Source organism: Acidobacteriota bacterium, assembly GCA_028875575.1.
Taxonomy (GTDB): Bacteria; Acidobacteriota; Terriglobia; order Versatilivoradales; family Versatilivoraceae; genus Versatilivorator.
On the sequence record JAPPDF010000072.1, the window covers coordinates 1 to 40,547 of the forward strand.

A 40,547-nucleotide genomic window follows, 5' to 3' on the forward strand; every position below is an offset into this window, starting at 1 on the left:
CACGCGCTGAAGGGAAAATTCCTGCGCCATGATCATGCCCCCTGGTGAGAAATGTGGGCTAGGGGAAATACTTTCCCAGGGATGCGGGAAGCGATTTGATGATGTCGTTGTAGGTCACCGCCACGACCAGCAGGATCACCATGACGACGCCCACCTGTGTCACCCTCTCCCGAACGCTCAAGCTGAGGTCCCGTCCAACCAGAGACTCTACCAGAATGATGGCGATGACCCCTCCGTCCAGGATGGGGATGGGCAACAGATTGACGATTCCCAGGTTGATGCTGATCACGGCGATGAACATGATCAAATCGGTGATGCCGGACTGTGCGGCCAGGCTGGACTGTCTGGCAATCGCTATCGGACCACCGACCATGCTCACCGGAGCGGTGCCCCGAAGCAGCCGATGAAGGAACTCGAACAGCAGTCCGGCGAAGCGGACATTCCGCTCGATTGAAGCGTCCAGCGCCTCCACCAGGGAGAGCTGCTGGACGGTGGTTCTGGCCATGGGGTTCAGCATGACCCCGATCATTCGTCTTTGGGTGGTTTCGTCCAGGTAGGGGGTGACCTGGAATTCCAGCTCCCGGCCGTTGCGCAGGACCGTAATCGGTATTACCGGATCCTGGTTCCGGCCCATTGCGTCCACCAGGTCGAGTCCGGCTTGGCTGAGTACCACTCCGCCCACCTTGACCACCTGGTCTCCCGGCAAGATGCCGGCCTCGGCGGCTGGTTTGCCTGCCAGCACCTGCTGGACCTGAACCGAAGCCAACTCGAAGGGGGCAATTCCCAGGTAGCCGGCACTGTCGCGACCGCGGGCCGCGGGAGTCAGAGTCAATGGGAAGGCTTGTTCTCCTCGCTGGACCTCCATTTGCAAGGGAACTCCGGGACTGATGCTGACCTCCAGAAGAAACTCTTCCCAGGTGGGGTCTTGCCTGGCGCCGGCAGCGACGATGCGGTCACCCGGCCTGAGATCGGACTGGAGGGCAGGAGAGTCGGACTTGATCAAGCCCACCACCACCGATTCCCGAGGCCAGACAGGTACCTCGTACCGGTAGTAGAAGAGCCCGGTCAGCAGGACCACCGCCAGCACACCGTTCATGACCGGGCCCATTACGGCCACAATGAATCGCTGCCACTTGGGATGCGAAAGAAACTCTTCGACTCCCCCGGTTACGTCGTCGGGGTTTTCACCCGCCATCTTGACGTACCCTCCCAAGGGAATCGCACAGACCTTGTAGTCCGTTTCCCCGCGCCGAAAGCCGAACAGGCGTGGACCGAAACCGACCGAAAAGGCCTCGACGCGAATCTTGAAAAACTTGGCCGCGCCAAAGTGGCCCAGTTCGTGAACCACCACCACGGTCCCGAACACCACCAGCACAGCCAGAACACCCCATAGAAAATCGATCATTTCAGCCTGCTGTCCAATTGGAACGCTGTTGAGACATCGCCCGGAAAACCGTCGATCCCCTGTCGGGGCAGCCCTCGGGACTTGCTAACTGAAGTCCTTTTGAATCAAGCGCCGGGTTTCCCTTCGCACCGATTCATCATACTCCAGAATTTCCGCGATCGAAGAGAATTTGCCCACCCCGTCCGCCTGCTCCATCATCCTGGCGACGATCCGCGGAATTCCAGGGAAGTCGATCTTCCTTTGCAGGAAGGCTTCTACCGCCACTTCATCCGCCGCGTTAAGCGTGCAGGGCAGCGCCCCCAATTCACGAGCAGCCTGGTAGGCCAGGTCCAGACTGGGGAATTTGCCCGAATCGGGGTGCATGAACTCCAACTTGGCCGCCTGGTTCAGATTCAGTCTCGGCCTGCGCCCCGGCAGACGCCGGGGGTAATTGAGCGCGTACAGGATGGGTTGACCCATGTCGGTGATGCCGAGCTGAGCGATCACGGACCCGTCCACAAACTCCACCATGGAGTGCACGATAGACTGAGGATGAACCCAAACCGAGATCTGGTCGACATCCAGGTCGAAGAGCCAGCGTGCTTCCAGGACCTCCATTCCCTTGTTCATCAGGGTCGCGGAATCGACCGTGATTCGGTCTCCCATTTTCCAGGTCGGATGCCGCAGGGCCATCTCAGGCGTGACCCGGCTGAGCTGCTCGCTGCTGTAACCCAGAAAGGGGCCGCCGGATGCGGTGAGGATGACTCGTGCGACTTCGTCGGCTTGGCCGCAGCGCAGACACTGGTGGATCGCGTTGTGCTCGCTGTCGACGGGGAGGAGCTGCACCCCGTTGCGCTGAGCCAGCTCCGTCACCAGTTCGCCGGCAACCACCAGCACTTCCTTGTTGGCCAAAGCGATCTGCTTTCCACATTCAATGGCCCTGCAGGTGGGAGCCAACCCGGCGACTCCCACAATAGCGCTCACCACCAGGTCGGTCTCGGGGTGGGTAGCCACTCGCAGCAGGCCCTCCTCCCCGACCACGATCTCCGGATGGGCGGACGGATCCAGGTTTTTGAGCTTTTGGGCCAGTGTCGTTGCTGCTTCCGGGGTGGATACGGACACAAGTTCGGGGTGAAACCTTCCGACCTGATCGGCCAGCTCGGTCGTGTTCCGGCCGGCGGCCAGGGCGATCACCCGAAACTCCCCGGGCAGCTCTTCCGCCACCCTCAGGCAGTTCCGGCCCACCGAACCGGTTGACCCCAGCAAGGATATGGTTTTCATGACTTTGAGACAGGACACTAGGCCTGTCCAATCAATCGCAGGTAAAAATACAGCAGCGGGGCTGCGAACAAGACCCCGTCAATACGATCCAGCATTCCGCCGTGTCCGGGCAATAGTTCGGACGACTCCTTGGTTCGAGCGCCCCGCTTCATGGCCGACTCGGCCAGGTCTCCCACCTGGCCGGCGACCCCCAGGGAGCAGCATAGGAGAACGCGGGGAATGAGAGGGATCTGGGGAATCAGAACCTGGCTCGTCAACGCCGCCAAGCTGTTTCCCAACAAGGCGCCAATGGCTCCCTCCCAGGTTTTTCCGGGGCTGATTCTGGGGGCCAGGAGGTGCTTCCCCAGCAGGCTTCCGATGTAGTAGGCGGCGGTGTCGCCCAGCCAGACTGTCAGCAGCAGAAACAGGACCCACGACGGCCCGTCACCCTGGGGGCGGTTGTGGATAGCCAAGAGAAATCCCAGGGTGGTGGAGACATAGACAAGGCCCAGCAGGGTCACCCCACAGCTTGGCAGTGTTTCCTGCAGCTTGTGCCCCCGTCGGAGGGTCAGGACGAGGCAGGTGACTGCCGCCAGGATCAACAGCCACAAAACGGCCGAATGGTCGCGGGGAGACCAATAGAAGCTACCGACCAGCAGAAGCGAAAAAGTATGGGCGGCTGCTCGGAAGACATGGATGCCGGTGTCTCTGGACAGCCGAAAGAACTCCTCCAGGGCAATGGCGGCCACCCCTGCGATGAGCGCCAGGAAGCACCAGGACGGCAGGTAACCGACCACTCCGATCAGCGGGGGGACGAGCACAACGCCTGTCAGCCAGCGTTTCATTGATTGGCCAAACCTCCATAACGCCGCTCCCGGGATTGATAGGAGAGCACCGCCTTGAAGAAGTCCTTCCGTCGAAAATCGGGCCACAACGTCTTGGTCACCCAGATTTCGGAATAGGCAATCTGCCACAGCAGAAAGTTGCTGATGCGCAACTCGCCGCTGGTCCGGATCAGCAGGTCCGGATCCGGCTGTCCTGCAGTGTAGAGGCATCGAGCGATGGACTGTTCGTCGATGGCAGGCTCGTCCTGACTGCCGTTCTTGCGCTGCTGCCACAGGGCATTGAAGGCGTCGACCAGCTCGGCTCGCCCGCCGTAGTTGAGCGCTACGTTGAAGAGCAGACCCCGGTTTCGGGAGGTCTTTTCTCTGGCCCACTGAAGCTCCCGCTGAATGGAGGGGTCCAACTCCTGAGTCCGCCCCAAGGTCCCAAAGCGGATGTCATTGGCCATTAAATTGGCAATTTCCCTGTTCAGGTACTCCTTGAGCAAACTCATCAAGGTGGCGACTTCGCTGCGCGGGCGCTTCCAGTTCTCAACGGAGAAAGCGTAGAGGGTCAGGATTCGCAGCTTGAGGCGAGCCGCGGTTTCCACCGTCTCTCGCACCGACGCTATCCCGGCCCGGTGCCCGGCCACCCGGGGCAAGCGGCGCTGCTGGGCCCAGCGGCCGTTTCCGTCCATGATGATGGCCACATGCTGGGGAACGCTGTCGAGGTCCAGTTGATCGAAAAGTCGACGGTCTTCTTTCTCCTCCCCCCAGTAGGGAGCGAAGTTGCGTTGAATTTCCCGACTGTTTCCTGACATGAGCCTCATCCCGAATGGATGGCTGTCAAGTTAGCCTGAAAGTGACCCCCACCGCGGGGGTTGGTTGGGTGAGAAACCGGGCGATGCCCTGGCCACCTCGTTTCGATCCGGCGGTGATGGGGCCCCGGCCTGGCGAATCCGCGTATCTCGGTGCAGGGCCGAACTCGCGAGGCGGGTCGAGGCATGGAGCCGGATTTGTCCCTTCAAGGCGTGCTCGCGACCGAAGGGCGTCGCCGGGCACTACGTCCGAGGAAGCACTTGCGCATTGAAGGGGAGAAGACAAGTCGGGACGCGCCCAGCACCGTGTGTAAGTGCCAACCTTCAAGATAGCACCAACAAACTGTTGAAAACAAACGGTCTTTACAGGGTGTGCCCAGCGTCCCGGTGGGAGATGGCAATCCTAGTTCCGAGGCAGATCACGAGCCCGCATTTCTCACCAGGGGGCATGATCATGGCGCAGGAATTTTCCCTTCAGCGCGTGCTCGCGACCGAAGAGCGTAGCGGTCACTACGGTCGAGGGAGCATGTGCGCGCTGAAGCAAAAAAGACAAGCCAGGGCATGCCCAGCGCCGTCTGTTACCCACAAGCCCTTTACATTGAGCCAATCCAGGTACTGAAAGATAAATTTCCTTTCGTCATGCTACCAGCGGCCTGATGAGAAATGCGGGCTAGTAGCCGACCCAAACCAGGAAGAGACCTTTGGCTGGAGCGGTCGGGCCAGCTCTGGAACGGTCTTTCGATTGCAGAATGGCAGGGATGGCTTCCACCGGGAGCTTGCCCCTGCCCACTTCCAAAAAGGTGCCGACCAGATTCCTGACCATGTGGTGCAGAAACCCGTCGGCACAAACGTTATATTCCAGGAGTTTTCGCCGGGTGTCAAACACAAAAAGGGAGGTGGTGACTTGCCGAATCTTGGATTTCGCCTGGCTGTCGGCGTCGCAAAAGGCGCTGAAGTCCCGTTTCCCCACCACCAAATCGGCGGCCCGATTCAACTTCTCATAGTCGAGCCTGCGATGGAAGTGATGGACATAGGGGTAATCGAAGGGTGGGCACCAGGAGGTGTTCAGGATTCGATAGCGATAGTGTTTGGTTCGGGCATGGTGTCGGGCATGGAAGTCGTCAGCCGCCTTCTCAATTCCGGTAACCCGGATGGTTGCCGGCAGACGGGAGTTCAAGGCCTTCCAGAGGCTGGACGGTTCCAGGCGCGAGGTCGTATGGAAATGACAAACCTGGGCCAGCGCGTGAGCTCCGGCGTCGGTTCTTCCCGAGCCGCAAACATGGACCGGCTCCTGCACGATGCTCTCAAGCGTGCGGGTCAACTCACCCTGGATGGTTCGGAGTCGGGGCTGGATCTGCCATCCGTGGTAGCCTGTTCCATCGTACTGGAGCTCCATCCGGAGGTTTTGCGAGGGCGACCCCGGGCCTTGCGGCGAGACGGGGCGGTCTGGATCGGAAGCGGGGCCGGTTGGCATCTGGACCTGCACTTTGCACCGAGCGACGTGAGCGGACCCTCGGGTCAGGCGCGGCTGCCCGGTTTACGGGGTTTGGATCCGGATTTGCAAAGCGGACACTCCTCGGGCAGGAAGGTTGGAATATTCAGGCTCCAAAGGCAGTGGTGGACCAGACCCGTTAGTGCCTTTCCACCACTTCGATCGATGATGGAGGCTACCGCTACCGGCGTGGCGCCGTGATCTTCCACCAGCGCCATCGTCTCTCGGGTCGATCCTCCGGTAGTAACGACGTCGTCTGCGATGAGAGCTTTCTCGCCCTCACGGATCCGGAAGCCTCGACGAAGTCTCAGGACATCGCCCACGCGTTCGGCGAAGACCGCCCGGCAACCGAGGCTGCGGCCGAGTTCGTGTCCGATGAGAATGGCTCCCATCGCCGGGGAAACCACCAAGTCGGGCTTTTCCGAGCCCATCAGGGAAGTCAATCGGGTTGCGCACCACTCCGCGTACCTCGGCCACTGCAGGACCTTGGCACACTGGAGGTATTGAGGGCTGTGAAGACCGGAGCTGAGCAGGAAGTGTCCCTCCATAAGGGCTCCGGTATCGGTGAAAATCTTCCGGATCTGGTCTGAAGGGGGCATTGACGGGATTGCCGACTCTGAATGCAGGGATGGTAGCATCGGCTATTTGCGAAATCAATTGAGGCGGCAGCGGGGTAGCCGGCCACGGGGCATCAGACCGGGTGCGGGACGGGCTTCCGGGATTGGAATTGTTGAAACCAACGCGCTAGGGAACACGTTTTTCATTACCGTGCCGCATATCGTTGATGCGTATGGGTGACCACTCAGAGAAGGAGCCGTCAATGCGTCGAACTCAACACTTCATTCACACCTTTTCCAGGGGACTGATGCCCTTGTTGCTCGGGTTGGGCATTCTGTCAGCGCCAGCCGCGATGCGGGGCCAGGCGGTGTTTCCTCTTCCCGACTGGTTCAGGGACAATATCGTTCGCCCCCCCATTCCGGAACGCCAAGGGGAATCCTCGGATTTCTTGAGCAGCCTGATGCAGCGCGACCAGGTGGGATTGACCGAAGCCGACGCCGTTCAGATGGTGCTGGAGAGCAATCTGGACGTGGTGGTCGAGCGATTCGATCCCCGCATGTCCGAGTACGAGATCGACATGGCCTACCGGCTCTTCGACCCCACGCTTTCGATGACCCTGGGTGCGAACAGGGATACGCGGCCGCTGACCACCACCTTTCTGACCGGAACCGAGACCCAGACCAGCCTGTCCCACAACGTCAACGTGGGAGTGAGCAAGCTCTTCGAAACCGGGACGCTCTTCGGAGTGGACTACACCAGCAACCGCGTCTCCGACAACAACCTGCGGAACTTTCTCAATCCCTACTGGCGGGCCTCGCTGACCGCATCCATCAGCCAGCCGCTCCTCAGGAATTTCGGTCTCCTCCCCAACACCCGCCTGATCAGAATCGCCCGCAACAACAAGGACATCAGTCAACATCTCTTCGAGCAGCAAGTCGTGCAACTGGTCAATCAAGTCCAGAATCTGTACTGGGATCTGGTCTTTGCCGGCAAGGACGTGGAGGTCAGGAGAAAGTCCCTGGACCTGGCCGTCAAAACCAACGAAGATAACAAGCGGATGGCCGAGATCGGGACCCTGGCTCCCATCGACGTGGTTCAGTCGGAAGCCGAGATCGCCAACCGCAGGGAGTTGTTGATCCGGGCCGAGTATTCGCTGGCGCAAATGGAAGATCAGATGAAAAAGCTGATCTCCTCCCTGGGCGATCCAGGCAGGGTGGCAGTGAGGATTGTGCCTCTGGATTCCCTGGCGACCATGGATGATTACAGGGACTTCGACCTGGTGCAGGCGGTGAGTTATGCCATTGAACAGCGGCCGGAGATCAAGCAGCAGCGCAAGCGGATTGACAATTCGGGCATAGACCTCAAGTATTTTCGAAACCAGCTCCTTCCCGATGTTCGCTTCAATGTCAGCTACGGGACGGCGGCTCTGGAAGGAGTCAGCAGAGTGTTCGAAGGGGGCGGGTTCGGCGGGTTGCCGTTCTTTGGCGGAACGCCGGTGGTTGCCGGCAGCACCGGCCTGGGAGATGCCTTCAACCGGCTGCTGGGCTCCGATTTTCCCACTTATGGGGCTTCGATCTCGGTTGAGATTCCTCTGAGCAATCGCTCTCGGCGTGCGGACTATGCTCGAGCCAGCGTGGCCCGGCGGCAATCGGAAAAGCGGCTTCGCGCCCTGGAGCAGCAGATTGCCCTGGAGGTTCGAAACGCCCACACCCAACTGGAAATGAACCGTGCGCGAATCGAAGCTACTCAAAAGGCTCGGGAGTTGGCGGAGCGTAACCTCGAGGCAGAGCAGAAGAAATTCCAGCTCGGCACTTCTCAAATCCGATTCGTGTTGGAGGAGCAGGTTCGCCTGGCCGAAGCCCAGACCAACGAAGTCAACGCCCAGGTGAGCTTCACCAAGGCCAAGCGGGATTTGGACAGGGCCATGGGCAAGACGCTTGAACTGCAGAACATCTCGATTGGAGATGCGATTGCCGGAAAGGTGGCTCGAACGGGGGCGTCAAAAGACAGTGGATAGTGGACAAAAGGCAGTGGATAGTGGTTAGTGATTAGCGGATAGTTTTTTTAATCGACACGCAAAGCATATTGTCGGTCACGGCGTGGTCGTGTGTGGGTTGCATACGGGTCATCAGGCACTTGCCTGTTCCCGAAACCCTCGTCATACCACTCTCCACTCCCCACCCCCCACTCTCCACCAGAAACCAGCCACTAACCACTGATCACTAACCACTGCTTTGCGGATCTCGGTCACAGTCATCACGCTCAACGAGGAGAAGCACCTCGGCCGCTGCCTGGAATCGGTTCGCGGCATAGCCGACGAATTGATCGTGGTGGATGCCGGCAGCCAGGACCAGACCTGCGCGGTTGCAGCTCGATGGGGCGCCCGCGTCTACAAGCGCACCTGGACCAACTACTCCGACCAGAAGAACTTCGCGGCCGAACAGGCATCCCACCAATGGATCCTCAGCCTGGACGCCGATGAGTGTCTCAGCCCAACTCTCAGGCAGCAGTTGCTGGACGTGAAAGCCCATCCGACGCCGGCCAACGCCTACGAGTTTTCACGGCGAGCCTTCTATCTTGGCCGCTGGATTCGCCATTGCGGCTGGTATCCCGACCGCAAGCCGCGTTTGTATCGGCGCCGGCACGGGCAGTGGGTCGGCGACTTCGTCCATGAGCATCTTGCCTGCGACGGGCCCGTTGGCCGCCTGGAAGGCGATCTTCTCCACTACACCTGCGACTCGGTATCGGACCATGCCCATCGGGTCGGGAAATACACCAGCCTGGCGGCTCGGGATATGCATGCCAGGGGAATCGGGAGCGGTCCCCTCAAGATCCTGGGTTCGCCGGTTGTGGCCTTTTTGAGCAGCTATTGCTTCAAGGCCGGCTTTTTGGACGGAGTGCAGGGCCTTTTGATTTCAGCCTTCGCCGCCTACTACAATTTCCTCAAGTATTCCAAACTCTGGGATCTGCAGCGGTCCCCACCACCCGGCCAGGCGGCCGCAAAGGACCCCGCGAGCAACCGGGGCGGCCTTCCGTGAAAGCTGTCAGGACCGGACAGGCGTGGATTGCAGCTCCCGGACTTCGGGGCGAGTGAGGGAACCGGTTCATTCACCATGAGGATCCTTCACCTGGATTCCGGATCCGCCTGGCGGGGTGGTCAGCAGCAATTGCACTTTCTGATCGGAGGGCTGAAGAGACGGGGGATTCAGCAGTTTCTGGCCGTACGCAAGAGGAGTCCTCTGGCAACCCGTGCCGCCGAACAGGAGGTGCCGGTTCGTGGGCTCTCCCTGTCTTCAGAGTGGGACTTCATCTCGCTGGCGGGCATGGCCGGGTTGGTTGGACGTTTCCGGCCTGATCTCATTCACGCTCACGATTCACGGACACTGGGTCTGGCCGTTTGGCTGAAGACCCTCGGTTGGGGTGGCGGTGTCGTGGCTGCCCGCAGAGTCGCCTTCAGCATCCGCGGCAACCCCTGGTGGAAGTTCAAATATGCCCGGCAGACCAGCCGGGTGATCGCCGTTTCCCGCTATGTTCGGGATCTGCTCATTGAGGAGGGTTTGGAACCGGGCCAGGTAGAAGTTATCTACGATGGCGTCGATACCGAGGCGGAGCCGCTGCCGGAGCAACGGTCCAGCGCGCGACGCCGCCTGGGCGTGGCCGACGGCGAGTTTCTTATCGGATGCGTCGGTCACTTTACGCCGGAGAAGGGTCATGCGTTACTGATCCGGGGGTTTTCCGAGATCCTGACGACCCATCCCGACTCCCGGCTTGCCGTTGTGGGAGAGGGACCGCTTGGAGAGGAGCTGGAATTGTTGATCCGGGAACTGGGCCTCCACGGCCGTGCCGTGCTGCCGGGATTCGTCTCCGACCTGGATGAAGTCCTGCCGGGATTCGATCTGTTGGTGCATCCATCTCTGACAGAGGGTCTGGGGTCGGTTCTCCTTCAGGCCATGTCCCGCCAGGTTCCCGTTTGCGCCAGCCGCGCGGGCGGGATTCCCGAAGCGGTGATCGATGGAGAGACCGGGTTCCTGTTCTTGCCGGGGAGCGCCGAGGCTCTGGTTGAGTCGGTGTTGCGTGCCAGACGCAATCCCGGACTGGCCCGCCGGCAGGCGGAGCAGGCGGCCGCCAGGGTCCGGTCGACTTTCTCGGTGGAGCGGATGGTGGACGAGACCCGCAGGATCTACTCGGATATACTCAACAGTTGAATCCGGTTTAACCTCCTATGTCATTAATGGAATGGGTTTTAATCTCCCTGGGCCTGAAGATCGGCAGCTTTCTGAACGTATGTATTGTCAGAATACCCCGCCGGCAATCCGTCGTTTCTCCCAGGTCTTCCTGTACGCACTGCGGCCAAGCCCTGAAGCCTTACGACAACATCCCTCTGATCAGTTTCCTCCTGCTGCGCGGGAAATGTCGGTTCTGCAATGCAACCATTTCCTGGCAGTATCCGGTGGTCGAGGCGCTGACCACAGCCATCTACTGGGGCACCTTTGTCAGTTACGGGCTCCAGTGGAAAACGGCGGTGCTCCTGGTCTTTTTTTCGGCATTGATCGTGCTGGTTTTCATAGACCTGAACCATCGCCTTCTGCCGGACGTCATCACTCTGTCCGGGATCGCGCTCGGGATCGTCCTGAGCGTGCTGGTCGGGATCGAGGACGACACCGGAACCGCTCTCGTACAGTTGGCGGGACACCCGGATTCCAGTGTTCGCTGGGGCTGGCTGGCGAGTTCTCTGTTAGGAGCGTTCGCTTGCGGCGGATTCCTGTGGCTGGTTGGAGCCGTCTACTACAAGCTGAAAAAAGTGGAGGGATTGGGAGGCGGCGATCTGAAGCTGATGGGCATGGTGGGGGCCTTCCTGGGGGTTAAGCTCGGCTTGCTGACCATCATGCTGGGCTCTGTGCTTGGGGTTCTGGTCGGTCTGGCTTATATCAGGATGACCGGTAAGGACTACCGCTACCCGCTTCCCTTCGGATCCTTCCTCGGAATCGCAGCCGTCGGCGTGGCCCTTTGGGGAGAGCAACTGCTCTCCTGGTATCTCGGGATCGCCGGCAGGATGTGAAGGTCCGCCCTTATTGGAAACAAACCAAAAAAGAGTGATCCACGAAGGAACACGAAGGACGACGAAGGGCCACTAAGCGTGACCGCTCTGCCGCATCGGTAGGGCTGCGGCCCCTGACGTCGTCGCCGCAAAGGAGATCCATCGGTACTTGGGTCTATTCGTGGTTCCTCGTCGACAATCATCGGCAGTTTCTTCCTCCAATGATCTGTCCGGCAGGCCAGGGGCGGCCCTTACTTGAGACCCGTGAGTGGCCGGCAGGAGAGCCGGGCATGCCGGAGAGCCTGATATTGGGCTGCCACGATCCCGGAGAAATAGCGGATTCGAGTGCTTGCTCCTTCGATTAGCGAGGGAGCAGCCCCCTTCGCCGGATGGGAGACGATGGCTCCCCGAATGCGTATCCCGGCGCCCGAACCCACCGAATATCCCCTGAACCTCAACCGGCCGTTGACCAGGATGACTCCCTCGTAGCGGAAGGAACCCGACACCGTCAAGTCTCCGTTGACGATCAGGAAGCCCTGTCCTTCGGAATTCCCCGAGACCACCAGATCGCCGTCCGCGAATGTGGGCACCCGGCGGTCCGTTCCGGGCCGTCCGAGCCGCAGGTTGGTTCCCGAGTAGATGCCCGAGGAAAGGCTGACAGCCGGGTCCACCCTTTGAATGGGGATCGACAGCGGAGGTTCGAACATGGCTGTCAGGGCGGCGATATTGTGGCTTGAGGACGAGGACGAGACGATGGCGGGCGCTCCCCGGACCGCTCCGGTGTCCCCGGAGACTCCGCTCCGAGTGTCGATTCCGGCCAGGTCGCTCCTGCCGTTCCCGTCGTTTCCGATGATCGTGACGGCATCCGGCAGCCGCACTGCGGTCTTGCTGTAAACGGCGGCCGAAAGGGGAGGCAAGGGAGGCCGAGCCAGCTCGGCGCGAACCATCTGTCTGGAACCGGAGCGGTCGGTAGCCATTCCCGTCAACAGGTAGACCGGCGAACCGTAGTGACCGGGCCGAGACCCCACGAATTGGAAAGCCTTTAACGCCGGGGCGCGGTTGTCATAGCCGTAGCCGACGACCTCCCCGTTGTTGGTTGAATCGCCGTCGAGTTCATAGCCTGCGCGCTCTTCGGTCTTTCGCGAGACTCGGACCCAGGCGAATTCCACCCCGGACAGGTCGGAATCTATGAATCGGGCCGACGTGATTCCGTGAGTGCCGTAGGCGGGGTCAAAGAAGGGGTTGGTGTCCCTGGTCCCCGCGGTGGGGTCGATGGTGGTGTCGCGGCGAAGATAGACGGCCTCGTGATCGGCCACCGGCAGCATTGCCGGCAGCTTGGAGCGGGCTTCCTCGACCGCCGACTCGGCGAGATAGCGGTTGACGAGGCGCGAGCCAAGATTGTGGTTGATCAGGGTTTCGGTGGTGGTGACGAAGGTTGCGGTCAGCCCCACGAGAGTCAGGATGGAAAGGGCCATCAGGACGGCCACCAGCGCCATGCCGCCCTCCCGGGCGGCACACTTGGCTGCGAGGAACGCCATTGGGTCAATCAAAGGGGTCATGGGTTGTACGGCCTTACGCGAACCGATTGACTCAGGGTCCGATGGTGGCCGGAGCGTAAGTCGGGCGCCCGACTGCGAAGGGTGAGGTCAATACGCACACTTGCTGCCTCGGCCGCCCTCGAAGTGGCGACCCCGGAGGCGTCGAAATAGAGGAAGCGGCAACTTTCTATGCTCCGGGAGAGCGTTTGGGCAGGAGCGCCGGGCAGGCTCCCGGCATCGCCGATGGGTCCGGCCCTGCGAGTCAGCGTCAACGGGGGAATTTCGCCCGACACCGTGTACTCGACGTAGTCCACTCGATTGTCGGTGTTGATGTCTCCGGTGAACACCAGCTTGCCGGCATGGCTCTCGGCCAGGATTCCCCTGGATACGAGGTTCAACCTGCCGGAAGACCGCAGAAAGTGTCCATCGTAGGTATTGGGAGGCGGAAGCCCGGCCCGACGCAACTCCTTGACCATGAGGGTCAGGATGTCCCGGAGTTGTCGGCGCATCTCCGATTCCTGTCGTCCGAGAATGGCAACCCTGTCTCCCTCCAAGAGCGTCGAGAGGGCCGCTGCCAGGATGGCGCTGACCAGTCCCAGGACAAGGACCAACTCGAGCAGGGAAAATCCCCGAGCCTTGGCGGGTTTCCGGGTCATGGGTTGCCGACTACATTCCCAACGCGGGAGCGGTGTAAAGCCTTACGATTCGCATGTTGACCGGGCGGAAGGGGGAGTGGCCGCCGGTCTGACGGGTGGCGCCCGTAACAACTTTTCGACCGTCGATGGTGCGAACGTGCCAGCGGGTTTCCAATTCGATTCGGGTCGAGCTGAACGATTGAAGCGTCACCATGGTGGTCCTGGCATGGGAGGGAGAAGGGGGCGCCGAGAAGTCGATCTCGTAGTCCGGGGTCAGCGACTCGGTTGAATCGGCCAGTTCGGCCCGATCCAACGGCAAGGACTTCAGCTCTTCCATCGTGGACTGGGTCATCCTGAGTGCCGCTGCCTCGAGTTTGGAGTTAAAATGGCTGGACAGGGCCAGTAGCAGCAGGGAGGCTGTCGACAGCAGGCCAATGGTCAGGACCGCCGAGGCAATCAGCAGTTCCAGCAGGGTGAAGCCGCCAGCGCAGACCCAACCGCTAACCCTCCGGCGGCGGAGCGGTACCGATAGCGCCAGGCCCGTTTTGAGGCGAGAAAAACCCTGGATCCTGTTCATGGAGGTCTTGGAAGTTGCTGGTTGCCGGACCCATGATAAGCCAACCACAGGGGTTGTCAACACCTCCGGAAGCATTTGCTCGGCTACAGGCCAAACAATGATTCATCCTACTGATAAGAAGGGATTTAGTATTTTGGAAACTGTGGTGGTGGCAGGCTTGATTTTCATCCTTTTGGGATTTGCGATTCCCGGTTTCAGTCGCTATTGGGAAGTCTACCGGTTGAATTCGGCGGTTCAGACGATGCTTTCCAATCTGGACCGGGGACGTTACCGGGCCATTGCCAGGAACCGGGAAGTGGTGGTGCGGTTCCAGCGGGAGCAGCGGTCCTACCGCCTGTTCGAGGACCTGGACGGCAATGGCCTGTGGGGGGCGTCGGAACCACTGGTCGGGGCCTATTCGCTACCGGGCCGGATAGACTTCAGCAGCACCGGGTTGAGTGGCCCGCCCGCTGCTGCTACTCCCCGTCCGCTGGCGGATCCCATCACCTTCGGCGGGGACCGGTTTACCTTCAACCCGGAGGGTTATTGCAACAAGTTGGGAACCATCTACCTGCAGAACGCCTCCGGCGACGCCGCTGCCATATCCTGCTCAATGCCGGGAGTCGGACGCCTGCGACGCTACGGGTGGCATCGAGCCCAGCAAGTCTGGCAATGAGGATTGGCCGAATTTCTGCAACAGCCGGTCCGGATCTTTGCCGACCTCTCCTACTCCACTCTCAAGAGCTGGTCCCGCGAGCGCCGTGTCGTGGCCAAAGCCGAGGTCCTCTACCGCGGCCCCAACCCCCGCTTCGTCGTCACCTCCCTGTCGGCAATTGTGTTCAGTCCGCGAAGGGAAGCGGGCGGAATTTGCCTCGTCGGAAACCGTCTGCTGACATGGGTGGGCAGTCGCCTGCCGTGAGCCGGGATATAGGCTCCGTCCCCACTCCGCTGCCCCGGCGCCCCTCCGTCGTTGACCACCCCGTAGGCCAGAAAGGAGTTGTTGCCGGACACCTTTCTGATCCGGACATAGCCCTGCCGCGTTCCCGGGGCATTGTCGGCCAGAATGGCGTTTATTTGATGCCAACCCAGGGCCGGGACCGTCCGGGCAATCGTCCTGACCAACCCGCCTGAGTCTCCATCGTAGATGTCGAGGCTGAAGATGCTGTCCGAGTCGTCGACTTCCCCGATATTGACCAGCGCCAGGTTACTGCGGTTTTCCTGGTTCTGCTGTAGGGCATCGATCCAGGCGCTGACGGTAAAGGCCGCCCGGTCGGGCACCGCGTTGTAGAAGAGGCCGTACTGGCCGCCGCGACCGTCTGAAGAGCTCGTGCGGGCCCCGATGACGATTCCACTCATGTCGCCGCCATCTGCTATGGCGAACAGAGCACCGGCCAGTCCGCCCCTGGACGCACCCAGGCCCTCGACACCCTCCCTCCTCATAACAGTGTGGATGAGGTCGGGAATGATTCGCTGCCGGCCGGCTCCAATCGTCAGGCTGAAGTGGGTTGTGCGATCAGGAGTTCGGATCCCGTCGGCCACGAAGCTGAATCGGATGTTCTTGGGCTCGTCCGAGAAGTTGGTCACCGTCAACTCGCTGGAGAACTCTCGTGTTTCCACGATCACCGGCAGGGTGTGGCGCAGGCTGCCCGCCAACGAGCCTGGCGTGACCGGAAAGACGAACGAGCCGTCCGAGTTGGCCTGGTCGTTGATGACCCCGTAGGCGTAGAAGGGTGCTTTCCCGTCGACCCGCTCCACCTTGACGTAGCCGTTGGACACGGTCCCCAGCAGTCCCGAATACTGGTGGAATCCTCCCGGCTGCAGCGTCACGTCGTTCAGGTCCGGGGGATTGGAATCGGCTGCATCCCCGGAAAACACCGTGGTCCTCAAGGTGATCGGTCCCTCCTCCGAGCTTCCCATGTGCTGAAAAGCCACGTTGGAGCGGTCCCGGGTGTTCTGGCGCAAGCCGCACAGATAGACCGGCTCTTCGAATCCGTCACCGCTGCCGATCCCGGGATAGGACAGGCCCGCCCGACCCTCGGGTACAAGCGTGGTGGTTCGGACCAGGGCACCCAAATGCTCTGTGGCCAGGGCCTGGATGGCCAGGGTCCCGATCCGATTGCCCGAAGCGCGGATGGGGATGCCCAACCCTCGCAGGTAGCCCAGGGCATCGGACTCGATCCGCTGCTCCCCGGGAGCCAGCAGGTCCGAGGCCGCGCCGCTTCCCCTTCCGATATGGGCCGTGTAGGTATAGTAGACGCTTGCCTCCCGAGCCCCCCGGTTGGTCAGGACTAGTTCCGAGGTAAAGAAGGAGCCCCGGCGCCCCTTGGTGCTCAGAATCACCGGCACGAATGAACGCATGCTGTTCCGGGGTGCCAGGACTTCCGTCGGGCCTGAATCGGCCACCCGGGCGTTGTTGGTCTCGCTGTTCTCGGCCACCCGATCCAGGTCGTCCACGATGGCTCCCAGGTAGTAGCGGCCGGGACTCACCCGGGGTGGGATGGGAAACGAACGGCTGCAGCTCTCGGACTCTCCGGCCAGTAGGCCCGCCTCGTAGGAGCAGGCGGCGAACCAGGTGTCGTCGGTGGTGATGGAGGTGTCGGCAGACAGAAAGAGCCCCAGCCGGAACGGGCCCGCGTTGGCTGGACCCTGATTGCGAATGACGGCTGAAATTGAAGCCGTGCTGGCGATCGTCGCCGTCGAGGGTCCCGTCAGCAACGTCGTGATCAGGTCGGGGAGATTGGAAGCTGACGGTTCGAAGACGGCAACCACCCGCTTGATCGAGTCCATCTCGACCAGGCAACGGTTCCCGGAGGCGGACTCGCATTCCTGCCAGCTCTTGAAGCGGAAACCGGGATTTGGACTGGCTGTCAGGGTTAGCAGAGTGCCCGAGGAATAGGAGTGCTCGGGGATCACGGCGTCAAGGGCGGCATCGACCTGGATGCGTGGCGTGACCAGGCCGTTTCGAGGGTCGGTGATGGGAATGCCGGTCCGCAACAGCATGGAAAGCAGTTGCGGCACCGTGGCGTTGGGGGCCTTGGACTTCAATACGCCCCAGGCGCCGGCGACGTGGGGGGCCGAAAGAGAAGTGCCCTTTAAAGAGATGAATTCGTTATCGAGCGTGGAAGTCGTGATCAATGCACCCGGAGCCAGCAGGTCCAGCACGGGGGAGCTGTTCGAGAATTCCGAGACTGCATCCGCAGTGGTTTCGCCGCTGCCGTCACCGGTCGATCCTACGCTGATGGCGCTGGAGATGCAGGCGGGGGAGTTGATAGCCGAGTCGTAATGGTTGTTCCCAGAGGCGGCGACGGGTGCAATTCCGACTGCCCGCAGATTGTCCATGGCAGCTTTGGTGGCCGGAAAATCGGAGTCGCAGTCCCCTGAGAACTGGCCTCCGCCAAAGCTCATGTTGACGGCTGCGATGTTGAAGTCGGCGCTGAGCTCGAGCACCCGCTCCAGTCCGGCGAGCGAGTGGCTGTTGTATGAAATGATGCCTTCCCCACTCTGGGAAAATACCTGGATAGCGATGATCCGGGCATCCCGGGCCACGCCCGAGAACTCCGTCCCCCGGCCGGCGGCGACTCCGGCCACACGCGTCCCGTGATAGCAGCCGCTCAAGGACGAGGGACAGGGCGCTCCCGACCCCGGCAGAATCGATTCGTCCACGCCCTCGGGACAAAGCGAAATTCTTCCCCCGCCAGATCCCGAATAGCAGGCCTCCGACACCACCTTGCCCGCCAGAAAGGGGTGATCCTTGTCTACACCCGTGTCCAGGATGGCGATCGTCTGGCCCGAGCCGGCGTATCCCTGATCCCAGGCATGGGGAGCCCCGATCAGGGGGGTGCTTTCCGCCAGCAACGGCTTGAAGGCCAGGTCCTCCTCGATGCTGACCACCTCCGGGTCTGCGGCCAGAGACTCCAGCGCGGCTTCATCCACTTCCATCGCCACGTAGGGAATGAACTTGAACCGTCGAATAGAAGAGACTTCAAGATTGTCCATTCGATTCAACAACGACTGTTGGGCTCGAGCAATCAGGGGAGAGCGGGACTTTGCTTCTCCCAAGTTGCCGGCAGCCGAGACGGGAGATCCGCCTTCGGTCCTCACCCCTGCGATCACTCTCACATGGTCTTCTGACCGGACTTTGGCTCTCAGGGCGGAAAAGGCCTTGGCCCTCTGCGCCTTGACGATGGGTTCCCCGGCGATGTCGAGACCGTTGTCGAGACTATCCTCGATGAGGGACAAGCTGCTGACACTGACCGTGGCCTCGGCGCAATTGGGCTCCCGGCTTGGAGTCAGGGTCCCGGCTCCCCGGGGTGTAACCCTCATGGTCAGAGGAAAGCAATCGCCGGCCACGATGATGGTCCTGGTGTATTCGTTGTCGCCTTCGTCGCTCTCTGCAATCTGGTTGCCGGCATCGGCGACGATGCGGAGTGCGTGCGTGCCGACGCCCAGTCTTCCGATGGGATAGTCCTCGCGAAAACGAAAAACTTGAGGGGCCAGGGGTGCGGGAGCATCGAAGCTTTTCCACAGTTGGCCGTCCACAAAGAGATCGATACGGAAGGGTCGGGTCACCGCAGAACTGCCGCTGTTGATCACCGCGAAATCCACGAAAATATTGTCGGAAGGCACCAGCCTTCTGCTGTTGAGGTTGTCGCCCTGCCGGTTGGAGACCACGATGACATCCGACCAGTCCCTGGGCTTGAAGGGCTTGAGATTGGGCGAGCCGTTTTGGGAACGATAAGATCCGGAGCAGACCAGAGTCAGCACGACCGCGACACCCCAGGCTCCTATTCGTAAGTGGGCGTTACCGCGCATGCGTCAGTCTCTCTTCGGAAATGATTCGAACCATCATGGGCCTGATCCGGTGTCCTCCGACTCGGAGTTTCCGGGAAGGCTCCCGGTGAAGAACTGCAACTTGGTGCCCGTGGTCCTTATTCCAAGAACGGAAACAGCCAGTTGAAAGGGGCTGGTGCCAGGAACATCCAGGCACATCTCGATGATGGTCGGCCGGTCGAACTCCCCGAACGAGAATGCTTGATGTCTCCCGGAGACCTCCAGGCTGTCCGGAGCACCGACCAGGTTCCTCTTCAGATCGAAGGCACGAAAGTGCAGCTGGGTTCCGGACGGCGCAGCTTGGCCCGGTTGGGCGGGCACCACGGCAAGAACCACATCGTCTCCGTTGCCGTACTGGCCCGTCCACCTGCGACAGTCCCCGTCTGCCAAAAGATCTCCGGAGAACTGGCCGCCCAGGGTATGGAGTTCGTCGACCTCCCCATCGACCTGGTTTTCAAGCAGGGCCCGTCCCTGAACCTGGAGGGAGCCGGCAGAACAGGGGGACCGAGCGAAAACGGAGACGGCCCCCACTGTCGCTTCCTGCGCATCGGGTGCCGTCAGGGTCAGAATCTCGGCGCCTCCTCTCGGAATGGTGACGTGGTGCAGGTTCCGGTCCGGGAACAGTCCGTCGAAGGATACTGCCGGAGCCGGGGTGGTTCCCTGGTGAAAAAGCACGACCACTTCACAGTCAGTTGCCTGGGGATCTCTGTGGGTGACGACAAGCTCGGTTCGGGCCATGCTTTCATCCAGGGGGCCCATGAAGACATGCGGGAGGGTGGCCACCGTCGAGCAGCGCGCGCCATCCCACAGGGAGAGGCAGAAGGGATCCTCGTCGTCGGTCTCGAAGTCGGAAACGGTGAGGGTGTGGATGGACCCCTGACCGGAACCAAGAAGCAGGCTTTCGGTCTCCAGGTAGGGAGCGTCGGGACCGGCTCCGTCGGACCGGTGTAGACCGATTTCCTCGAGCTTTCCCAAGGTCAGCAGGAGGGTCCGTTTCCCCTGAACAACCGAATCCTTTGGCAGGCTAAGGGTGATTTTTCGTTCGGTTTCCCCGGCCGGAAACACCAGCCCGCTGTCCGGCGAGGGCGAGGGACCCGTCAACTCGCCCGTGGACCCACTGACGCCCACCCTATAGGGCACCCGTACCGCCACCGGCAAGGCCCGGCTCAACTCGACCGGAACTCTTATGGGGGCGCCTTCAGCCACCCGCTGAAAGGCCGTAGGGAAAGAAATCCCCGCTTTCAGGTGTGAGTCGACCCGCAATTCACCTCGACGGAGAAGCAGGTCGATAAGCATTTCGTGGCCGAGTGTATCGAGCACATCGTCGAATATCCCCAGGGGCAATTCGCTCAGAGGGTTGAAACTCAGCTCCAGATCCGCCAATCCGCTCAGTCCGTTAAAGACTCCCTCGGGCAAGGAGCTCAGGGAGTTGGACGATAGGTTCAGCCAGCGCAGGGCTTTCAGCCCGTGAAACACTCCCTCGGGCAAGGTGCCGAGGGAGTTGGAATGCAACCACAGTAAGTGCAGCGAACCCAGTCCGCGAAATATCCCCTTGGGCAAGACGCTGAGGGAGTTTCGAAATAGCATCAGCTCTTCCAGGTTAGCCAGCCCGCTAAAGATTCCCTCGGGCAAGACATTCAGGCTGTTACGCTGTAACCGCAACATATCCAGATTGTTAAGCCCGCTAAAGATCCCCTCGGGCAACGAAGTCAGGGAGTTACTGTACAGAATCAGTTCTCTCAGTGAGCTCAATCCCTGGAAGACATTTTCGGGTAGTGAAGACAGGGCGTTGCCCTGCAGCCACAGTATTTCCAGCTTGCCCAATCCGCTAAAGATCCCCTCGGGTAATACAGTGAAATCATTGTCATTTAGCAAGAGGCTTCGCAGGGAATTCAATTCATCGAAAACTCCATGGGGCAAGCTGCTCAGGGAGTTCCTCTGTAGCCAGAGCTTATCCAGGTTGTTCAGTCCGCGAAAGATCTCCTCCGGTAAAGAGTGCAGTTGGATGTCAGCCAAATGCAGACTTTGCAGAGAATTCAGGCCCTGAAAGACATTTTTGGACAAAGTTTGCAGGGGGTTATCCCATAGCCACAGGTCTCTCAGGGAACTCAGGTCTCTAAAGATCCCCTCGGGCAAGCTGCGAAGGGAGTTGCTATTCAACGACAGAAACACCAGCGAATTCAGTCCGCTGAAATCGTTCGCTCGAAGATGGGTGATGCCGGCCCCCCAAAACCTCAGCCTTTCGACGCCGGTAAGGTGCGCCGTGGTGACGTCAGCGCAGTCGGATACCTCCGGGATCGCTGCGACCAGCGCGTCCCGCACCAGCCGCGTGCGCTCGCAGACGTCTGCCGGAAGGGCGTTGACAATGGTGACGGTGTGGACGGCGCCCTCATCAGGGCGGATCAGCAGGGAATCTGCCATCAGGTAGGGAGCGTCGGGGCCCGTGCCGTCGGAACGACTCAGTCGGATTCGGGAGAGTTCCCCCAGCCTCACCTCGATCGTCTTGCCCAGGCTGTTCGCGTCTTGCGATAGGCTAAAGACGATGTCCTCGGGGAGCCGGCCCGGCGCGAACAGCAATTCTCCGGCAGGGAGGGGCTGCAGACCGGCATCATCATCCGCGGAGGCGGTCCACTCCAAACTGTACGGTACACGAACGGCCACTGGCAGGCCACGGCCCGAATTCTCTCTAACTCTAACTCGCACAGTGTAACCGGCAACGGTGCTTTGCCCTTTCGACTGGAAGGCAAGGCTGGCCATGAGGAAGGGATCGACCCGCAGGTCTTCCAACGTATCCAGCACCTCGTCGTAGACTCCCAGGGGCAACCCTCTCGGAAATCTATTCATGGAGTTGTCCTGCAACCACAGCGCTTGCAGGGAACTCAGTCCGTTGAGGACGCCTGCGGGTAACGTGTTCAGTTTGTTTTGATGGATGAACAGCTCTGCCAGTGAGTTCAGCCCGTGGAAGATCTCCTCGGGCAATGTCCTGAGGAGGTTGTGACTCAGGTTCAGCGTCCTGAGGCGGCTCAACCCTTCAAAGTCCCCTTGGTGAAGCCAGACGATATCGGAATGCGAGAGATCCAAAGTTGTCACTCGGGCCAGGTGCCCCAGAGTTACGCCCTCGCATCTTGACACTCCTGCCAACTGCACCAACCTGTCCCGAACCTGCGGCGTGCGGTCGCAAATCCCCCGCGCGGCTACGGTGTCCACCATCATGAAAAAGAGCCACGCAACCCAGCAAAGGACCAGCGACGCTCTGTGAGGTCGTGTCGGTTTCCCAGGCATGTCGTTTAGCCCGAATTGCTCGCCAGAGTTAGGACACAGCCTCGAACACGCCCCCACTGGGGCCCCGGCCGCCACCCTGGGTTCGATCGAACCCGGGACAATGCCCCAGCCACTCCAGGGCGGGTCGCGGCTTGTGTGCTTGCTCGGCCGTTGATATCGGAAGACCGAGACATGGAGCCGTGTCCGTGTTGCCGGGAATGCTTTGTCAACAGTCGGAACTCCCGAGCCCTGTCCGGCTCCGACGGCACCCGATCGGAGTCCTCGCGCGGTGGCCTGCTACTCCTCAGCCGAGGAGGAAACGGGTATTCGATGGATCGCAGGACAGGATAGACAAAGCAAGTGAATTCAGCGTGATCGTGAACACGATTGTGGTGATAATTTGGTGATGGTCTGCAAGAAACCGTTTTTTGTAACGCTCGGACAGCGCGGTGCGCTTTGAATTCAGCTCTTTCAGGGATCCGATGCCCTCAGTCTTGCAGGCCAACCCAGTCAAGAACTCCCTTGGTAAGAAATAGGGGTTCACAGTGATGAGGTAACGCTGAAGGGTCTGCTTGCGGTATTAGAGGGGGCAGGAGAATTGCGTGTAGGTGATGCCGGTCTTTGGGGGGGCATGCGGCCTCTGGGAGCCATTTTCAGGTTGGCAGGGCAGATGAAGTCTTGTCCTTGGACTCGGAAACCGGAGTCGGGTTGGTAACGGGCATTGGGTGCGATGACGAGTTGAGCTCCGAGCTGCTGGTGATTATTGTGAAAGGCTGTAGTGCCGGGAGGCCAATCAGGGAAGGTCTGGAACCGGTTTAGGGATCCAGAGTATCAGACTTGCAGAGACTTATGACGATTCAGGCCGAGGGTTTCCCGAAAGGGAAAAACTCCTACGCCAGCAGCTTGGTGATGACCTTGCCGCCGACGTCGGTCAATCGGGCATCCCGCCCGCGGAACTTGAAGGTCAGCCGGGTGTGGTCGATCCCCAGCAGGTGCAGGATGGTGGCCTGAACGTCGTGCACGTGAACGACGTCCTCGACCGGTGAGAAGCCAATCTCGTCGGTCTTGCCGATCGTCTGGCCGGGTTTGATCCCGCCGCCCGCAAACCACATGGTGAATGCATCGATGTGATGGTTGCGGCCGATGGTGTCGCGGACTTCTCCCATCGGAGTTCGGCCGAACTCTCCGCCCCAGACGACCAACGTTTCGTTCATCAAGCCTCTCTGCTTGAGGTCGCGGATCAACGCGGCGATGGGCCGGTCGACCTCCAGGCACACCTTGTCGAGGCTGTTGCCCAGGTTGGCTCCGGCTCCTCCGTGATGATCCCAGTCCGTGTGGTAGAGCTGGACGAAACGCACGCCCCGCTCGACGAGGCGGCGGGCCAGGATGCAGTTGTTGGCAAACGACTTGGCACCGGGCTCGGCCCCATACATTTTGAGCGTGGCTTCGGGCTCGGTGGAGAAGTCAATCAGTTCGGGACCGCTGGCCTGCATGCGGTGAGCCATCTCGTAAGCCGAGATCCTGGTGGAAATCTCCGGGTCGCCCACCTGCTTGAGTCGCATGTTGTTCAGGTCGAGAATGGCATCGATGGTCGCCTGTTGTTGAGCCGGGCGGAATCCCCGGGGCGACGACATGTTCAGGATCGGGTCGCCCCCGCTGCGGAAGGGCACTCCCTGATGCGCCGTGGGCAGGAAGCCGCTGGACCAGTTCAGCGCGCCCCCGCGTGGCCCTCGCCGACCGGACTGCAACACCACGAATCCCGGCAGGTCCTTGGACTCGCTACCGATGCCGTAGCTGATCCAGGAACCCATGCTGGGATGACCGAAGATCGGAGTGCCGGTGTTCATCATCACCTTGGCCGGCGCGTGGTTGAAGTTGTCGGTGTGGACCGATTGGATGAAGGTGAGGTCGTCGACGACGCCGGCCGTGTGCGGGAGGCATTCCGACACCCATGCACCCGACTGGCCGTAGCGCTTGAAGGTGCGGTTGACGCCCAGCAGATTGGGCGGATCCTTGGCGAAACTGTCCATGAAGGCGAAGCGCTTGCCTTGCATCCAGGAGGGGGGAATGGGTTGGCCGTTCAACTTCTGCAGTTCGGGTTTGGGTTCCCACAGCTCGAACTGGCTCGGTCCGCCGGCCATGAACAGGTAGATGACGTTCGTGGCTTTGGGTGCGACGTGCAGTTTGTCGAGGGCGGGTCCCTTCATTGCCGATCCGAACAGTGAATCGCCCGCGAAAAGGGCAGTCAACGCCGTCTTGCCGAGACCCACGCCGCATCGCTCGAAGAAATGACGGCGGGTGATGGCGTGGAGAGCTCGATTTTCCAGGTCTTCGGGTTCCATCATGGCCTCGTAATGAACTCGTCCAGGTTGAGCAGGACGCGGGAAGCAGCCACCCAGGAGGCCAGCGAGGGAGCATGGTCGCTCCCGGCGGTTTCGCCGGTGACCTGGTGGGCATCAGTAGGGCGAATGCCGAAGTCGTCGCGCATGTGGGTCAGGAAGGATTGCAGCCGTCCCTCTTCTTCCGCATTCGGGAGTCGAGCCAATGAGCGCTCGAAAGCGTAGCGGATGCGTTGGGACCGGGTTGAGCCACCCCGTGCGACCGTAATCCGGGCAAAGGCTCGGGAAAACTCCGTCTGGGTCTGATCGTTGAGAAGAGTCAGTGCCTGCAGTGGTGTGTTGGAGCGGTTGCGGCGCGTCTCGGTGGACTGAGCGTTGGGGGCGTCGAAGGTGGTCAGGCCCGGAAAGGCAGCCGAGCGACGAAAGAAGGTGTACATGCCGCGGCGGTAGCGGTTGGGTCCCTCTTCGGTCTTCCACTTGCGGTTGACCTGGGTGAACTGACCCGACCCTTCGGGTTGAGGGGGGAACACACTCGGGCCTCCAAGGGTGGAAACCAGCAGGCCGGACGTGGCCAGGGCGGCATCCCGGATTATCTCGGCCTCCAGGCGCAGGCGGTTCTGCCGGGCCAGAAGCCGGTTTCCCGGGTCGACTTCCGACAACTCGGGCCGCGCTTCCGATGACTGCCGGTAGGTCGCCGAGGTGACGATCAGTCGGTGCATCGCCTTCACGTTCCAATCCCGGCGTACAAACTCCGAGGCCAGCCAGTCCAGCAGCCGCGGATGGCTGGGCGGCGTTCCCTGCGACCCGAAGTCGGCCTCGGTTTCGACCAACCCCAAACCGAAATAGCGTTGCCACATGCGGTTGACCGTCACCCTGGCCGTCAGCGGATTGTCCGGTGACACCAGCCAGCGTGCCAGATCGAGGCGGTTGAGTTTCCGGCCGCCGGTCAGTCCGGGAAGAACGTCGGGAGTGCCCGGGTCAACCGTCTCTCCTCTCTGGGTAAAGTCACCGGAGAGGTGGATGTAGGCGGTACGCGGCTCGGGCAACTCCCGCATGATCAGGGCTGCATCGAGCGTGGGTTCAGCCTCTTGAAGGGTTCGCAGCCCCTCCCGGCGGGCCTGCCAGGCAGGGTCTTGCGCAAAAAAGAAGAGGTCCAGCACGCGTCTTTGGTAGATGTTTCGCCGCTCCGGCAGAATCTCGAGGGATTCCCGGATTTGCGGCGCAATCGAGGCCCGCTCCTCCGGGGGAAGTCCTTCTTCCCAGTTGTCCAGGGTTTCTTCCAGCTTGACCTGGTAATCCTTCAACTCCTTCTCCAGGATCGATCTCTGCTGTCGTAGCGCTTCCCGTCGTGCGAACTCTTCGGGCTTCCCGAACTCGAGCATCGGGTCCAGCTTGCGCTGGTTTTTTTGCTCGACGGAGACTTCACCCCCCAGCTCGTCGATGTTGTTGAAGAAGGCATAGAGCCGGTAGAAGTCCTTCTGCGAGATCGGGTCGAACTTGTGGTCGTGGCAGCGGGCGCACCCCACCGTCAGTCCCAGGAATGCCTCGCCGGTGGTGCTGACCCGATCCACCACGGCTTCCACGCGGTATTGCTCGAAGTCGATGCCGCCCTCTTCGTTGATCATGGTGTTGCGGTGAAAACCCGTGGCGACCAGTTGATCCCGGGTTGGATCGGGAAGAAGGTCACCGGCGAGCTGCTCCGTCACGAAGCGGTCGAAGGGCATGTCCTGGTTGAGCGCGTCGATCACCCAATCGCGGTATTTCCACATGGGACGGTTGCCGTCGCTGGAGTAACCGTTGGAGTCGGCATAGCGAGCGATGTCGAGCCAGTGGCGTCCCCAACGCTCTCCGAAATGGGGGGAATCCAGCAAACGATTCACCAAGCGCTCGTAGGCGCCGGGCCCGGTATCGGCCAGGAACTCTGCAATTTCCCGGGGAGTCGGCGGCAGGCCGATCAGATCGAGGCTGACCCGGCGAATGAGCGTCCGCCGGTCGGCTGCGGGCGAAGGCGTGAGTCGACTGGCTTCCAGCCGGGCCAGAACGAAGCGGTCGATGGGGCTGCGGACCCATTCTTCGTCCTTCACCGGGGGAGGCTCGTTCTGTCTTGGCGGTTGAAAGGCCCAATGGGAAGGCCCGGCGCGCTGGGTGTCCTCTCCGGCCTCCACGCCCCAGGGAGCTCCGGTCTGGATCCAACGGGTCAACACAGCCACCTCGCGGCTCTGCAACGGTCCGGCCGGCGGCATCTTCAGCTCGCCCGTTCGGCGGAGGGCCTGAACCAGAAGGCTGCGGCCCGGTTCCCCGGGGACGACGGCAGCCCCACGCTCGCCACCCAGCAGGGCCGACTCGCGCGACTCCAGAGAAAGCCCGCTCATTCTGGTCTGGCTGTTATGACAGCCCAGACAATGCCTGGCCAGCAGCGGTCGCACACTCTCCTCAAAGAACCGCTTTTCCTCCAGGCTCGCCTGAGCGACGACGAACCGGGGCGCCGTCAGACACAGCACCATCAGAGCAAGCCGAAACAGCATCGATCGGGGTGTCTTGTGCACAGTCATTGCCTCAATGTTGCGTGGGGCGCTGCTGTCGGTTATCGGGCCCCCGCCTGCAGGACGGATCATACGAGAGTGAAACAAGGGATTCATATTGGCTATCGCGAGCAGGCGCCACGTCCCATTAAACCGGTTTTCTATCTATTGAACATCGATGCACAGGATGCACAGGATTAGCAGGACGAGAGCTTCCTGCACCAGAAGCCGGCTCGGGCGATAATCCGGTGCGGATTCGCGGATGTCCAGGACTGCAAGCCCGCCGTCTCCAGAAAAATCCTGTGCATCCTGTGCATCGATGTTAATAATTCATGCAAATCACGATGCGATGGGAAGCGCCCCCTACTGGCTTCGCCGCGGTCCTTGTTGCCCCTTCGCGGACGAATCCTTTTTGTGCCTTGCGTCCTTCGTTGACCCCTGTTTAGACCTTTAGCGCATCCCTCGTGAGCCTTCTCCAACCCCTTGGTGGCCCTTCGTAGTCCTTCGTGTAACTTTGTGGATCACTCTTTTTTTGTTGTTTCAGGCAAGCGACCGAAGTCATACCGACAACCCCAGGGACTAAAGAGTTGCTCTTGGAGTTCCCCAGGCACCGTAGACTGTCGTTGAATCTTGCAAGGGTGCATTATACACCCCGCCGGCACGGGTCACACCGCCGACTTCCCATGTTTGATTCCCCAGTGCAGAGCGGCAATCCCGCCACTGAGATTGCGGAAGGAGACCTTGGCGAAACCCGCTTCCTTCATCAGTCGGCAGAGTCGGGCTTGGTCGGGAAAGTCCTGCACCGAGTCGTGCAGATATCGATAAGCGGTGCCGTGCCCGGAGATGCCCTGGCCGATCCTGGGCAGAATCCACAGGAAGTAAAGCTGGAAGAGCCAGTTGAAGAGTGGACGCGTGGGCCGTGAGAATTCCAGAACCACGATCCGGCCCTCGGGTTTCAGCACTCGCCACATCTCTCCCAGCCCTTCACTCCAGCTTTCCAGGTTGCGGAGCCCGAACGCCACGGCCAGTCCGTCAAAGGTGTCGGTCGGGAAGGGCAGCCTCAGAGCATCGGCTTCCAGGAGCTGGACCCGTTGCTGCAGTCTCCGCTTGGCGAGTTTCTCGCGGCCCAGCTTCAGCATGGGGTGACTGAAGTCCGAACCCACGATTCGAGCCGATCCCTGTTTGGCCATTTCCACGAGCAGGTCTCCGGTGCCGCAGCAGAGGTCCAGGCAGAGGGCCTGCCGGTCCTCCAGCGGGTGGGTCAGCAGGGAGGCCGCCTGGCGGCGCCAGCTCCGGTCCACGTTGAGAGACAGCAAGTGGTTCAACAGATCGTAGCGGGGGGCGATCGAGGAGAACATCTGGCGGATCTGACTGGCTTGTTGACTCAACATGTAGGGAGCCCGCATCTCTCACCAGGCCGCTGAATACATCTTGGAGCGCCGTTGGTATTCAGCACTTGATCGAATCGATTGTGAGTTCTTGCGAAACCAGACGGCGCTGAGCGTGCCCTGGCTGGTTCTTTTCCCCTCAGCGCGCACATGCTCGCTCGACCGTAGTAGCCGCTACGCTCTTCGCTCGCGAGCACGCGCTGAGGGGAAAATACCTGCGCCATGATCACGCCCCCTGGTGAGAAATGCGGGCTCGGCGAGACTGGCTCAGGTATTCCCGGACGACCGCTTCCACGACGTCGGGTGGGGTGTCCTCCACGATTTCCACTTCGCCGATGCGTCGGGGCAGCACGAATCGAAGACGGTGGTCGGTAAATTTCTTGTCGGAGCGCATGTGGTGGTGGATCGATTTCCAGGTGAGGTTCCCCAACGGGGGAAGTGGGGAGAGCCGTCTCAGGTCCGATTGGATGGTTTCAGCCTCGGTCGGATCGATCTTGTCCAGTTGCAACGCGATCCGGGTGGCCAGGATCATTCCGTGGCCGATGGCCTGCCCGTGGGTGAACCGCCTGTAGCGGGTGGCCGCCTCGATGGCATGGCCGAGCGTGTGACCGAAATTGAGCACCATGCGGGCCTGGCTTTCCCGTTCATCCCCGGAGACGACGGCGGCCTTGATTTCGACGCAGCGGACAATCATTCTGGCCAGTCCGACTCTGTCCCGGCCAGGATAGCTCCGGTGCTGCCGAACCACCCGGTCGTAGAGCTTGCGGTCGGCAATCACGCCGTACTTGATGGCTTCAAAGAGTCCCGAGTCCAGCTCCTGGCGGGGCAGCGTGAGAAGCAGTTCCGGGTCGACCAGGACGGCCCGGGGCTGATAAAAGGCGCCCACGAGGTTTTTCCCCGTGCTGAGATTGACCCCGGTCTTGCCTCCGATGGCGCTGTCGATCTGGGCCACCAGAGTGGTGGGAACCTGAATGTAGGGCAATCCGCGCAGGTAGCTGGCGGCCGCGAATCCGGCCACGTCCCCAACCACGCCTCCCCCCAGCGCGACCACGGGGGTGCGGCGGTTGACACCCAGCCCGGCCAGCCTCTTGTAGATCGATTCCAGCGTGGACAAGGTCTTGAAGCGCTCCCCATCCGGAATCTCCAGGACCTCGTGAGGCAATCCCGCCTCGGTTAACGACCGCTGCAGGGCCTCTCCATGCAAGTCCAGGATTCGCCGGCTTGAAACCACTACCAGCCTGGCTGCGGATCTCCAGGGATGGAGAAGGCTCCCGACCTTGGACAGCAGGCCGTTTTCGATGTAGATCCGATACCCTCTATCGGCCAGGTTCAGGGGTACGATCTTCATGATGAAGTTCCCGTGGAACCGTTCGTGGGTGGGACGGGTCCCGGTCCGGCCGGCACCATGATTCTCGGACCGCGGCTCGCCGGTTGCCGGGTCAGGTCGCCCACCCGATCAGGAAGGGGTCTTCCCGGCGGCCTCCCACTTGAGGTATCGCCTGAGATCGTTGCGAATCGAATTGACAATCAGAGCCAGGATGCCGGCGTCATCCAGGAATCCTATGCCCGGAATCACATCGGGAGAGATGTCGATCGGGTTCAGGAAATAAAGGATCCCCGCCAGCGCCAGGACGAGCGATTTCCAGGGGAGAGGCCGGTACTCTCCACTGGACCAGGCCGCAACCAGCCGGCAGAGAGCCAGAAGGTCGACCCAGACCATGAGCAGCCAGCGTCTGTTTCGGTAGGCCTTGGTCAGGGCGTCTCGCACCAGCCGCCCCACGCGGCTCCGATCGGAGGCGACCTTCCCGGCTTCTGCCGCGGCAGTTTCAAAGCTGCTCGAGTCACCCATCGCCTCTCCATTCCCCAGGCGGGCCCGACCGGGCCCTGTGCTACAATCGCTGACGACCCTCCTGAGACCTCATGTCTGCAGCAGGATTTTACCACCGGGTGTCGTGGCTTTCCTAAACCGTGGCCGAAAAGCTCTGACCGAGTCATCCTACCGGCTCCTCCGGGAGCGCATGGTGGAGGAACAAATCCTGGTGCGGGGAATCACCAGTCCAGGGGTTCTCCAGGTCATGCGGGAGGTTCCTCGCCACTGTTTCGTGCCGGGTGCGCACCGCGAACAGGCTTATGAAGACCGCCCCCTGCCCATTGGCAACCAACAGACGATCTCTCAGCCCTACATCGTGGCGCTGATGACCGATCTGGCTCAGGTGGACCGGGAGGCGGTAGTTCTGGAGGTCGGAGCCGGATCGGGTTACCAGGCCGCCGTCCTGGCCCGGCTTGCCCGGCAGGTGTTTGCCCTGGAGCACGTGGCCCCATTGGCGTCCCGCGCCGGCAGTCGCCTGAAGGAGTTGAACATTCACAACGTGGAAGTCGGAATCGGAGACGGCTATCTGGGCTGGCCTGAACACCAGCCCTATGACGCGATTCTGGCTTCGGCAGCTATCGATCATGTGCCTCAGGCCCTGTTGGATCAGTTGAAACCCGAGGGCCGGATCGTGCTTCCACTGGCCAGAGGCTTCGACTGCCAAGTGCTGGTAGTGGTGCAAAAGAGTCGGGACGGGAGGAAAATGGAGCGGGAAGTCATTCCGGTTCGCTTCGTTCCCTTCGTCACATCGGGAACGTCGGGGTAGCCGGGTGCGTTGACCGGTGCCGAGGTAACCGCTCCAGGGAAGGACTTGCCGGCATTGGAGAAATCTCGGTTCTCGAGGCTGGTTTGCGCCGAAAGCGAGCTGGATGGGAGGGATGTCCATGAGGAGAAAACCGATGTTGATCAGGATAGGGATGCTGCTGACCCTTGGACTACTGCTCCCGGGCATGGCCGGGTTGGGAGTGCCGGAGGGAACGCCCGACGAGGATGACGCCATCGAGTCTCTGCGGTATCGGGCCGCGCAGGGAGACATCAGCGCCCAGATGGAGCTCGCAAACAGATACGATCTGGGTGACGGCGTGCCGCGGGACGAGATAGAGGCTGCCAAATGGATTCGCCGCGCCGCCGAGAAAGGAGACGTCGCAGCCCAGATGAAGCTCGGCACCCTTTACGACCTGGGTCGCGGCGTGCTGAGAGACCTGAAGGAAGCCAGCAAATGGGTGCGACGGGCCGCCGAGCAGGGGAGTCCTGCCGGTCAACTGGCCCTGGCCATGATGTACACGGAGGGCAGGGGAGTGCGCCGTGACCGGAAGGAAGCCGTCAAGTGGTATCGGTACGCGGCCGAGCAGGGTGAGTCCAGCGCCCAGCACGCCCTTGGCCTCATCTACAGTGTCGGCATCGGGGTGCCCAGGGACAGGATAGAAGCCTACAAGTGGTGGAGCCTGGCAGCTTCCCGTTGGGAGTCGTTCGGACGGGACCGGGATCAGTTGGCCGGGATGATGAAGCCGTCCGAGCTCGTGGAGGCCCAGCGGCGGGCACTCGAGTGGAGGCCCAAGAGTTGGGAGAAGTTGAAGGAAGAGGGGGCGAAACGGCAGCCGTGAAATACAGAATCACCCTGGTTCCCGGAGACGGCATCGGGCCGGAAGTCACTACCGCCACCACCAAGGTGGTCGAGGCGGCCGGCGTCGACGTGGAGTGGGAAGTCATCGATGCAGGGGCGGTGGCCCTGGAGCGCCACGGAGCCTATCTGCCCGACAGCCTGCCGGAGTCCATTCGCCGCAACGGGGTGGCCCTGAAGGGGCCGGTGACCACGCCCATCGGCGGCGGATTCACCAGCATCAACGTCACTTTGCGACAACAGTTGCGCCTCTACGCCAACTTTCGTCCCATCCGAAACCTGCCCGAAGTCAAGACGCGGTTCGGGGATGTGGACCTGGTGGTCATCCGGGAGAACACGGAAGACCTCTATTCCGGTCTTGAGCACGTGGTGGTGCCCGGCGTGGTGGAAAGCCTGAAGATCATTACGGCCGACGCCTCAACCCGCATCGCCAGATTCGCCTTCGACTTCGCCCGCCGTAAGCGGCGCAAGAGGGTAACCGCCGTCCACAAGGCAAACATCATGAAACTGAGCGACGGTCTCTTCCTGGAGTGTGTCCGGGAGGTGGCCGGGCTCTATCCCGAAATCGAGTATGAGGAATCGATTGTCGACAACACCTGCATGCAGCTGGTGCTGGATCCCCAACAGTTCGATGTCCTCCTTCTGGAGAACCTATATGGCGACATTGTGAGCGATCTGGGCGCCGGGCTGGTGGGCGGGCTGGGCCTGGTCCCCGGCGCCAACCTGGGTGAGGATTGCGCCGTTTTCGAGCCGGTTCACGGAAGCGCTCCTTCGATTGCAGGCAAAAACCTGGCCAATCCGACGGCCATGATCCTCTCGGCGGTGCTTCTGTTCCGGCATTTGGGCGAGCTCGAAAAGGCGCAGCGGGTGCTCTCTGCCGTTGAGGCGGTTTACCGCGGGGGAGAGGCCTTGACCTCAGACCTTGGGGGAAGGGCCACCACCACCGAATTCACCGAGGCGGTAGTTCAGCATCTGGTCAATTGAGGGGGCTCTGCGGGGACGGCCGAGGGGATGGACGAGGCGCCACGGCGGAAACATCGGGGAGGCGCATTCGGGCTCGAGTCAGGACTTTTCGCTTCCTTCCCTGGACTTCTCCACGGCACCCGACTGGCTGTCACTCCCGCTGACTCCCTTCTTGAAGGAAACGATACCCTCTGCCAGGGATTTTCCCAGAGACGGGAGTTTCTTGGGGCCAAACACCAGCAGCGCAATGACCACGATGATGACCATCTCCGTGATTCCGACGGGGCCTAACATGATTCGCCTCCTTCATGGGAAAGCCAATTAGCCAACCCGTTCGGGTTGGGCTGTGCTTGCTACGGAAGTATAGATCCCCTTCGCTCCCTGCTCACTTCAGATTGACCCGAACGCCGAAGCCTTCCAGTTGCTTGGTCTGGCCGCGGGCGGTGTCGGTGCTCAATGGGTTCCCGGCCAGATAGAGCCGCAGGTAGGGAGCAAATCGTTTCTCGCCCTCAAAATCCTTCTTGCTCATGGCCACCAGCTTGCCGAGGTCGCTGATCCGGTTGTTGTTGAGTATCAGGTAGCGGAGCTCGGTCAACGGCACCAGTGGGGACAGGTCGGTGATCCGGTTATCGGTCAGGTCCAGCGAGGAGAGGAAGCGCAACTGGCCGAGCGGCTTGAGGTCCGACACCTGATTGCCCGCGAGGTAAAGCGACCAGAGCTTGTGCAGGCCCGTCACGGCGCTGATGTCACTGATTCGATTGTGGGAGAGGTATAGGGAATTGAGGGCGGTCAAGCCCTTGATCGGGGTCAGATCCGAAACTTGATTGCCTTCCAGTTGCAGATATTGCAGCTTGATCAGTCCCGCCAGCGGTTGGATGTCCTCAATCCGGTTCCCCGAAAGGTCAATGGTTTGAATCCCTTTCAGGTCCTTCAAGGGACCGAGGTCGCTGATCTGGTTGTTGGCCAGGTCCAGGGCAGCCAGGTTCAGGCATTTCTCCAGGCCTTTCAGATCCTGAATTTCGGCCCCACGGACTTTCAGCGTGGACAGGCGTTCCAGATCCTCCCGGGTGAGCGCCTCGGTAGCGAACACCGCCTTCTTGACGGCGGCTTCCAGCGTCTTGTCGGCAAAGGCGGAGCCGGCGTCCTCAGCCGCCAGAGTTCCGGTACCGGTGAACAGCAGCAATGCGGTGGCGAGTGTTGGTTGAAACCGTCTGTTCATGCGAACCTCCAGAGCGTTCACCTGCGACGCCGGTTGGACCGGAGTGCAAGTCTAATCCCAATCCACCCTCCCCGCAAGTCTTCCGGCGCCGACCCGAATCGCTGATGTCCTGTCTCAGTCGGTTTTCAGAACTGCCAGGAAGGCCTCCTGCGGGATGTCCACCCTGCCCACCCGCTTCATGCGGCGTTTGCCTTCCTTCTGGCGTTCCAGCAGCTTGCGCTTTCGGGTGATGTCCCCGCCGTAGCACTTGGCGGTGACGTTCTTCTTCATGGCCCGCACTGTTTCCCGGGCAATCACCTTGCTGCCGATGGCAGCCTGGATGGGTACCTCGAACATCTGTCGGGGAATCAGCGACTTCATCTTTTCCACCAGGGCGCGGCCGCGGCCGTGAGCCTTGTCTCGATGGACGATGACCGACAGGGCGTCCACCGTCTCCCCACCTACCAGTATGTCGAGCTTGACCAGGGGAGATGTCCAGTGATCGGAGAGTTGGTAATCCCAGGAGGCGTAGCCGCGGGAAGCGGACTTGAGTCGATCGTAGAAATCCATCACGATTTCGTTGAGAGGGAGATCGTAGGTGATCAGGACCCTGGTTGGCGTCAAATAGTCCAGGGATTTCTGGACGCCTCGCTTGTCTTCCAGCAGCCTCAGCAGCGGCCCTACGTACTGGTGATGGGTCATGATCATGGAAGTGACCACCGGTTCCTCGATCTTGTCGACCTGGGAAGGGGGCGGCAGCCGGGTGGGGTTGTCCACTTCCACCACCTCGCCTTCGCTGGTCGTGACCCGGTAACGAACCCCCGGCGCCGTCGTGATCAGTGAGAGATCGAATTCCCGCTCCAGCCGTTCCTGGACGATCTCCATGTGGAGGAGTCCCAGAAATCCGCAGCGAAACCCGAAACCCAGGGCAGTGGAGGTCTCGGGCTCGTAGAAGAAGGATGAGTCGTTCAGCCGCAGTTTTTCAAGCGCATCCCTGAGGGCCGAATACTGGTTGGGCTCGATGGGGTAAAGGCCGGAGAAGACCATGGGCTTGATCTCCTGGAAACCGGGGAAGGGAACACGGGTGGGGTTGGCCTCCTCGGTGAGGGTGTCCCCGATCTGAGTGTCGGAGACCTTCTTGATATTGGCGATTACAAACCCGACCTCTCCCGCCGAAAGTTCCGGAACCGCTTCCATCTTGGGGGTCTGCACCCCCACCCGCTCGACCTCGTAGGCTCGGCCGTTGGAGACCAGCCGGATCCTCATGCCCGGCCTGAGCGTGCCGTCGATCACGCGAACCAGGACGATGACCCCGCGATAGAGGTCGAACCAGGAGTCGAAGATCAGGGCCTTCAGGGGCTCGGCCCGGCTTCCCTGCGGGGCCGGGACCTCCCTGACGATTCCCTCCAGAACTTCCTGAACTCCGGTACCGTGTTTGGCGCTGACAAGCAGCGCGTTTCGGGTGTCCAGCCCGATGACCTGCTCGATCTGTTCCTTGACGCGGTCGGGCTGGGCTCCCGGCAGGTCGATCTTGTTGATGACGGGAACGACCGTGAGGTTATTGTCGATGGCCAGGTAGGTGTTGGCCAGGGTCTGGGCTTCAACACCCTGGGAAGCATCCACCACCAGCAGGGCTCCCTCGCATGCCGCCAGGCTTCGGGAGACTTCATAGCTGAAGTCGACGTGTCCGGGGGTGTCGATCAGGTTCAGGATGTAGTCGGTTCCGAGGCGACCGCGGTACTTCAGGCGTACCGCATGGGCCTTGATGGTAATCCCGCGCTCCCGTTCCAGCTCCATGTCGTCCAGAACCTGTTCGGCCATCTCCCGTTGCGACAGCGTCCCGGTGAATTCGAGCAGGCGGTCGGCCAGGGTCGATTTGCCGTGGTCGATGTGGGCAATGATGGAGAAGTTTCTGATGCGTGCAGGATCCATGCTCGGCTTGGCGGCCTCCGGCGCGGCGGCTCCGCGGTCTCGGAACCGAATTCAGTTCGCTTTAGTCGTCCAGCGCCCTGTCTCAGAAGTAAGATTACCATCTCCGATCCAGGTTCCGCAGGGAAAGGCTCGGTTCGAGCGATCCCTGGCGTTTCAGCCAACAGGCGCCGTTCTGCTCCCTTTCCCGGGAACCTCCGTCGGCCCCAAGGGGTTCGGGCGGAACGGCGCCGGCTTCAGCATCGCTCCTCTTCACAATGAGTGACATGGCTTCGTCGCCGCTGCTTGAATTCGGAGCCGTTGCGCTCCAGAAGATGCCAATCCTGTTTCCGAGACCGGTCACTGGCGCGCTTGTGCTTGTCGAATGGTCTGCAGGTTTCCGCCACATGACAGTCTCAGAGCAGGTTTTTCTTGACAACCACCTAGGTATCGAATAGCTTCGGGGATTTGTGCGCCGGTGCGCCTTGAACCTGGAAAGTCCCGTGACGACCTATCAACCCAAACCAGCCGAACTCCAGCGAAGATGGTATCTGGTTGACGCTCAAGACGTGGTTCTGGGGCGTTTGGCGACCCATGTGGCCACCCTGCTCATCGGCAAGGGAAAACCAACCTGGGCTCCCCACCTGGATATGGGCGATCACGTGATTGTGGTCAATGCCGAGAAGGTCCGGCTGACCGGCAATAAATGGGAGCAGAAGGTCTATTACCGCCACTCGGGCTATCCGGGGGGGATCAAGGCGGTGACGGCCAAGGATCTCCGGGCGAAGCGGCCGGACCGAATGGTGAAAGGGGCAGTCAAGGGCATGCTGCCCAAATCCCGGCTGGGCCGGGCCATGGCCAAAAAGCTGAAGGTGTACCGGGGAGAGGTTCATCCTCATGACGCCCAGAAACCGGAACCTTCGCAAGTGCCTCAATAGGTGTTCGGACCGTTAAAGGAGCCAATGCATGGAGGCGTTAGTTCAATACTACGGAACGGGACGGCGCAAGTCCTCGACGGCGCGGGTCTACTTGAGGCCGGGTCAGGGTGAGTTTCTCATCAATCGTCGTTCCATGGAGTCATACTTCAAGAATCTGACTCTGAGAATGTTGGTGAAGCAGCCTTTCGAGGTTACCGAGACCTCGGAAAAGTTCGACACGATCGTCAACGTGAACGGGGGTGGGCCTTCCGGACAGGCTGGTGCCGTCCGGCACGGAATCGCGCGCGCCCTGCTCGAATACGACGGCGAGCTGAGGAAGACACTCAAGAAAAGCGGCTTCTTGACCCGGGATTCCCGCATCAAGGAGCGAAAGAAATACGGGCAGCCTGGAGCCCGCAAGCGTTTCCAATTCTCCAAGCGATAACCCTAGAATGCTCAGGAGGTTTGTTTGGCATCTGTCTCGATGAAAGAACTGCTGGAGGCCGGGGTCCACTTCGGCCACCAGACCAGGCGCTGGAACCCCAAGATGAAGCCCTATATTTTTGGGGAGCGCAATGGAATCTATATCATTGACCTGCAAAAGACCTTGCGCATGTTCAAGGAGGCCACCCGCTTCATCACCGAGGTGGCGGCTCAGGGCGGGGCCCTTCTTTTCGTCGGGACCAAGCGTCAGGCGCAAGATGCCGTTGCCGAGGAGGCCCGACGGTGTGGCATGTTCTATGTCAACCAGCGTTGGTTGGGGGGACTGCTGACCAACTTCGTCACCATCAAGAAATCGGTCGCACGGTTGAAGGAGTTGGATGAAATGTCGACCGACGGCCGATACGAGCTCCTGTCCAAAAAGGAGGTGGCCCGGCTGGAACGCGAGCGGCGCGGGCTGGAGAAAAACCTCTCGGGGATCAAGGATATGAAGTCGCTTCCCCGCATTCTCTTCGTGATCGACTCCAAGAAGGAAGAGATTGCCGTCCGCGAGGCCAACCGGCTGCAGATTCCGGTGGTGGCGGTGGTCGACACCAATTGCGACCCGGATCGCATCGATCACGTGATTCCGGGGAATGACGATGCGTTGCGAGCCATCAAGCTCTTCACCTCCAAGGTGGCCGACGCAGTGGTCGACGGTACTGGCGTCTCGAAGGATGAGGCCGAGGTCCGGGAGGACGCGGTCAAAGACGGCAGCCAGGCCGCGCCCGAAGGCGAATCGGCTTCGGAGAAGGATGTTCCACCGGTCAAGAGTGGCGGCGAGGCCCAGGGCGTGGCCTGAGGATTAGGGCGAACGGATTGCCGCAGGCCGGAACCGGCCGAAGTTTGCAGCCGGGGTGTGATTTCCCTCTGTTCTACCTCAACTCATTCTTTCCCCGGAAAACGTTTCCCGGTCCAACCCGAAGCACACCAGGACAGAAACCGCCAGCCACCGGATGCCGTCAAATCAGGCGCCGTTTCCCAGGCGCCCGCAGAGTGATTCATCAGCGATAATCTTGTTTGAGAGGATGTGGAAATGGCCATTACTGCCCAACAAGTCAAGAGTCTGCGAGAGAGAACCCAGGCCGGAGTGCTGGACTGCAAGTTGGCGCTCCAGGAAGCCGAGGGAGATTTCGAGAAGGCGACCGTCATTCTCAGGAAAAAGGGGTTGGCGGCGGCTGCCAAGCGGGCCGACCGAGCGACCGCGGAGGGACTGATTTTTGCCTACATCCACCCCGGTGACAGCCTGGGAGTCCTGGTAGAGCTGAACTGCGAAACCGATTTTGTGGCCAAGACCCCGGAGTTTCGGGACCTGGTCAAGGACATCGCCATGCACATCGCCGCAATGGCGCCAAGGTATGTGCGCCGGGAGGACGTGCCCCAGGGCGAGATCGATCAGGAAAAGGAGATCTATCGATCCAAGGCCTTGGCCAGCGGCAAGCCGGAGAAGATCGTGGAGCGGGTGGTTGAAGGCCAGCTTGGCAAGTTCTTTGGCGAGGTGTGTCTGCTGGAGCAGCCTTTTGTCAAGGATCCCTCGATCTCGGTGGGACAACTGGTGGCCGACCGGATAGCCTCCACCAAGGAGAATATCAACGTGCGGCGATTCGTGCGGTTCAAGCTGGGAGAAGGGCTGCAGAAGAGATCAGCCGACTTTGCCGGAGAGGTAGCGGCTCAATTGGACTGAGTTCATCGGAGAGCCTGTGGCGGCGCCCGTGTACAAGAGAGTTCTGCTGAAGCTGAGTGGTGAAGCCCTGATGGGGAAACAGGGGTTTGGGGTGGACCCCCAGGTTGCCGGAACCATCGCACGGGAAGTGCGTGAGGTGCACCACCTGGGCGTGGAAGTCGCCATCGTCATCGGTGGCGGCAACATATTTCGGGGACTGTCTGCTACCGCGCAGGGGATGGAGCGGGTGTCGGGCGACCTCATGGGGATGCTGGGTACGGTGATCAACGCCATCGCTCTGCAGGACGCCCTGGAAAAGGTGGATGTGTTTACCCGGGTGGTGTCGGCCATCGAGATGCGCGAAGTGGCCGAACCCTTTATCCGCCGGCGCGCCATCCGTCATCTGGAAAAACGCCGGGTGGTCATCTTTGCGGCCGGCACCGGCAATCCCTATTTTTCGACCGACACGGCGGCGGCGCTGAGGGCCATGGAGGTCAAGGCGGAGGTGATTCTGAAAGCCACCAAGGTCGACGGGATTTTCAATGCCGACCCGATGAAGGTGAAAGATGCCAGGATGTTCGACCGAATCAGCTATATCGATGTGATCGGCAAGGGTTTGAAAGTCATGGACGCCACCGCGATATCCTTGTGCATGGAGAACCGAATGCCGATCGTTGTTTTCAACCTGGGGAACAGCGGCAACATCAAGCGCGCCGTTCTCGGGGAAAAGATTGGAACCGTCGTCAAGGTGTAAGCCCATGATCAAGGATGTCATCAAGAACACGGGAATCCGCATGGAGAAGGTGGTTGAGGATCTTCGCCGCTACCTGGCCACGGTGCGCACCGGGCGCGCTTCGGTCTCGTTGCTGGATCCGATCAGCGTGGACTACTACGGGACGGCGACTCCCATCAGCCAGGTGGGAACGCTGGCTGCTCCGGATTCGACCCTGCTCACCGTGCAGCCCTGGGATATCTCTCTTCTACCGGCCATTGAGAGAGCCATCCTGGCGTCGGACCTGGGCTTGAACCCCGCCAACGACGGCAAGATCATCCGTATTCCCATTCCCCCTTTGAACGAAGAGCGCCGCAAGCAGTTGGCCCGACATGTCGGCAAGGTGTTGGAGGAGCATCGAACAGCCCTGCGCCACATCCGGCGGGACGAGAACGATATCCTGAAGAAGATGTTAAAGGACAAGGATCTCTCGGAAGACGACGAACGCAGGGGTTTGGAGGAAATCCAGAAACTGACCGACCGATTCGTGGTGCGCCTGGAGGAACTGGCCAAGAGAAAAGAAGAGGAGATCCTTACGATTTAGTGATTGGTTGTTAGTGGAAAGTGGCCCTCCGTCCCATACGACGGGACGGATCATACAGAGTGAAACAGGGACCTGTAACGAAGCTCGTAGACTGGGGCCCCATCGGGACGCCGCGATTGCCCCCCACCGGTTCGACTGCGGGCGGAGCCCTTGTCTCACCGACTCCCCCTC

The 40,547-nt window shown here is 60.9% G+C and carries 34 protein-coding genes and 1 pseudogene; 15 read left to right on the top strand and 20 right to left on the bottom strand.

Annotation, left to right across the window (positions count from 1 at the left end):
• Positions 1-58 precede the first annotated feature (58 nt).
• The 6 genes from rseP to pyrE all read right to left on the bottom strand — a co-directional run bounded on the left by rseP (position 59) and on the right by pyrE (position 6,374).
• Positions 59-1,405 carry an RIP metalloprotease RseP gene (gene rseP, locus OXI69_10645; protein MDE2666602.1) on the bottom strand — a complete coding sequence of 449 codons (1,347 nt, stop codon included), beginning with the start codon at positions 1,403-1,405 and terminating at the stop codon, positions 59-61.
• Positions 1,406-1,489: 84 nt separating this feature from the next.
• Entirely contained in the window at positions 1,490-2,665 is a 1,176-nt protein-coding gene (locus OXI69_10650) for a 1-deoxy-D-xylulose-5-phosphate reductoisomerase (protein ID MDE2666603.1), read from the bottom strand.
• A 17-nt stretch (positions 2,666-2,682) separates the two neighbouring features.
• A complete protein-coding gene (locus OXI69_10655; protein ID MDE2666604.1) occupies positions 2,683-3,489 on the bottom strand; it encodes a phosphatidate cytidylyltransferase in 807 nt (268 codons plus the stop codon).
• Positions 3,486-4,286, bottom strand: coding sequence for an isoprenyl transferase (locus OXI69_10660; protein ID MDE2666605.1), 801 nt, complete (start codon positions 4,284-4,286; stop codon positions 3,486-3,488). Before OXI69_10660 ends, OXI69_10655 begins: the two co-directional genes overlap by 4 nt.
• Positions 4,287-4,953: 667 nt before the next feature.
• Complete coding sequence (gene truA / locus OXI69_10665; protein ID MDE2666606.1) at positions 4,954-5,679, bottom strand: tRNA pseudouridine(38-40) synthase TruA; 726 nt, start codon at positions 5,677-5,679, stop codon at positions 4,954-4,956.
• Positions 5,680-5,801: 122 nt separating this feature from the next.
• Complete coding sequence (gene pyrE, locus OXI69_10670) at positions 5,802-6,374, bottom strand: orotate phosphoribosyltransferase (GenBank protein MDE2666607.1); 573 nt, start codon at positions 6,372-6,374, stop codon at positions 5,802-5,804.
• 221 nt (positions 6,375-6,595) lie between these two features.
• On the opposite strand from pyrE, the gene OXI69_10675 reads away from it, so the two are divergent.
• From OXI69_10675 to OXI69_10690, 4 genes are all read left to right on the top strand, one after another.
• Positions 6,596-8,350, top strand: coding sequence for a TolC family protein (locus OXI69_10675; GenBank protein ID MDE2666608.1), 1,755 nt, complete (start codon positions 6,596-6,598; stop codon positions 8,348-8,350).
• Between the two features lie 217 nt (positions 8,351-8,567).
• Positions 8,568-9,371 carry a glycosyltransferase family 2 protein gene (locus OXI69_10680; protein ID MDE2666609.1) on the top strand — a complete coding sequence of 268 codons (804 nt, stop codon included), beginning with the start codon at positions 8,568-8,570 and terminating at the stop codon, positions 9,369-9,371.
• Positions 9,372-9,446: 75 nt separating this feature from the next.
• Positions 9,447-10,538 (top strand): glycosyltransferase family 4 protein, encoded by a 1,092-nt coding sequence (locus OXI69_10685; GenBank protein MDE2666610.1) that lies wholly within the window; start codon positions 9,447-9,449, stop codon positions 10,536-10,538.
• 17 nt (positions 10,539-10,555) lie between these two features.
• A complete protein-coding gene (locus OXI69_10690) occupies positions 10,556-11,392 on the top strand; it encodes a prepilin peptidase (protein MDE2666611.1) in 837 nt (278 codons plus the stop codon).
• Between the two features lie 230 nt (positions 11,393-11,622).
• Here OXI69_10690 and OXI69_10695 read toward each other — a convergent pair whose 3' ends face one another.
• Genes OXI69_10695 through OXI69_10705 form a run of 3 tightly spaced genes read right to left on the bottom strand, consistent with a single transcriptional unit; the run spans position 11,623 to position 14,121 of the window.
• Positions 11,623-12,867, bottom strand: coding sequence for a hypothetical protein (locus tag OXI69_10695; protein MDE2666612.1), 1,245 nt, complete (start codon positions 12,865-12,867; stop codon positions 11,623-11,625).
• 59 nt (positions 12,868-12,926) lie between these two features.
• Positions 12,927-13,565: a prepilin-type N-terminal cleavage/methylation domain-containing protein gene (locus OXI69_10700; protein ID MDE2666613.1), complete on the bottom strand. Its 639-nt coding sequence runs from the start codon at positions 13,563-13,565 to the stop codon at positions 12,927-12,929.
• Between the two features lie 10 nt (positions 13,566-13,575).
• Positions 13,576-14,121: a prepilin-type N-terminal cleavage/methylation domain-containing protein gene (locus OXI69_10705; GenBank protein MDE2666614.1), complete on the bottom strand. Its 546-nt coding sequence runs from the start codon at positions 14,119-14,121 to the stop codon at positions 13,576-13,578.
• A gap of 148 nt (positions 14,122-14,269) precedes the next feature.
• Between OXI69_10705 and OXI69_10710 the strand changes: the two genes are divergently transcribed.
• Positions 14,270-14,776 carry a GspH/FimT family protein gene (locus OXI69_10710; GenBank protein ID MDE2666615.1) on the top strand — a complete coding sequence of 169 codons (507 nt, stop codon included), beginning with the start codon at positions 14,270-14,272 and terminating at the stop codon, positions 14,774-14,776.
• 30 nt (positions 14,777-14,806) lie between these two features.
• Positions 14,807-14,932, top strand: a pseudogene (locus OXI69_10715) (transposase).
• Here the strand turns inward: OXI69_10715 and OXI69_10720 are convergent.
• From OXI69_10720 to OXI69_10750, 7 genes are all read right to left on the bottom strand, one after another.
• The gene (locus OXI69_10720) at positions 14,887-18,912 is read right to left on the bottom strand and encodes a S8 family serine peptidase (protein ID MDE2666616.1); all 4,026 of its coding nucleotides are present in this window, start codon (positions 18,910-18,912) and stop codon (positions 14,887-14,889) included. The pseudogene OXI69_10715 and the gene OXI69_10720 overlap by 46 nt on opposite strands.
• Before the next feature lie 33 nt (positions 18,913-18,945).
• Positions 18,946-22,143, bottom strand: a complete 3,198-nt coding sequence (locus OXI69_10725) for a leucine-rich repeat protein (GenBank protein ID MDE2666617.1) — start codon at positions 22,141-22,143, stop codon at positions 18,946-18,948.
• A gap of 938 nt (positions 22,144-23,081) precedes the next feature.
• The gene (locus tag OXI69_10730; GenBank protein ID MDE2666618.1) at positions 23,082-24,533 is read right to left on the bottom strand and encodes a DUF1501 domain-containing protein; all 1,452 of its coding nucleotides are present in this window, start codon (positions 24,531-24,533) and stop codon (positions 23,082-23,084) included.
• Positions 24,533-27,055 (bottom strand): PSD1 and planctomycete cytochrome C domain-containing protein, encoded by a 2,523-nt coding sequence (locus OXI69_10735; GenBank protein MDE2666619.1) that lies wholly within the window; start codon positions 27,053-27,055, stop codon positions 24,533-24,535. Before OXI69_10735 ends, OXI69_10730 begins: the two co-directional genes overlap by 1 nt.
• 662 nt (positions 27,056-27,717) lie before the next feature.
• The gene (gene ubiE, locus OXI69_10740) at positions 27,718-28,443 is read right to left on the bottom strand and encodes a bifunctional demethylmenaquinone methyltransferase/2-methoxy-6-polyprenyl-1,4-benzoquinol methylase UbiE (GenBank protein MDE2666620.1); all 726 of its coding nucleotides are present in this window, start codon (positions 28,441-28,443) and stop codon (positions 27,718-27,720) included.
• Positions 28,444-28,666: 223 nt separating this feature from the next.
• Positions 28,667-29,788: a 3-dehydroquinate synthase gene (aroB, locus tag OXI69_10745; GenBank protein MDE2666621.1), complete on the bottom strand. Its 1,122-nt coding sequence runs from the start codon at positions 29,786-29,788 to the stop codon at positions 28,667-28,669.
• Between the two features lie 108 nt (positions 29,789-29,896).
• Positions 29,897-30,289 carry a YkvA family protein gene (locus tag OXI69_10750; GenBank protein ID MDE2666622.1) on the bottom strand — a complete coding sequence of 131 codons (393 nt, stop codon included), beginning with the start codon at positions 30,287-30,289 and terminating at the stop codon, positions 29,897-29,899.
• Between the two features lie 103 nt (positions 30,290-30,392).
• Here OXI69_10750 and OXI69_10755 point away from each other — a divergent pair, with 103 nt between their 5' ends.
• From OXI69_10755 to OXI69_10765, 3 genes are all read left to right on the top strand, one after another.
• A complete protein-coding gene (locus OXI69_10755) occupies positions 30,393-31,076 on the top strand; it encodes a protein-L-isoaspartate(D-aspartate) O-methyltransferase (protein ID MDE2666623.1) in 684 nt (227 codons plus the stop codon).
• A 133-nt stretch (positions 31,077-31,209) separates the two neighbouring features.
• Positions 31,210-31,914: a tetratricopeptide repeat protein gene (locus OXI69_10760; GenBank protein ID MDE2666624.1), complete on the top strand. Its 705-nt coding sequence runs from the start codon at positions 31,210-31,212 to the stop codon at positions 31,912-31,914.
• Entirely contained in the window at positions 31,911-32,915 is a 1,005-nt protein-coding gene (locus OXI69_10765) for an isocitrate dehydrogenase (NAD(+)) (GenBank protein ID MDE2666625.1), read from the top strand. Before OXI69_10760 ends, OXI69_10765 begins: the two co-directional genes overlap by 4 nt.
• Before the next feature lie 78 nt (positions 32,916-32,993).
• Here OXI69_10765 and tatA read toward each other — a convergent pair whose 3' ends face one another.
• The 4 genes from tatA to OXI69_10785 form a co-directional block, all read right to left on the bottom strand.
• Entirely contained in the window at positions 32,994-33,188 is a 195-nt protein-coding gene (gene tatA, locus OXI69_10770; GenBank protein ID MDE2666626.1) for a twin-arginine translocase TatA/TatE family subunit, read from the bottom strand.
• Between the two features lie 91 nt (positions 33,189-33,279).
• Positions 33,280-34,113: a leucine-rich repeat domain-containing protein gene (locus tag OXI69_10775; GenBank protein ID MDE2666627.1), complete on the bottom strand. Its 834-nt coding sequence runs from the start codon at positions 34,111-34,113 to the stop codon at positions 33,280-33,282.
• Positions 34,114-34,227: 114 nt separating this feature from the next.
• On the bottom strand, positions 34,228-36,024 hold the full coding sequence (lepA, locus tag OXI69_10780) for a translation elongation factor 4 (protein ID MDE2666628.1): 1,797 nt from the start codon (positions 36,022-36,024) through the stop codon (positions 34,228-34,230).
• Positions 36,025-36,118: 94 nt separating this feature from the next.
• Positions 36,119-36,289, bottom strand: a complete 171-nt coding sequence (locus OXI69_10785) for a hypothetical protein (GenBank protein MDE2666629.1) — start codon at positions 36,287-36,289, stop codon at positions 36,119-36,121.
• A gap of 214 nt (positions 36,290-36,503) precedes the next feature.
• Here OXI69_10785 and rplM point away from each other — a divergent pair, with 214 nt between their 5' ends.
• The 6 genes from rplM to frr all read left to right on the top strand — a co-directional run bounded on the left by rplM (position 36,504) and on the right by frr (position 40,376).
• A complete protein-coding gene (gene rplM, locus OXI69_10790) occupies positions 36,504-36,938 on the top strand; it encodes a 50S ribosomal protein L13 (protein MDE2666630.1) in 435 nt (144 codons plus the stop codon).
• Positions 36,939-36,966: 28 nt separating this feature from the next.
• Positions 36,967-37,362 (top strand): 30S ribosomal protein S9, encoded by a 396-nt coding sequence (gene rpsI / locus OXI69_10795; protein MDE2666631.1) that lies wholly within the window; start codon positions 36,967-36,969, stop codon positions 37,360-37,362.
• Positions 37,363-37,386: 24 nt separating this feature from the next.
• Complete coding sequence (rpsB, locus tag OXI69_10800; GenBank protein MDE2666632.1) at positions 37,387-38,199, top strand: 30S ribosomal protein S2; 813 nt, start codon at positions 37,387-37,389, stop codon at positions 38,197-38,199.
• Between the two features lie 234 nt (positions 38,200-38,433).
• Positions 38,434-39,081 (top strand): translation elongation factor Ts, encoded by a 648-nt coding sequence (gene tsf, locus OXI69_10805; GenBank protein MDE2666633.1) that lies wholly within the window; start codon positions 38,434-38,436, stop codon positions 39,079-39,081.
• Between the two features lie 16 nt (positions 39,082-39,097).
• Positions 39,098-39,814, top strand: coding sequence for a UMP kinase (gene pyrH, locus OXI69_10810; protein MDE2666634.1), 717 nt, complete (start codon positions 39,098-39,100; stop codon positions 39,812-39,814).
• Positions 39,815-39,818: 4 nt separating this feature from the next.
• Entirely contained in the window at positions 39,819-40,376 is a 558-nt protein-coding gene (gene frr, locus OXI69_10815; protein ID MDE2666635.1) for a ribosome recycling factor, read from the top strand.
• Positions 40,377-40,547: the final 171 nt, after the last annotated feature.

What these genes read in the sequence shown, in the direction of transcription:
- OXI69_10705 (MDE2666614.1), bottom strand. Translation starts at nt 14,121, where the DNA reads ATGAACAGGATCCAGGGTTTTTCTCGCCTCAAAACGGGCCTGGCGCTA.
- aroB (MDE2666621.1), bottom strand. Translation starts at nt 29,788, where the DNA reads ATGAAGATCGTACCCCTGAACCTGGCCGATAGAGGGTATCGGATCTAC.
- rseP (MDE2666602.1), bottom strand. Translation starts at nt 1,405, where the DNA reads ATGATCGATTTTCTATGGGGTGTTCTGGCTGTGCTGGTGGTGTTCGGG.
- OXI69_10760 (MDE2666624.1), top strand. Translation starts at nt 31,210, where the DNA reads ATGTTGATCAGGATAGGGATGCTGCTGACCCTTGGACTACTGCTCCCG.
- OXI69_10660 (MDE2666605.1), bottom strand. Translation starts at nt 4,286, where the DNA reads ATGTCAGGAAACAGTCGGGAAATTCAACGCAACTTCGCTCCCTACTGG.
- tsf (MDE2666633.1), top strand. Translation starts at nt 38,434, where the DNA reads ATGGCCATTACTGCCCAACAAGTCAAGAGTCTGCGAGAGAGAACCCAG.
- OXI69_10690 (MDE2666611.1), top strand. Translation starts at nt 10,556, where the DNA reads ATGTCATTAATGGAATGGGTTTTAATCTCCCTGGGCCTGAAGATCGGC.
- OXI69_10655 (MDE2666604.1), bottom strand. Translation starts at nt 3,489, where the DNA reads ATGAAACGCTGGCTGACAGGCGTTGTGCTCGTCCCCCCGCTGATCGGA.
- OXI69_10750 (MDE2666622.1), bottom strand. Translation starts at nt 30,289, where the DNA reads ATGGGTGACTCGAGCAGCTTTGAAACTGCCGCGGCAGAAGCCGGGAAG.
- OXI69_10725 (MDE2666617.1), bottom strand. Translation starts at nt 22,143, where the DNA reads ATGATGGTGGACACCGTAGCCGCGCGGGGGATTTGCGACCGCACGCCG.
- truA (MDE2666606.1), bottom strand. Translation starts at nt 5,679, where the DNA reads ATGGAGCTCCAGTACGATGGAACAGGCTACCACGGATGGCAGATCCAG.
- pyrE (MDE2666607.1), bottom strand. Translation starts at nt 6,374, where the DNA reads ATGCCCCCTTCAGACCAGATCCGGAAGATTTTCACCGATACCGGAGCC.
- OXI69_10785 (MDE2666629.1), bottom strand. Translation starts at nt 36,289, where the DNA reads ATGTCACTCATTGTGAAGAGGAGCGATGCTGAAGCCGGCGCCGTTCCG.
- OXI69_10675 (MDE2666608.1), top strand. Translation starts at nt 6,596, where the DNA reads ATGCGTCGAACTCAACACTTCATTCACACCTTTTCCAGGGGACTGATG.
- OXI69_10730 (MDE2666618.1), bottom strand. Translation starts at nt 24,533, where the DNA reads ATGGAACCCGAAGACCTGGAAAATCGAGCTCTCCACGCCATCACCCGC.
- OXI69_10695 (MDE2666612.1), bottom strand. Translation starts at nt 12,867, where the DNA reads ATGGCGCTGGTGGCCGTCCTGATGGCCCTTTCCATCCTGACTCTCGTG.
- OXI69_10720 (MDE2666616.1), bottom strand. Translation starts at nt 18,912, where the DNA reads ATGCGCGGTAACGCCCACTTACGAATAGGAGCCTGGGGTGTCGCGGTC.
- rpsI (MDE2666631.1), top strand. Translation starts at nt 36,967, where the DNA reads ATGGAGGCGTTAGTTCAATACTACGGAACGGGACGGCGCAAGTCCTCG.
- OXI69_10775 (MDE2666627.1), bottom strand. Translation starts at nt 34,113, where the DNA reads ATGAACAGACGGTTTCAACCAACACTCGCCACCGCATTGCTGCTGTTC.
- lepA (MDE2666628.1), bottom strand. Translation starts at nt 36,024, where the DNA reads ATGGATCCTGCACGCATCAGAAACTTCTCCATCATTGCCCACATCGAC.
- tatA (MDE2666626.1), bottom strand. Translation starts at nt 33,188, where the DNA reads ATGTTAGGCCCCGTCGGAATCACGGAGATGGTCATCATCGTGGTCATT.
- frr (MDE2666635.1), top strand. Translation starts at nt 39,819, where the DNA reads ATGATCAAGGATGTCATCAAGAACACGGGAATCCGCATGGAGAAGGTG.
- OXI69_10735 (MDE2666619.1), bottom strand. Translation starts at nt 27,055, where the DNA reads ATGCTGTTTCGGCTTGCTCTGATGGTGCTGTGTCTGACGGCGCCCCGG.
- OXI69_10650 (MDE2666603.1), bottom strand. Translation starts at nt 2,665, where the DNA reads ATGAAAACCATATCCTTGCTGGGGTCAACCGGTTCGGTGGGCCGGAAC.
- ubiE (MDE2666620.1), bottom strand. Translation starts at nt 28,443, where the DNA reads ATGTTGAGTCAACAAGCCAGTCAGATCCGCCAGATGTTCTCCTCGATC.
- OXI69_10700 (MDE2666613.1), bottom strand. Translation starts at nt 13,565, where the DNA reads ATGACCCGGAAACCCGCCAAGGCTCGGGGATTTTCCCTGCTCGAGTTG.
- OXI69_10685 (MDE2666610.1), top strand. Translation starts at nt 9,447, where the DNA reads ATGAGGATCCTTCACCTGGATTCCGGATCCGCCTGGCGGGGTGGTCAG.